Source organism: Eupransor demetentiae (assembly GCF_963930865.1).
Taxonomy (GTDB): Bacteria; Bacillota; Bacilli; order Lactobacillales; family Lactobacillaceae; genus Eupransor; species Eupransor demetentiae.
Map to the genome: position 1 here is coordinate 631,805 of NZ_CAWVOH010000001.1, position 55,680 is coordinate 687,484.

Here is a 55,680-nt window from a genome sequence, read left to right on the forward strand (position 1 = left end):
ACCAATTTGCATACAGTTGCCTTGACAATCGCGCATCACCTCAAAGGAAACTTCCTTAAGACCGTTAATTGCCTTTGAAATTAAAATCTCCTGGGTCAAGGACTGCTCTTTAACCGCATCAAAGACATCCTCAAATTCATCCAGGCGTTCAACAATCTGCCGCGTGTTTCCCTGGGCGGGGTTATGAGCCCGCATTATCAAAGGCAAATCATTTTCACGCATCCATTCGTTGGCTTCATCCTGGGAACGGATGACCTGACTTTGAATAACAGGCAAACCAGCTTCATCCAATAAATCGGACAGTGCGGCAACATCGTTAACTCGGTGCAAATTTTCCGGTTTAAGTCCCAAAGTCTGCGGAGCTTGGCCATCCTCTTCGCTCCATTCCTGCAAGACTTGGTCCCAAAGTTGAATCCCGCGATAACCACCGAATAAGGGCATGACGGAATCAATTTGGTTTTCCAAGATAACCTGCTTGATATTTTCAACGGTTAAAGGCAGCCAAAAAGTTTCGGCCGCAATACTCTCCAAAGAGACCGAATAAGGATTACTGTCGATGATATAGGGCTTGTAGCCCTGGCCGTGTAATTCAGGCAGAACTTGGTATATCGCCGCATCGTTTTCGCCTTGAATGGAAAAATCATTTGGGCCAGCGCCGATAAATAGAATTTTTTTAATTGAAGCTCTCGTTGTTTTGTTCCACATAATCTTCTACTGTTTCAAAAAAGTCGGCAAAAATCACACTGGCCTCAAGCGGTCCTGGTCCCCCATCAGGGAAGAACTGAACGGAGAATGCAGGATAGTCACGGTGACGTAAACCTTGAATCGAATTATCAACCAGGTCACGATGCGTCACAAACAACTTCTTGTAATCAAGCGAATCCTCATCAACAACATAACCACGCCCCTGCATGGCGTAGAAAATCTCTTGCGAGATAATTTCCTGAATCGGATGGTTCATGCCATGGTATTCAGCCGGCAAAGTCGATAAGGTGGCACCGTTAGCCAGGGCAAACAATTCATGGCCTAAGCCCAGTCCCAACATGGGCGCTTTGGACTGTAGCACACGAATGAGCGTCAAAACTGACTCCGGTAAATCATTGGGATTTCCCGGACCCGTCGACAGGATAATCCCATCGGGATCCAAAGTCAAAACTTCGTCCACCGTTGCCGTATAAGGCAAAACCGAAACATTGGCATCGTAGTCGCCCAGCGAACGTAAAATCCCGTGCTTCAATCCAAAGTCAATGACAACGATGTGATGGCCACGACCGGGATTAGCATAGGGCTTTGGTGTGGCGGTATTTTGCACCTGCTTGTTGGTCAAAACGGTGGCCACGAGCTGGTCGACAGCGTGGTCATCAACATAATCAACAATCGTGGCCTTTTGAGGCCCACTTTCCCGCAAATGACGAATTAAAGCACGAGTATCAACTTGGGCTAATCCCGGAATATTGTGCTGCTTCAAAAAACGGTCCAAATTCATTCGCCGTTGACGATTCGTCGAAACTTCGGCCAAGTCGTGGACAATCATCCCCCGAATATTGGGCTTAACCGATTCGTAGGCTTCCGCGTGAATGCCGTCCGCACCAACTACAGGCATGGCAAAAACAATCATCTGCCCCTCGTAAATCGGGTTGGTAATGATTTCTTGGTAGCCGGTCATGGCTGTATCAAAAATAATTTCGCCAAAGGTAGTTGCGGGTGCTCCAAAGCCTTCGCCTTCAAAGACCGAACCATCTTCTAAAATAAGATGCCTACGCATGCTGTCGCCTCCATGAAGCCGGCTTAATGTTCGATTTCGACTTCATCCTTGCCGTCAATTTCTTGAACTCGAACGCTAATCTTTTCGTTTTGAGCAGTTGGGATGGTCTTACCCACAAAGTCCGCACGAATGGGCAATTCACGGTGACCGCGGTCAACCAAAACTGCCAAAGAAATCGACTTAGGACGGCCGATGTGAATCAAGGCATCCAAGGCGGCACGAATGGTCCGGCCAGTGTACAAGACGTCATCGACCAGGACAATGTTTTTATCCACAATGGAAATGCTTTCGTCTTCGTTGAGCCCCAAATTATCGTGTTGTTCAATCACATCGTCACGGTAATTGGTAATATCGATTGCCATCACTGGAATCGTCACGTTTTCCAATTGTTCCAAGCGATCAGCGATTCGGTGTGCTAAATATTCACCGCGGGTCTTAATTCCCACTAGAATCAAACCCTGACCACCCTTGTTACGTTCCAAAATTTCATAGGTAATACGCGTCAATGCACGTTGCATTGAGGCGGAATCTAAAACAACTTTCGCTGCCATGCTTACTTCCTCTCGCCTTTTACAGTAATCATCGGGGTTAAAGTCCCTAAAGCCTCTTTAAAATAATCCGGTAAATCGCTATCAAACAGCATTTCTTTTCCAGTGCTTGGCTGCTGCAAACTAAGGGTCTTTGCATGCAAAAGCTGGCCAGCCAGCTTCACGCCTGGTAAATTCGGTTGGCGATTGTAAAGAGAATCGCCAACAACTGGATGGCCAATGTAGGCCATGTGAACACGAATTTGATGCGTTCGGCCCGTTTCAAGACGGACCTTCAATAAAGTATAACCAAGGTAGCGCTGCACCACTTCAAAGTGTGTAATGGCTTCACGGCCACCTTCCACAACGGCTTGGCGCTTACGATCAACCGGATGGCGGCCGAGTGGTGCTTCAATGGTCCCCCGGTCTTCTTTGAAGTCGCCCTTGACCAAAGCATAATAGATCCGCTGGTTCTTGTGTTCCTTCAACTGGGCTGAAAGTGCTTGATGCGCTTTATCATTTTTAGCCACCATCAAGAGACCCGAAGTATCCCGATCAATGCGGTGGACAATTCCAGGACGGAACTCGCCGTTAATGGACGACAGTGGGCTGTGATAGAGCAAGGCGTTAACCAAGGTATGGTCAGCATGCCCCGGAGCTGGATGGACCACCATCCCCTGAGGCTTATTGACCACCAAAAGGTCCTCATCTTCGTAAACGATATCAAGGGGTATGTTTTCTGGCTCAAGTTCGGTTGATACCGGTGCTGGTGGCTCAACACTAATCCGATCCCCTTCAGACACCTTGTAAGAAGGCTTAACCGTTTGGCCGTTTACCAAAATCTGTCCCTGCTTAATCCAGTTAGCCAATTGAGAACGGGTATAGGCCGAATCAAATTGACTTAAGACCGCATCCAAACGGCCGCTTTCATGCTGAATTGTAAAAACTTGGGCATCATTTGCCATCGTTTTGAAGCTCCTTTATGGCTTTAACCATCTTTGGGCTAAGCCAGTAGACCCGCTGGCGGGCTTGCTTTTGAATATAAAGGCGGTTTTTGGCCAAATGCCATTCGATACCGTCGTCGAGCGTAAATTCATCGTAGTCAAAATTCACGACATGGCCGATGAAAAGCTGCTTGCCCGTCAAAAAAATTCGCCGCCTGAAAAAGGCCAAGCAACCAATGGCTAGGATGACAATCAGATAGGCGATAATCCAGAAATTAAGCTGATAAAAGGTCTCGCTGCAAGCAATAATGCCTAGCAGCAAAAAGACTAACCACCACATCCAGATTATTTGGCCCCATGGGTCAATGGGTTGATAAAAACCACGCTGCGGACGCATGCGAATTCTCCTTTAAAAAACAAAGTATACGTCTCCTATTTTACCATGAATTCGAAAAATGCTTTGCCGCCCTACCCCACTGTTTTATAATACGAGTGAGGATTAAAGATGCTACAAATTTACTTTGATGCCGCTCGGCGACCCGATACAGGTCAAAGTGCCGCCGGCTGTCTAATCATTAATCAGGGCCAACAAAGACAGGAAAAAACGACCTTACCCAAGACCAACAGCAATCATGATGCCGAGTTTTTGGCCGCTATCTGGGCGCTCCAGCTTGTTTCAGCAGAAGGCAACCTCCAGCTCTATTCCGATTCAAAAATCGTGGTTGAGGCGCTACAGAAACAATACGCCAAGCATTTCCAAGCCTACGTTGATCGGATTCAGCCCCTACTTGACGCTTATTCGCTCGCCTTTATTAACTGGGTCCCCGAAAAAAACAACTTAGGCGCGCACAATTTAGCACAGCAAGCACTAAAAAAAGCAGACGCTTAAGCATCTGCTTTTTAAATTAATCTTGAATCAACAATTGGTAAGCCCAACGTGCCGTTGAGATGTGATCAGCTTCTTCCATATGCACCGTACCACGCTTTTCAAAGCCATTGTTGGCAATGACCTTTTGCATTGGTAGGTTGCCGGGATGCGTGTCGATTCGGAAATCACGAGCCCCCTGGGCATAGAAGTAAGAAATCAAAGCCGTCATGAAGCGGGCAGCTAACTTTTGGCCACGGAACTTATCCGAAATGGCCACGCGGTGCAAGGAAGCGTAATCATGTCCGTCAACGAGCCAAGAACCATCTTCCAAAGCGGTGTAGATAGGGTCTTCGCCTTCGAAGGCAGCGGCATAACCGGCAACTTCATCACCACAAATCAAAACAAATGCTTGGTGGTTATCCATGTCCGTTTGAATCGTTTCATGGTTGGGATAATCTGATTGCCACTGGTCAATTCCTTGAGCCTTCAAATAGCCCTTTGCACTCTGTAGGATGCTAACAATTGTGTCCATATCACGTGCTTTAGCACGACGCATATATACTGTTGCCATCTTGTCACTGTTGTATACCAAAATTCGGTATACCGCTCCTTTCGTTTATAACAGAGATACATTGTATCACAAAGAAAAGGAAAGCCAAACCTTGCTCAAGCTTTATTTTGCGCGCTTTCCCCAATACTGGAAGTAATCAACTCGCAGGGAACCGTTATAAAGCTTACGTCGCTTTGTCGCCTTTTGACCGTAGCTCTTTTCAAAGTCCAAATCCGAAGTCAAAATGTACTTCGACCAGCTTGGGTAACGGGAATAAACTTGCCCCATTTCACGGTAGAGTTTACGGGCCGCTTCAATTTCACCCAAACGTTCCCCATAGGGTGGATTAGCAACCAAAACACCGTTTTCTTCGTCCGTTTTCCAATCCTTGGCCGCTAACTGGTAGAATTCAATATCCTGGCTCAAACCAGCGTGCTTGGCATTTTCCTTGGCAATGGCGACCATGTTTTCGTCGATATCATAGCCCTTAATGTTCAAGGTCCGGTCATAATCGGCTTGATCTTCGGCTTCGTCGCGCATCGTGTCCGACAGGTCCTTATCGAACCAATCCATGTCTTCGATGGCAAAGTGGCGAATCAGGCCGGGGGCAATGTTACGGCCAATCAAAGCCGCTTCAATGGCAATCGTTCCCGATCCAGTGGTTGGGTCAACGAAAGGTCGGTCCGGATGCCAGTTGGTTAGCATGACCAAGGCCGCCGCAAAGTTTTCCTTCAGAGGAGCGCCACCCTTGTTGACACGGTAACCACGTTTGAATAGTGATTCACCGGTGGTATCCAAAGTCAAAATCACATGGTCCTTTTCAATCATGACTTCCAGCTGTGCCTTAAAACCAGTTTCTGGTAAACGAGTGCGCACGTGAAAAGCTTCTTGCAAATTAGCCACAATGGCCTTCTTCGTGATGGACTGAACATCAGGAACAGAGAAAAGCGCCGACTTATGGGAACGACCCGCCACCGGAAATTCCGAATCGTAGTTCAAATATGACGACCAATCCAAGGCTTTAACCCCTTCGAAAAGGTCTTCAAAGGTGGTCGCATCAAATTCACCGACGATAATCTTGATTCGGTCGGCCGTGCGGAGCCAAAGATTCGCCTTTAAGATATCGGCCTGCGTGCCGTCGAAACGAACGCGGTAATTTTCAACCTGAGCATCGTAACCCAAATGGCGCAGTTCTTTGCCGACCAATGCTTCGATTCCAGCGGCTGCCGTCGCCATCAAATGATATGTTTTTGCCATGATTTTCCTTTATAATAATCCACAATGAAACTAAGTGATTTTGAAGTCTTAACCCGCTATATGCGGCCCGAAAGCAAGTTGTTTTTACTCGATGAAAAGAAGCAAAAGCTCCCCCTTGCTGAAATTAAATACCACCCAAACGGGGCCGACCTTCTCTTCCTTCCGGGTAAGAAGGCGCTGACCCTATCCCAATTACTGGGGCGTTTAAGCCAAGCTGGTCACCAAACCGAATTTTACCAGGCCGATGGGCGCGATATTTTGGGCTTTCGCCTCGACGAAGACTACAACATTTGCCTACGTTAGGCTACATGTCTTCGATTTTTTGGTGTGGTAGCTTGAAGTCGACCTTGCCCTTTTGACCTGACTTTTGGTCCGCCAAAACGTAAGTGACGCCGCGCCGTTTACGCTTGGCCATTTCAACGGCTTGGGGCGAATTAAGTTGCTCACGCTGCCAATTAGCCAAGATGGTTTCGATGTAGCGTAAATTCCGCACGTTGTTCAAAACGGCTTCCTTAAGGGCCAGCAGCATCATATTAGGATCGAAGTGATCCTGATCGAACCAGTGCCCAATCGTTTGCATTTCCATGGCGGATAAAGAGCGGCCAAATTCAGCTTCCACCGTTTGCATGACCTGCCGTTTGGACTTGACGCCATCCGACAAGGTTTCCGGGGCTACTTCGGCTCTTTGTCCACCCAGTAGTTTTTCAAACATGGGACTGAAATCGTAGCTTTCCGTTTGCTTTTGTCGCCCCTCGACAGTCAACAGTTTACGCTTAAGGAGACTCTTTAAGCGGTCGACAACAGCACTTTCCGTCACCTGCAAAATTCGGGCCAGAACGGCTGGATTGGCATAATCACCACGGGCTTGAATCCGCTCAATTTGTAGGTAAAGCATTAAATCATCATTGTCCATGCCAATCTTGCGGTAGTTCATTAGCAGTTCGTTACTAACGGCGGTTTGCCCGGCTGCTAAGTAGCGCTTAAAATTTGCTTCCATGGTCTCCTCCAATCATCAACTATTATAAAAGCGTTCAAGCACAACTTGAACGCTTTTCATTAAGGACGCAAACGGTGCGTCATACGTGGGAATGGAATGGCTTCACGAATATGATCTTCGCCAGTTACGAAGGTAACCATTCGTTCCAAACCAAGGCCGAAACCAGAGTGTGGCACGGAACCGTACTTACGGAGGTCAAGGTACCAACCGTAATCGTCCATGCTCAAGCCCTGTTCTTCAATTCGTGACTTCAAGTAGTCATAGTCGGTATCACGTTCTGAACCACCGATAATTTCACCATAACCTTCTGGTGCCAACAAATCGGCAGAAATAACAATGTCATCCCGCTTTGGATCACGCTTCATGTAGAAGGCCTTAATCGCCTTAGGGAAGTTGGTGATGAAGACTGGCTTGGAGAAGTGGTTGGCCAAGAAAGTTTCTTCAGGAGAACCAAAGTCAACGCCCCACTTAACATCAAAGTCATTGTCTTGCAAAAGCTTAATGGCGTCATCGTAAGAAACACGTGGGAATGGCAACTTCGTGTATGAACGAAGCAATTCTTTATCACGCTTCAAAATATCAAGTTCCTGGTCATTACGTTCCAAAACTTTTTCAATCAAGAAGGCAACATAGCGTTCTTGCAATTCCAAACTTTCATCTTGGTGCATGAAGGCCATTTCGGGCTCAATCATCCAAAATTCAGTCAAGTGACGACGAGTCTTAGACTTTTCGGCACGGAAGGCCGGTCCGAAGGTAAAGACCTTACCAAAGGCCATGGCCCCTGCTTCAGCGTAAAGCTGACCAGTCTGTGAAAGGTAGGCCTGGTGGTCAAAGTAATCCGTTTCAAAGAGGTCGGTCGTTCCTTCCGGAGCCGAACCCGTCAACAAAGGGGCATCCAACTTGATGAAGCCTTCATTGTTGAAGAATTCATAAGTTGCGGCAATCAAAGTGTTGCGAATTCGCAAAGTTGCGAAAGGCTTCAAGTGACGCAAGTAAAGGTGGCGTTCATCAAACAAGAATTCCGTCCCGTGTTCCTTTGGCGTAATGGGATAATCGTGGCTTTCACCAATCACTTGGATGTCTTGAACCGCCATTTCATAACCAAATGAAGAACGATCATCGGCATGAATTTCACCAGTGACGTACATGCTGGTTTCTTGCTTTAATTCCTTAGCCGTTTCAAAAACTTCGGGCGAAACGTTGGCTTTCACCACAACACCCTGGAAAAAAGCGGTCCCGTCGCGCAACTGCAAAAAGGCAATCTTACCGCTGCCACGCTTTTGGCGGAGCCAAACACCGATTTTAACGGTTTGACCTACATAATTCTTGGCATCGATAATTTTAATCGTGGGAATACTTGCTTCACTCATATTTGATAGCACGCTGGGTGCTAACCTCCTTATTTTAAAAGTACGTTATCTTAGACCATTAAAGGCCGTTAATGACCCGGTAAGGCTTACCGGTCTTGAAATCCAAAGTCAGGTAGTTCAACTGCCCCTTTTGGTTTTCGTAGGCGATTTCCCAAACTAAGACACCCTTATACATCGAGATGTTGGCCTCGTATAACTTCTTAGGGTGATACTTGGTCGTAATTAGCTGCTTCAAGGCAGCATTGCTCATCCCCGCTGAACGTGGGAAAGTCTTAACTTTGTTGGAATCTCCTTGTACGATGGCGACCCGCTTTTGTCCTTTGGCATTGGTGCCGACAACTCCGTAGGTGGTTCCCTGACGGTAATTGACGGTCAGCTGGTCCAAATCAACAAAGCCCGCCTTGGAACGAACCAGGTGCTCGACCCGGCTTTCCGCAGAGGACATGGGCGTCATTGCCCAGTAGGCATAACCTACCAGAAGTAAGGCAATTACCAGCAGAAAGGCAATAATCAGCATAAAAATCTTCGACCAACGCACACGGCGTCGGCGACGACTTCGGATTTTAATGTTTTCATTAAACTGCATGACGTTTTCTCTTCCTGTTTGGCCTTAATCCTTCTGATATTATAGCAAAAATCAAAAAGAAAGACCGCTTTTAGTCCGGGTCAAATTCAAAGAGTTCCTGATAAAAAGCAATCAAATCTTCTTGACCATCCTTTAGAATTCGTACCTGGCGACGAACGGGTCCCAATTCCTTAGGGCTCATGTTCAAGAGGCAGAGACTGATTGGATGGCTTTGTAGGGCAATCAAAATTTCTTTTAACTGGCCCTGGTTATCCACGGCCTGACTATCGGGAATCATGACCACCGCCGGCAGTGCCGTGGTTTGCTGCCAGAGGGTTTTCATGTAGCCAGAGTCAACAATCATAATCATGTTGCTTTGGTCATGATACTGGCGCTTTAACTTCGCTAGCGGCGCCGTAATGTCCTGGGCGACGACGTTGTAGTCATCGCCATAGGTCCGCTTAATGCTTTGGTAAGCAGTTTGAATGCCGCTTCGGTCGGGCTGTAAAATCAAAATCTTTTGCTGACCAGCAGCTAGCAAGGCCGTCAAATGCTCCATAAAATCATAGCGTTCTGGCTGGATAACATTAACCGCGGGTTGGACCAAAGGCACCGCCGACTTTTGCATCGAATACTCTTCGGGCGCCATAGTCAGGAAGTGGCCAAGCGACTGAGGAAGGTAATCGGCCATAATAACGAGGCGCTGCAGCTTTTCGATAAAGGCTTTTTGATAGATGGCCTTTAAATCCAGGCTGATTTTGTAGCGCACTTGACCATCGTCACCTTCAATTGGACTAATCGGCCGCAAGTACTCGGGGTTCTTTTGACAGAACTTAATCTTTTCCAAAATCTTTTCGGCTTCTTGAGGGCCAAAATTGCTGCTGGCACCGGAACTTTGCAAATGCTTTTGCAGGGTCAACAAAGCTTGTAAAAAGGCCTTGGTTTGGCCAACCAATTCGGCAGGTTTACCGATTAATTTAAGTAAACCGTCCCTGGCACTAAGCAAGTTGCGGTAGTGCTTTTTGATTTGGCCAGTCTGTCGCTTACTGTAGCGGACCTCTTTGTTGAGCAAATCCCGATAATCTTCAGGAAAATTGTTCAAATCTAATTCGATATTAAAGGCGCTTTCCATTTGCCGGAAGAAATTAATGGGACGTTCCAGAACTACAAGGGGCCATTTCTTGAGCTGGCGCTTGTTGAGCAAACTATCGCTCAACTGCCAGTAACCTTGATCGGACATCATAATGACATCGGCCTGCAAGGCCTTTTGCCAGGCGGCTTGGAAGTAGCGGCTGTTTTGACTACCTCGAATGGTTCGCCAAGCGGCAACTCGGGCGATTCCAACTGGAATTTCGCGCAAATTACCCGTCTGTGTGTGGTTTAACCAGACCAACAAACGCGCCTGCCAGATGTGGCCGCCATTTTGACGGGCTTCCTTCAAACTGTTTTTAAACTTGGCGAAATCCAGATAATTTTCCGGCAAGTCAAGCAAGGCCCAGCTAAGCTGGCCGCCTATGGTTTGATTCAACCAATTTAAAAGGGTCACTTGCTGGTGCATCAAGCCCCAATCATCCGTCAACAGTAAACTGGGCCAGGCTGCCTTTTGATAGTACAAAGGGAGCAAATAGGCTAAAGTCTTCCCCATTTTAGGCTGACTAGCAATTTGCAAAATCCCCGGCTTAGGCTTAGAAACGAAATTATAGATTTGATTCATCAAGTGATTTTGCTGGGGACGCTTCTCAAATTCCTGCCCCAACTGCGTCGCTTTTTGGCTCAACTTCATCGGATAATTATTGTTAAAGGAATGCGTCGACTTAATTTCATCTTGGTCAGGTTTCTTTTCCGGCAAAACCGTGCTGTGCATGGCCATCTTTAAGAAATCCTGGCTCTGCCTTAGCAGACCCCAGTCAATGCTTTCTAGTTGAGTTTGGACTTTTTTAGGCAGTGCTGCGGCTCGTTGCCACAACTCAAGCAAAAGTAAGGCAGTGGCTTGGGCATCGGCGTTGGCACGGTGAGCATTGTTTAGAGGAAGCTTCAAATAATTGGTTAAGTCCGTCAAACGGTAACCGGGTGCTTGTGGTAGAAGGATTTGAGCTAGTTGGACAGTGTCAATGGCAACCAGGTCCAAAGGTGGGAAGCCGAGTCGCTTCATTTCTTCGTTTAAATAGGGATAGTCAAAATTGACATTGTGTGCGACGAAGATTTGTCCTTCTAATAGGGAACGCAGAACGGACACGAGTTCCTCAAAGTAAGGGGCATTGCGAACGTCCTTAGGTCGAATGTGGGTCAATTGTTGAATTTGACGGTCAATGTTTTGTCCCGGATTGACGAAAGAATCGAAGTGTTCGACAATCTTGCGATTTTTAATAAAGGTCATGCCGATTTGAATGATCCGGCCACCCTTGGCCACGCTGGGGCCTGTGGTTTCAAGGTCGACCACCACAAAAGAATCCTTGGCTTGCATGCTTTCCTCCTCTCTTTTAATCTTGGTCATATCTTAGCTTTTTAAAATACCATTGTTTTGAAATCTGAACGTATCAAGGTCATTTTACACTAAATACCGCGATGCGGTACAATGAGTAAAGTTATTGGAGCGAATTATGTTAAAAGAAGCAAGTGGCGTGGGGCAAGCTCACGCAAAGGCGATTCTGATTGGTGATCATGCCGTGGTTTATCAACAGCCAGCAGTCGCCATTCCCCTTTTAAATATGACCATTAAGGCCACCTTACGCCCCACTTACGATGGGCAGAGCCTGAATATGTCAAGTTTCAATGGGACTTTATCCGAAATTGGAGCCGACCTAGAAGGTATTCGGCAATTAATTCTAAAACTTCTTGAAGACTTTAAGATGATGGATCAACCCTTTAACCTGTCGATTGAATCCAACATTCCTCAGGAACGTGGTTTTGGTGCTTCAGCAGCACTGGCAACGGCCATTACCAAGGCTTTTTTCGACTATCAAAAGGTTGATTTGCCGGTTGAAAAATTAGGTTTCTACACCAGCATTTCCGAAAACATTTCACACGGTTCCCCGTCCGGCATTGATGCGGCAACGGTCCGGTCAAACGACCCGGTTTGGTTTGAAAATCACCAAATGGAAACCTTTAAAATGAACCTTTCGGCCACTCTAGTCCTTGCCGACACGGGTGTTCGCGGGCAAACCGTGCGTGCCATCGGGATTGTCAAAGAACTGCTTGAAACCAATCCCAAAGCAGCTTGGGATTCCATTCACCACCTGGGTCAAATCGCCTTTGAAGTTCGTTCCGCCCTCTATCATAACGAACCCAAACAACTGGGACGGCTCTTTACCATGGCCCACCACGAACTCCAGTCCCTCAACGTTTCCCACCCAAAGTTGGATAACTTAGTCAACGCTGCCCTACACAATGGTGCCCTTGGCGCAAAGTTGACGGGTTCAGGGATTGGCGGAGCCATGTTTGCGCTGGCCAAAGACAATAACGATGCCATTCAAATCGCTTCTGCCCTTTATAAAGCGGGCGCACAAAACACTTGGATACAACCACTATGACCAAAGCTACTGCAACAGCACATACCAATATCGCCTTGATTAAGTACTGGGGAAAAAAGAATGTGGAACTCAACTTACCCACAACTTCTTCCCTTTCCCTGACCTTGGACAAGTTTTACACAACAACGACGGTCTCCCCGGCCGATTACGGCGAAGATCAGTTCATCTTGAATCAAAATCAGACCGATGGCCAAAGGGTGCATCGCTTTTTGGATTTTTTACGGTCTGAACTAGGCGATTTTGATCCTGTTAAGGTGGATTCTTTAAACGCAGTTCCCACGAGTGCTGGTTTGGCATCGTCGGCTTCCGCCTTTGCTGCTTTGACCGGAGCGGTGGCAAAGTATCTCGATAAGGATTTACCGCTAGAAGAGCTGTCTCGCCTTGCCCGCCGCGGTTCCGGTTCGGCCACCCGCTCCTTTTTCCCAGGCTTTGCTCTTTGGCAAGCTGGCGACAGCGACGCAACCTCTTACGCCTACGCGCTGGATACGCCTCAAATTCCAATTGCCCTCATCGTGGCAGAAGTTTCCGGCCTACATAAAAAAGTTTCATCCAGTGATGGCATGCAACGCGCCATGACTTCACCCGATTATCCCAACTGGGTAAAAGAATCGGGTCAACAAATTGAAGCGATGCAAAAGGCACTACAAGCCAGCGATTTGGAGCAGGTCGGCGCCCTTGCCGAAGCCAATGCGTTAGCCATGCATGCCTTGAATCTATCGGCGCGCGACCGCCGCTTTACCTACTACACGCAGCAAACCCTAGACATCATTAAATTTGTCCAGGATTTGCGCCACAAGGGCTTTTTGGCTTACGTCACGCTAGATGCTGGTCCCAATGTCAAAATCATTACCAGCCAAGACCAAGCCGTTGATATTTCGAGTCAGCTTCAAGAAGCCTTTCCTAGCGTAAAATTGGCAACTGCCTTGCCAGGACCAGGAATTGCCTATGAATAAGCTGGAAATCGACATTCCGGGCAAGCTCTTTTTGGCCGGTGAATATGCCGTGACCAAGGCCGGTAACCAAGCCTTGCTAGCGGCCGTGCAAAAGGGATTGAAGTTAAGTCTCATTCCCAAGGAAGGCGATCAATCACGAATTAAGTCAGGCAAACTTCCCGACTTAATCTTTGATTTTCAACAAGAAATCACGGTTGAGACCACATCGCCCTGGTCCTACGTCCATTCAGCTTTGAAAACTCTGCAAAGCTACATCGGACAAGGCAGCTATCCTAGTTTTGATTTAAAAATTGAAAGTCAAATGGTGTCTCCACAGGGAAAACTTGGTTTGGGATCCTCGGCAGCCGTATCCGTTGCCATTATCAAAGCCCTTAACCAATTTTGGCAGCTGAAGCTACCCGTCCTTACCCAATATAAATTGGCTGCCATCGCCCACTACCGGATCCAAGGAAGTGGTTCTTTAGGTGACGTGGCCGCCATCACCTACGGTGGCATAATTCACTATCACAGCCCCGCTATTGCGGAACTGGAAGAAAAAAGGCTCTCCGTCCCAGATTTAATCCAAATGGACTGGCCCGACTTGTCCATTAAACCCTTGCACTGGCCAGCTAACTGGCAGTTAATTTTAGCCGCCACCCATCAACCCGCTGACACCAAGACTGCCCTAGCCGGCCTCATCTTACCGGCTAGCTTCTATCAAAAGAGTAACCACTGCGTTGAGGCAGCAAGTCTTGCCTTTCAAAATCAGGACTACGACAAAGCCCGGCAGGCACTGACTGCCAATCAAGAACTACTAATTGCAGCTTTGCCCGCTCCATATCTGTCAGAACGCCTCGCTTCCTTCTGGGAGACAATTCAAGGCCAGCACTTGGCAGGCAAAGTTTCTGGTGCCGGTTTTGGTGATAATGGCTATTACCTTACGAGGAGCCAGGAAAAGGTTGATTCACAACTTAAGATATGCGGTTTGACCTGCACGCAACTCCCCATTGCTCCGGCAACAAATCTCTAGGAAAACTTATGACCTCACAGCAATCACAGCGAAAAAAAGAACACCTTTCTTTAGCGACCAAGGCCTGGAAAGATCATACGAATCCTGAGATTGGGGCTCGTTTTGACCGGGTACGGTGGTTGCCCAATACGCTGCCAGAACTTGCGCTTGACCAAGTTGATACCAGCACCGAATTGGCTGGCATTAAGCAAAACTGGCCTTTTTACATCGAAGCAATGACGGGTGGCTCCGACATGAGTTTCAAGGTCAATCAACAATTAGCTCAGGTTGCTAAGAAAACTGATTTAGCCATGGCCGTCGGTTCTCAGTCCTTGGCCCTAAAGGATCCGTCTGTCGCTGATTCGTTTAAAATTGTCCGGAAAGAAAATCCGGACGGCATCTTGCTCGCCAATTTAGGTGCTGACCACCCCATTGAAAACGTGCGCGCTGCCGTTGATATGATTGAGGCCAATGCCATCGAACTGCATGTCAATGTGGCCCAAGAACTCGCCATGGCTGAGGGCGATCGGGGATTTTACTGGCTAGATAATTTAGCGACGATTATTGCTAAAAGCCCCGTCCCCGTGATCATCAAAGAGGTTGGTTTTGGGATGTCAGTGGATTCGATTAAAAAAATTGCGCAGTTAGAACCAGCAGCCATTAATTTAGGTGGCGCAAACGGGACTAATTTTGCTCAAATTGAACAGAGCCGAGATCGTCAAGATGAAAATCCCCTCGACCTCTCCTTTTACGGGCTGTCAACAGTCGAAAGCTTGCTAGCTGCCCAAGTCGCTGATGTCCAGGTACCGGTCATTGCCACAGGCGGTCTAAAAAGCCCGCGTGATGTCGTAACGACCCTCATGTTGGGTGCACAGACTAGCTCTTCCGCCGGCTTCTTCCTCAGTCAAATCATGGCTGGTGGACCAGATCAATTAGAAGCCACAATCCGAGAATGGCAAGCTGCCCTACCCAAGCTCATGCTCCTGCTTGGCAAAAAGCGAGTAGCTGACCTGAAGAGCGCCCCTCACATCTTTGATTTGGAATTACAAAACTACATCCAACAAATTAAAAAAACGTCCTAAGGACGTTTTTTTAATTGGCTTTTTTATTATGATAACGCGACAAAATCAAACCAAGGGCAAAACCAATAATGGCGGGTAAGACCCAGCCAAAGCCAACACTAGCGCCAGGAAGTAGCTCTTGGTAAAGCCCGGGATGCAAGTGACCAGCTTGATCGAGATAGCCCACCAAATGCCCGATCGACTTGGCAAAGGGTGCCCGCACCAAGCCGTCCAAGATTGCTGGAAAAAGCGTGAAGAACATGGTCGTTTGGTACAAAATCTTATCTCGTCCTAGCCAGGGCGCTAAGAGTCCCAAAATCGTCAGGACAATCGCCAAGGGATAAAGGAAAATCAAGAAGGGCATCGTCCAAGCAATAATGTTGTCCAAGCCAAGATTGGCAACCAAAAAGGCCAAGATCACGGTGAAGGCTAACCAAACCTTATAAGAGACTTTTGGAAAAATCTTGTGAAAATCCTGAGCGAAAGAGGAAGTCAAGCCCATGGCCGAAGTGAAGACGGCTAGAAAAGCCGTCACCGCCAGAAAGGCCTGGCCAAAACTGCCCAAATAATAAGTCACAATTTGGGTCAAGCCCTGTGCCCCGTTATCCGATACAGTCAACTTTCCAAGCGAAGTAGCGCCTAAAAGAATCAAGCCTAAGTAAAAGAGCGCTAAGCCTAGCATGGCAAAAGTCCCGGTTTTAGCAATAATCTTTCCGGTTGTTTGACTGCCATGAAAACCCATGGCATTGATTGCTTGCACAATTGAAATCCCAAAGATTAGGGAAGAAAAAATATCAACGGTGTTGTAACCCTCCAAAAAGGCCGCAGTAAAGGCATGTCTTTGGTACTCTGCCGAGGCCACATGCTCCAGGCTACCCATTGGATGCAAAATTCCCAGTATGAAGATAAAGGCCAACAGGACGATAAAAATCGGGTTCAAATACTTACCGATGATGACCGTCAGCGATTGTTTTTGCACGCCGACCCAGTAGAGCAAGCCAAAGTAGAGGACGAAAAAAACGACTTGGCTAACGCCTTGAATGCCCTGCGGTAACCAGTTAGCAAAGGAAAGCGAGTAGACAATTGAGGCTGCACGAGGCGTGGCCACCAGCGGGCCCATCGTGACGTGAACGGCAATCAAAAAGAAGATGGCCAATCCCCCACCAAGGGGCTTAACCAAGTCAAAAATACTTTCAGACTTCGAGGTTGAAAAGGCAATCAAGGCCAGCAAAGGCACCATAGTGGCTGAAAGTACAAAGCCAATCGTGGCCGGTAGCCAGTGGCCAGCTGCAAGTTGTCCGAGATGAACGGGAAAGATTAAGTTTCCGGCACCAAAAAACATACCGAAAATCAAAGATACTAAAAGTAAGGTCTGTTTCCAGCTTAACTTTTTGGTCATGAGGGCTCCTAAAGCTTATAATTACATCCTTAAAAGTGGTCAAAGATGCTAAAATGAAAAGAAAATCACTTAAACATTCTAGCGGAAATACCAGGCTTTGAAAAGGAAAAATTAAAAAGCGGGCCAGCTAGATTCGAGGGAGAAAGATGTCATTTCAGAATGCAGACCTTATTTTTCTGGGCACGGGTCAGGGTGAACTGGACCAAAGTATCGTCGAGAGTACAGCAGGAAGCAAAAAGTTAAATTACAGTCACGTTGCCATCGTCAAAGTGGACGCGGACGGCCAAGTAACCATCATTGAGGCCAGCCCCAAGGGTGGCGTTCAAGCAACTGACTGGGAAAATTATCGCCAAAATCGTCAAGAAGCAATTTCCCTCTACCGCTTTAAAGAGCCCGTTGCGCGACCCGAGGCAGTGATTGCTAAAGCCGAAGCAAAACTGGGCAAACCCTATAACAAGTCATTCTATCCGGATGATCCCGGTTATTACTGCTCAGAGTTGGTATTGGAGGCTTTTGCAGGTCAAAAAGATTTCAAGACCATCCCCATGCGATTTGGTCCTAGGGGCACTGTTTTGCCCAGCTGGCAGACCTACTTTGATAAATTAGGCAAGTCCGTTCCAAACGGTGTCGCCGGTTCTAATCCCAATAACCTAATTGAACAGGGCTTGTTAGAGTTTGTCGAACAAGTCCAATAAAAAAACGCCTAAACGGCGTTTTTTTATTTTAGTCTTTGACAATGTGATCGATTTGCTTCAATTCTTCGTCAGTAAAGTCTTGGTGTTCAACATACTTCAAGTTGTCCACCAAATGATCAGCATTGCTTGAGCCAACCACGACAGAGGCAACACGCTGATCTTGCAAGAGCCAAGCCAGTGACATTTGAGTCAAAGTTTGACCACGGTCATCGGCCATCTTCTTCAAGGCGTTCAACTTTTCAACGACCTTAGCCGTTCCGTCCTTAAAGATGAACTGGTTGGTCTTGTGGGCTGGGAAGTCTTCCGGAATACCGTTCAGGTAACGGTCCGTCAACAAACCTTCGGCCAAGGGACCGTAAGCGAAGAGACCAGCGTGGTGCTTGTCCAAGATGTCAAGCATGCCCGAATCCTTTACGCCAGGATTCAACATGTTATAAGAAACCTGGTTTCCAATAAAGGGGGTGCCCAATTCATCAAAGATTTTAGCAATCGCTTCGGTTTGTTCAGCAGTGTAGTTTGAAACCCCGATATAAAGTGCTTTTCCTTGCTTAACCATCAAGTCCAAAGCACGAGCCGTTTCTTCCAAACGGGTGTTAGGATCCCAACGGTGAGCGTAAAAAATATCAACGTAATCAAGTCCCATGCGCTCCAAGGACAAATCCAAGGCGTTCATCAAGGTCTTCTTACCAGAAAACTGACCCAAAGGTCCTGGCCACATGTGGTAACCGGCCTTGGTCGTGATGACCAATTCATTACGGTAAGGCTTCAAGTCACGACGATAGACTTGACCAAAGGTTTCTTCGGCAGTGCCGTTGCTTGGGCCGTAATTCGAAGCATTATCAAAAGAGAAAATTCCTTCATCAAAAGCCTTCAACATCACCTTACGCGAGTTTTCCAAAGGCATTTGGTCACCCAAATTACGCCACAAACCAAAGGAAAGTGATGGCACAATTAAGCCAGAATCACTTACTCGGCGGTAAGGAAGCTTCTCGTAACGATTTTCATCTGCTGCATATACCATGTTCAATCCTCCAAATATTCAATAATCTTTGCTGCAATGGCTTGGTGTTCACTGACGTTAGGATGGCGGCCCTCAGGCATGATGCCCCACTCGCTGCTGTCTAATATTTCAAAGCAGTCAAAGCGGGCGACTTCTTCTTTGAAAACATCCACGAAAGCACCATTCAAGGGCGTAACCAACACCATTCGGGCTTGGTGGAAACGCTTAATCAGTTCGAGCAAGTAAACCCGCAGACCAAACGCAAATTCCTGACGACTAGCCCCATAATTGGCATCATTAAGGCCGTAATTGACGATTACCAAATCCGTTTGAGGACGAGGTCGCATCAAGTCCGGTCCAACCTGCCAGAGAGCTTGAATGGCGGTCGGCTCCTGGAAAGGTGCACGCACCGTCAGTCCTGTCCCACCATAAGCAATCCGAGCCAAGGGACGTTGAAAATGCTTGGCAACTATGGCAGGAAATGACAAGTCCGGACGGTGCTGCCGTCCTTCCATCAATTCGCCGGCTGTAATCGAATCCCCCACGAAAGTCCAGTAGGCACCATCCAAAATTGGCGCAGTGACTTCGGTATCAGTCGAAAAATCTGTAAGAACCACACCCTGGCGCCAAAAATCAACCTGCCCCGTTGCCCACTGCTGCAAGATTAATTGCTGATCATGGTCACCTGCTGGTAATTTAACCGTTAAATCATGCCCTTCAAGGCCTAAATCAGCAACTTTTTTCCCATCCATGTACCAAGCAAAAGAAAGATCAGGATGTTCTTCTAAAAAGGAAAAATGAACCTGACCTGCCCCGCTGCTTTCAAAGTGTAAACGGGCACCATACTGGCTCGTAATGTAGCCATCGTCAGTCAGCCCCCATTCGGGCGAGACAATCGCTTTTAATTCTTCCATCGCTGTCATTATTTTAGCGCTTCCGGATTATCTGGACTAAGCAAAACCTTAGCCATGCTCTTTTGATCAATAACTTGACGCAAGGCATCGGCAAAGGTTGAACCAACTGAGAGTTCAACCAATTTGTCAAAATGCTTTTCGGCAGGTACTTCAATGGTGTTGGTGACAATGACCTTGTCTGCCGGACTATTTTGCAAATCTTCGACGGCATTGTCGGACAAAACGGCGTGGGTCGCCATCAATTCAACCTTTTTGGCACCAGCGGCGGCAACCGCTTCGGCCGCGTCGACCATGGTCCGACCAGTATCAATCATGTCATCCAAGACGATGGCAAACTTGCCCTTCACGTCCCCAGTAATTTGGTAAGGTTCGCCGTGCAAAACCAAGTCCGTCCGGTGGTCAACAAGGGCCCACTGCGCATCCAAAACTTTGGCAAAACGCTGAACCATCTTTAGACTGTTGGGATTGGGGGCTACGACCACGACGTCATCACCGGTAATCCCACGTTCATAGTAGTAATGAGTCTGAACGGGCATCGCGAGCAAGTGGTCAACTGGAATATCAAAGAAACCTTGGACCTGACTAGTATGAAGGTCCATGGTCATGGTGCGCTTAACACCTTGACTTTCCAGCATGTCGGCAATCAAGCGGGCCACGATTGGTTCACGAGAACGCGCCTTGCGGTCCGAACGGGCGTAACCAAAGTAAGGCATGATGACGTTAATTGACTTGGCTGAAGTACGCCGGGCCGCATCGATAAAAATCATCAACTTGACGAAGTTATCGTTAACGGGATCCGAAATACTTTGAATCACGTAAACATCAATTCCACGGACGGAATCGGCAATACGTTCATAAATTTCGTTGTCAGCGAAGCGCTGTTCTTCGATGGTACCCAGCGGTACGTTTAATTTTTCAGAAATTTCCCCGGCTAATTGACGGTTCGAACCTAGATCAAAAAGTCGGAATTCAGGATTACTAGTCATTTCTACTCCATATATCAGCAAAGGGCATCATTAGCTTCTTTTATTATAACAATTACAGGCCTTTATGCCATAAAATCCTCGGGAGAAATTCCGTCCATGCCAATCATGGGATTGGCCATGGCCTCGTCCAAATTATTAAGGGTTAATTCATGGCTTAAAGCCGGCCTTGGCAGGCTTTCTGCCGTCTTTGAAAGTACTTGCGAATCGGCGGTCGGAACCGGTTTTTCAGCCTTAATTTCTTGCTTGACTGCCGCTTTTTTCGCTGTCTTTTTAGCTGGCCCCAAGTCGCCTTCCAAACGTTCAACCAAAGAGGTTTGTCGGACTGGAATGGCTTGTTCAGCAGCTCGTTGAAAGGCCGAATACTGCCCCACCAAAACCAGCGCCTCTTTTGCACGAGTAATGGCGGTATAAAGCAAATTGCGATTTAGCATGGGGGCGAACTGGTCGGTCAAAACGACAATCACCAGTGGAAATTCATTGCCCTGCGCCTTGTGAATCGTGGTGGCGTAGGCCAAGGTCAACTGCTTCAAGGTTTTCTTGGGATAGTCCAATTCCTTACCGTCAAAATCCACCACCAAACCATCTTCGGCGATGCCTCGGTCATTTTTGGAATGAATGGCAATCACTTCGCCCATGTCGCCGTTGTAAATTTCACGTTCCGAATCGTTTTCCAGCTGTAGAACTTTATCGCCAACCCGGAAAGTTATCGAACCATATTCTAGGGCTCGTTTGCCATCCTTCAGGGGATTAAAAAGTTCCTGCAACTCCAGGTTCAAAGCGTTGACTCCGGCTGAAGATTTATACATCGGCGTCAAGACTTGCACTTGATTCTGGTTAAAGCCCTTCTTTACCGCTGCCGCCACAACCTGCCGAACGGCATTAGCAGTTTGACTGGGTTCAACCAAAAAGGTCGAGCGGTCGTTTTGATTTTCTTGGAAATCACCAGGAAGGTGTCCGGCCTTAATCTCGGCCGCCAGGCGGTTAATGCTGGAACCGCGCCCCTGGCGGTATATCGTTGAGAGAGCAACGTGGTCAATCACATCGGAATGAATCAAATCGGCCAAAACATTGCCGGGTCCAACCGATGGTAATTGGTCCTGGTCGCCCACCAAAATTAGATGGATGTAAGGTGGCAAAGCGTCCAAAAGCTTAGCCGCCAACTCAATGTCTAGCATGGAGGCCTCATCGATAATGAGAAGGCCCCCGCCAATTGGGTTTTCGGCGTTAAATTCCGCTTCCCCTGTATCCGTAATTCCCAGTAAGCGGTGAATCGTAGTCGCCTCATAGCCGGTAATTTCAGTCATTCGTTTGGCCGCACGGCCGGTCGGCGAGGCTAAACGAACCCGTTGTTCCTTTAGCCAATCACCGCCAAAACCGTCCTGCTGAGCGATTTCATCAATGATTCTTTCCCAAGAAGCCACGATACTTTTGATAATCGTCGTTTTTCCAGTACCCGGTCCACCGGTCAAAACAAAGACTTTCGAGGCTAACCCTGCCTTAACGGCTGACTCCTGGTGTTCATCCAACTTAATTTTTTGACCCGAAAGGTAATTGGCTTCAATCCGGTTATGGCTGAGAGTAAAGGCGGCCTGGCTACGGATAATCTCTCGTAACTTGCTGGCTGCCAGTTCTTCGGCGCGGTAAAGATTACGTGGATAGTAGTGGCTGTCTTCTAAAACAACGGCCCCCTGCCCAATCAAGTTCGAAAGGGCTTCATTAAAATGTTCTGGGCTAAACTGATAATCCGTCAATGACCGAGCAACTGCCGGATAAAGCTGTTCCTCCGTCAAATAGGTATTCCCCGAGCGGAAGGTTAAATTCATCAAAGTCGCGTAGAGGGCCGCCTCAATTCGACGCGGATCATCCCGCTTGAAGCCTGCTTTTAAGGCGAGCTGGTCGACCTTGCGAAAGGCAAAACCATCGAATTCAAACACCAGACGGTAAGGCTCCTTCGTCAAAATTTCTTCGGCTTCTTGGCCGTACTGGTCATACAGTCGGCCGGCCAAATCAGCACCGATGCCATACTGGCTACCAATTTGAAAAAGCCGCTCCAAGCCTAAATTACGTTTTAACGTTTCCACCAAGGAACGGGCTAAATCTGACTTAACAATCCCGGCCAAAAGCGTCGGATCATCTAAAATCAAATGGACCGCATCAACGCCTAGTGCGTCCACAATCTTGCTTGCCGTTTTCCGACCAATCCCCTTAAACTGTCCCGACGCAAAATAGTTAATCAAGCCATTTTCATCGGGTGGCAAATCAATTTCGTAGCTTTCGGCCTTGAATTGCTTACCGTAGCGTGGGTGGGTCACCAAACTGCCATAAAAAGTATAACCGGAACCCTCCTGCACATCGGCAAAGGTCCCGGTCACAATCATTTCAGGTTCAGACCAATCGGCAAGCGAGGTGTCATCAACCGCAATCGATAAAATTTTAAAATAAGAATCACTGGCCTTGAAAATAATATTTTGTAAGGTACCAGTCACCTGCTCCAATTCTTGGTCTTGTCCGCTCATGAACTTCCTCGATTAAATCGTCGTTGTTGCATCCTGCTTTTTGTTCAAATAAGAAGTTACGTTCCAATCTTTAACCTGATAATTTTGGCCATCCTTGGTCGTCAAAATTGTGGTGGAGGTATTACTCAAACCACCTCGTTGGCGAATTTCAGTTCGCGGCGTCTGCAAAAGGGCATTTAAGCCAAAAGCTAAAATCAAACCATGGGCCACAACCAAAATATTACCGTCAGGATAGGCCTGACTCGTTTCTTTAGCAAAGCGCTGGAAACGTGCTGCCGCTAAGGTGTAGCCTTCGCCGTCAAAGCCCTCGCCTTCGAAGTCTTCCAAATGGTTTCGGTACTGGTCGTATTCCTTGGGATAGTCCTTTTCAACCTGGGCAATCGACTCCCCCTCCCACTTACCAAGACCTACTTCAAGTAAGTTAGAACGCAAGGAAAAAGGCTTATTTTGGTCCAGGTCGTTAACAATCGTTTCCGCCGTTCGACGAGCACGGGGTAAAGGCGAAGCAAAAAAGTGATCAAAGTTCACGTCTTGCAAATACTTGGCCACGCTGTGCATGTCATCGTAACTGGCTGGCAAAAGGGGTGAGTCGCCAAAACCGCCCTGAAAGCGGCGTTCCAAATTCCATTCCGTTTGTCCGTGACGGACGAAGTAAAAAGTCGTCATTACTGTACCTTTTCGAGAACCTGACGTTGGATGAGCTCATCCAAGAAGTAGTGATAAAGTTCGTTCATTTCAGCCGCATTCGGGTTGGCGTTAATATCCACTCGGGCGGTATCGCCTGCTGAAACCGTGCTCATTTTAAAGCCAGACAAATCCTTGCTAACCGTAATCTTTAGCTTAATGGACTGGTCCAAAAGCTTGTCGGGTTCCAAGGCGCGGTGCAAAACAAAGGCCCCCGCATTGTTCTTCAAAAAGCCCAAATCCAACAACGCAAACTGCTTAATATTGGGGTTCAACCGGTAAGTGGCATCCCCGGGCATCGTTACTTCTTTTGCAAAAGCCATGTCTAACTTCCTCCGTTAATCAATTACTATTATTATATCAAAAAAGCCCCCACTTTGAGGGTCGCTCCTTAGACCTGCCGGTACCAGGCCAACAAAACTGGCTTAAGCCGCCAGACAATGATAAAGGCCAAGATTTGCCAGCGTCTTCTGGCAGCTGCCGGAATAATAGCTTCTCGATAAGCCTTCAAAAAATCCTGGCGGTAAGCCCGATTGAGCTGTCGGTCTTCCTTATGACGCCAAGTCAAAACAATCAAAGGCAAAAGCAAATCCAGCTGGCGCAGTTGCGCCCAACCGTCTAAGTGCTTATCCTCCATCCCTGCAACCGTTTGGGCCATGGCCTGCACAGCAGCCAGGCCATTTTGGTAATCCGCTAGGGCGGCAGCATTAACCCGGGAAGTTGGATGCTGGACGTAATCGTAGTGACACTCCGGCAAAAAAATAGTTTCCTTTGCCCGCGTCAACAAGCGCAACATCAATTCTTCGTCCTCTAAAAAGGACAAATTCGGATTAAATTCCAAATCACGCCATAGGCTCCGCCGGCTGATATAAGATACTACGAAGGCGCCGCTTTCTTGTCTTAAAATATTGCCCATCGCTTCTTTAACATTAAACTTACCCGGCAAATTTTGCTTAAAACCAAGTACTTCCCCGACCGGATTGACCAAACGAAGATTAAAGAAGGCCAGGTCGGTTTTATTGGCCACGATGGCATGATGGTAGGCAGCCACAAAATCAGGGCTCAGACGGTCATCCGAGTCTCCAAAAATCAGGAAATCCCCCTGCGCCTCTTTTAAACCAGCATTGCGGGCAGCTGAGACACCCTGGTTACTTTGCTGAATTAAGTGAACTCGACCCGGCTTGCCTTTACGCTGGGCTTCCCATTGGGTCAAAATTGCCCAAGATTCATCGCTGGAACCATCATCAATCAACAGCCATTCAAAATTACAGGCAGTCTGCGAATCAATGTCACGTAGAAAATCCTTTAGATATTTAGCGGCATTATATACCGGCGTGATGACTGAAACGAGTTCCTTTGTCATGCTTTATCCTTTTGTACGAGAAAACGCAAACCCTTCGGATAGAAGTTTTTCAACTGGCCGGCCGAATATTTCGCCCAGCCGACGCCGTTACCATTGGCCGTCATCAAAACCCAGCCCTTTTGCAAGTCGCTGTCAGTTTGAATCACATCACCGTGGACATAACGCGCCCAGTCATTTTCGTCCAAAGCATAGGACTGAGACACTTGGCTAGGATGCAAAGCCAGGGCCAAAGCTTGATCGGGTTCGAAGCGTTTTTTCTTGAAAGTTCCCAACGCTAGACCGGCCCGCAAGATTTTGAACTTGGTCAAATCAGGCGTCCCTGCAGGCACCAAGAAAAGATGATCGCCAAAGAGGGTCAAACGGTCTGCCGGGCATGTTAATCCTGGGCAGGTCGCCGCTAAAAATTCCTTCAACAAGACTTTTTGTTCTGCTGGCAAGTTGGCCGGCTTAAAGGCCTTAATCTGGGCGGCTTCGCCCCCTTCTTCCTGACGCTTTTTCAAGCGAGCGACAAAGTGTCCCTCCCCAGGCAAATCCTGAGGCCAAAGACGAGCGGTGCCGGACATATCAATAGTTGAGTTTGACCAAGCGGAGCGGCCGTCTTGAATACCGGAATCGGCGGGCTTTTCAATCGGATCGATTTCAAATTCGGGGTAATTTTCCAAAAGCCAAGCAACCATTTGCTCGTCTTCTTCCGGCGCAAAGGTACAAGTCGAATAAACCAAAGTCCCACCAGGTTTTAACATCTTAACGGTTTCCGTTAAAATTTCACGCTGGCGACTAGCACATTCAGCCGGATAATCTTCCGACCAGTACTGCATGGCCGCGGGATCCTTACGAAACATTCCTTCTCCCGAACAAGGCGCATCCAACAAAATTTTATCGAAGAATTCCGGCAAACGCTTTGCTAATTGATCGGGGCTCTGCGAAGAAACAACAGCGTTTTCAACACCCCAGCGTTCTACGTTCTCGCTAAGGATTTTGGCGCGGTTCATGAAAATTTCATTGGTCCACAAGAGGCCCTTTTGTTGCATAAAGGAAGCCAAATGGGTGGTTTTCCCACCGGGGGCAGCAGCCAGATCCAAGACAGTTTCACCGGGTTGAGGCGCCAAGACCTCGCCAACAAATTGCGCCGATGGTTCTTGTGAATATACCAAACCCGTCACGTGGTCAACACTGTGGCCAGCAACGCCACCCAGGTAGCCCCACTTTCCATAGGGCAACTGTCCTTGGGCGTTAGTATCACTGAGCTTTTCTTGTTCCTTTAAGGGATTAATTCGAAAGGCGCGGTGGGCTGGCAAATCATAACTAGCAAAAAAAGCCGGCGCTTCATCGCCCAGCAAACGCGTATACTTTGTCACAAAATCTTCGGGTAAATTCATCAGGCATCATTCCTAAAATTAACTAAACGCCACCAAGGCATTTTTAAGAGGGTCAAAACAAGTAGATAGGCTGCTGTTTCAAGCAGCACCGTGGTCGGTACAGCCAGCCAAATGCTGTGCAAATGATCCAGCAAAAAGTGGCCAAGAAGGTAGGCCACAGCACCGGCAAGTAGCATGGTAAAAAAGCGGTGAAAGAGCTGGTAAACCGGCATAAAAGCGGCCATGATTTTCAAGAGGTAAATCATCACCACCAATTCGGAAATCAAGGTGGCTAAAACGGCCCCGCTAGCTCCCCTGTGCGCAATCAAAAAGGAATTGGCCAGAATGTTAACCGCTGCTCCTAAAATCGTGGCGATGGTGTAATGCTGCGATTTTTCGTAGGGAATCAAATACTGGGTAATAATGGCCGAAGACCAGCAAATCAAGAGAATTACCGGACTCTCCACCACAATTAACTGCCCGACTTCAGCAAACTGCTGGCCCAAAAAGACTGGAATAACAGTAGGTGCCAAAGAAGCCATCCCGGCTACCAGCAAAACCCCCAGGCAGTTCATGAATTCAAAGGAAGTCACCATGTAGCCGCGAACTTCATCATGGGCTTTTTGCGCGGCGGCATGGGCAATTCGAGGCATCAAGACGGTCGATAGCGAGGTCACAATCGTCAAGGCCAAGCGAACAATGCTATCCGCCGATGAAAAGTAAGCCACGGCCTTTAACGAAGACAGCTCACCCAGCATAGTCTTGTTGACCACAAGGTAAATTTGAGTAGCAACCTGGGGTACGAAAAGCACTAAGGCCGGCCAAAGATGCTGCCAGGCGTGTAAGCCGCGGTGGGCCTGCCAATCCAGCTGCCCCTTCAAAAATGGTAGCAGGGACAGGTTTCCAAAAAAGGTCGAACCCGCCACAATCAAGGTGTAAATCAAAACATCCCCACTGTGATGGACCAAAGTAAAGATCAAAAATAGTGACAGTAGCTTGACGGCGATGTTTCGAATCGTAATCCGCTTGAAGTCTTCCAGCCCCATAAAAAACCAAGAAACATCGAAACCAACGGCTAAAATGTTAACGGCCTGCGCCAGCAAAATGATTTCATACTGCCGGTAAAAAATCAGGAAAATGGCAAAAGCCGCCACAACAGCCAAGGTCACCCAAATTTTTAGACGAGCAATTTCAAAAAATATTCGCGAGCGCTGGACTTCATCATCACGGTGCTGGGCGATTTTTTTCGTCCCATAAAGGGAAAGACCCAAATTAGCAGCCAGCACAAAGTAAGAAATGGTGGCGTTGGTAAAGGAATAAACACCATAACTTTGGGCACCCAGAACACGGGTTATGTAGGGCAAAGTTACCAGCGGCACAATGATGGCCAGGAGCTGATAGGTTGTGTTGTAAAGATAATTCTTAAAAATTTTCATCTTAGTGTTTAACGTGACCTAAATACCAAAGGACGCTTGCTTGAAAGAACTTAATCTTGGACAGTTTAACAAAGATTGCCGCTAACAGATAGCGCCGATTAAAAGGGCGCCAAAAGGCCCGGTATAGTTGGTGCTGATTCAAATCATGGGTAAAGGCCTCGATGGCCTCACGGTTGGCCAGCAAATAGGCCTTTTGCAGAAGCAAAAAACCAGAGCCCGCTGCCCCGTGAAAAGCAATGGTCCGTCGTTGTGCTAGCATTTTATCCTGGTGGGCCAGCAGGTTCGAGCGTAGCAGGCGCCAGGAAAGCAACTGCTCATGAATTTGATTGGCCGCTTGCTGCTCATGCATGGTCAAAGCACCTGGACGTTCCCGCCGGTATTCATAACCGATCAAATCAAGCTTCTGCCAAGTTTGGGCCAAGGCCACCAAAACCGGAATCATCGCCGTATCCTCGTTGGCAATCTGACTGGGAAAGCACAAGCCGGTTGCCAACCAAAATTCGCGCCGATAGGCCTTATTCCAGCACATATCACCAGAGCTTGTTAAAGCATGGTCATAATTGCTTTTTTCAAGAAAAACGCGCTGCCCGTCCTCAAGCCGGTAAGATTCATAATCGAAAACGAGCAGGTCCAAGGGCTTCGCAGCCCCTTCGATTGCTTGGTTGAGCTTAGCAAGCAAAGTAGTCTTGTAGGAATCATCGGGATCCAAAAAGAGTAAATAGTCCCCCTGCGCCGCCGCAATGCCACGATTACGGGTCGCGGCCACGCCTTGATTTTTCTGGCTAATGACCTTGATGCGGGCATCCTGCTCCGCAATATTTTGGACATAGGCCAAAGAATCGTCAGTCGAGCCATCGTCGACTAAGATCATTTCCCAATCTTGAAAATCCTGTCCTAAGACTGACTGGATTGCAGTCCCAACATAATCGGCGACATTGTATAGCGGTGTAATGATTGAAAATTTAGGCATTACTGACCCTCCCGAATACTCTGGTGCAGAGACAAATACGAGACATAGCGCGACGACGCGCCATCATCAAAGTGCGTGGCAAAGCGGAACATGCCGTAAAAACAGACCAGAACAAAGGCTGTATATACCAGTAAACGCTTCGTCAAATCACTTTTACGGGTGACCAGATCAATCACGACGGCATAGGTGAAAAGAAAGTAGAAGCCGTCGCGGACCATAATCGAGGAATTGGCAAATATCGAATAAAGCGGTAGCAAAATCAAGAAAAGCTTGACGGCCAGTAACTGCCTTGGCCCGGCCTCCTCGACTCGTTGCCAATTAGCCAACAAAAGGCCATCAACCAATAAAAATTCAGCCAAATGAAAGAGTGAAGAAACCAGACTGGAATCACCATAGCCGGGTCCGTTCGCCGCATCGCCGAATTTTTCAGCTCCCGTACCACCGAGGAAGGATCCGACAAAGGACATGTACTGCAAAATGTTGATGTGGGCCAAAGTAACGACGTAAGACAGTGCAAAGATAATCGTAAAAATCAAAACTCCCTTACGAGTCAAGCGGACATGATTAATGAAGTAGACCGGTATCAAAATCACTGCCGAAAAATGAACCATGGCGGCAAAAATCACAATTGGGAAATAAAGACACCAGCGTTTTTTCAAGAGGGCTTGTAGCGCCCAGAGAAAGATGGCAACCGCAATCGACTGGCGCATGTAGATAAAGGAAACGTCCAAAAAGTACTTGTAGAAAACAAGTACCGCCAAAAGGCCCATATTCGTCAGATAAGGTTTAACCGTGAAGTAAATGGATAACCAGAAAAAAGCTGCCACAATCAAGGTGAAGCCATAAAAATTAAAACCTAAGGACTTAATCACGGCATTTAAAATCAAAAAGCCGGTATCGTTTCCAAAGAGGCCGTTTTGCTGTATCTGCCCCCAAACATCCAGATTCGCTAAATCCGGGGTCTGCTGGAAAAAATAAAGATAGTTTTCGTAATCATAACCACCCAAATGATAACGAGTTCCGGAAACGATAACCAAGGCGGCAAAAATCCCAAAAATAAAGAAGTTGTTCAAGCTCTTATTCCCAAAAATGCCCGTAAAAAAGAGGCCCAGCGTCGCCAATAAAAATAGACTGAGATAGATTGCCATCGAACTTCCTTTCTAAGATTTTATGTATTATGTCGGCGCCAGCGCCAAGCTAAAATGGCTGCCGGAAGGCCTAGCATTAGTCGCCAGCCCAGGCTAAGCACTTTCCTCTGACGCTCGTCTTTAGCGACAAAATGTTGATAAGTTAGGGCAGCCAGGGCAGCTTTCAACCGTGTTTGGAGTGGGAAAACTGCCGCCACCATGTCGGCATAATAAGTAACCATAGCCCGCGGTGCTTTCAACCGGTTAGCCCGTCCTTGGTCCGACAAGCCACCGGCCTGATAGCCCCCGACGACCAGGACACCCTGGTAATCCGCCGTCAAATAGTGACGGGCGATTTGATTCCAGAGCCAGCCTTCCGGGAAGAAACGCTCGCCCGGATAATCTGGAAAGGGAAACTGTTTCAGTGCTTGCGTGAGGACCGTTTCGGCAAAATCACCACCGATACGCTGTTTCACCCGATAATCAAGTTCGCTGCCGCGATAGGCCTTTTGTGGGAAATGACCCAGTAAATCCCCTGCAGCGTCAGCCTGCTCAAAAACAACCGTCCCGTAGCGCTGATAATCACCCAGGGCTTCCCAAGCAGCCTTAACGCGTGCCACGCCATCAGCGACCAAAGTGTCATCCGAATCAACAATAATCGTGACCTCGCCGCTAATCCACTGTGTGGCTGCGTTCATGCCTCGAAATTTCCCACCGTTTTTTTGTAAATGATAGTCCAGTTCGAAGTGCGGATTTTCCGCCTTAAAGGCCTCCGCCACCGCCTGGGTATCGTCTTTGGAGCCATCATCAACGATTAGCCACTGAAAGTCCTGGTCGTTTTGGGCCTGTAGCGAAGCAAAAAGCCGCTGCAGTTCATGAGCACGGTTATATGTGACGGTTAAAACGGTAACATTCATCAATCTTCCTCGTACAATTTAGTAAGTCGACCGACAAAATCCGACACCCGGTTGACTTCCTGACCACGCTTCGCGGCCGCCTCAGCCTTTTGGTGCCGGTAGGCTTCATTGGTCAACAGCCGCTCAATTTCATCCCGTAATGCAGCGACATCATTGCTGGCCAAACCAACTTGCTTGTTAACCAAATCGGTTAGGCCCCCCACCGCCGTGCTAACGACTGGATCACCAAGCAATTCGGCTTCCAAAGCCACAAGCCCAAAGCCTTCGACTCGGGAGGTTAAGACCATTATTTTAGCGGCTTTCATGTAAGGATAGGGATTGTCGTGGTATCCGAGTAATTCAATCTGTTGATTTAGTCCCAAAGTTTGGATTTGCTGACGAATATCCCCTTCCAAAGGGCCATCCCCCACAATGCGGACTGTCCATGCCGAATAGCGATGCAAAAGTGGTGCAATCATTTCCAAGAAAAAGTCGTAACCCTTTTGGGGAACCAAGCGGCCAACTAAAATGATGTCCACCGGATCCGCCTCGAAAGCAGCAACCTTTTCTGCTAATATTTCCGGGTTCACGATGTTGGGCAGCACCTGGGCTTTTTTAGCTAGCGCTTTTTTAAAATAGTACTCGTCAATAACGGCCTGAGAAACAACCAGAACCTGGTCGAAGGCTGGTAAGGCCCAACGGTACAGGATGGATAAGGGACTTAACTTCGTCATCCGGGCATCGTTACTATGTAAGTGGGAAATGATATGACCGCCATAAGCGTGAATCCGACGGCGATTAAGTGCTGCTGCAATTGATGCTGTAAAATCATGTGCTTGGACAATATCAGGCTGGTAACGGTCAATGACAGCGCCCAGCGACTTAACCGACAGATCCTCGATGGTTAAATGTTCCACACCATACTTGGCCAAAACAGCATTAATGCGACCATCCGGCGAAACGTAAACATGCTTGGCATCCTTGACTAGCAGGGCAATATTTAACACCACATTTTCCGCACCCGAATAATTGCCTGTATTCAAAAAATGAAACACTGTTTTCATCTCAGTCCTCCATTTCCTTTAAAATCTCCGCCAAGCGTTGCTTGATAGCGGGATAATCAAATTGCTGGGCGGCTTTTTGAGCAGCCACACCCAAATTGCGATCGTCGTGCAAGTAGGTCAAAATTGCGGCCTGTAATTGCTCCAAATCATTATCGGCAAAACCATAACCCGTCACGCCATCTTCCACGTAATCCTGAATGCCACGGACTTGGGCATAAATCAGGGGTAAACCGGCGGCCATTGCCTCCATGCCTGCCACCATCAAGCCTTCAAAGCGTGAAGGGAAAACAGCAGCATCGGCGACATGGTACAAGTCGGCCACATCACTGCGATAACCGAGCAAGCGCACCCGCTCTTGCAAACCATGTTCCACAATATATTCCTGCAGTTCTGCTTTCAAAGGGCCTAAGCCAACAATCCAGTAGGACCAGTCCTTTTCGGGCAACTTAGCCATCGCTTCCAAGACCAAACGATGATTCTTGCGGGCCGACAACTCCCCGACTGAAATCAACAAACGTTGGTTGTCCACAAGGCCCAAATCCTTGCGAATTTTCGTCCGCTTCGCGGCCGAAATCCCTGCAGCAAAACGTTGGTAATCAATGCCAACCCCATTAATTCTTTCAACGCTTTGAGCATGGAAACGTTGCCGTGCTAAATCTTCATCCTCTTGATTAATAGTGACTAATACCTTGGTCCAGCGAGACAGGAACTTTTCAATTGGATAGTACAAGACCCAACTTTTCCAACCAGCGCCCTTATAAAATTGGAAACCATGGGCATAATAAAGAACCGGAATCCGGCGTTGATGCGCAAGAATCCGGCTTAAAACGGAGGCTAAAGAAGCCTGTGTATATACAAAGGACCAATCGTCCTTCATAATTTTTTTCAAACTTTGGTAAGCTCGCCAGTTACCCGCAATTGATCCGGCTCCACGAGGAAAATCAACGCCGTAAACCGACACCTTCAAGCTAGCCAACTTTTCCTTCAACTGCTCTGCTGCCGCAGTTGTAATGGTCCCCGGTTCCTTGAAATTAGCCGCCACCGCTACTTGATAACCTTGTGACTGCAAAATTTCAATCGTGGGCATGGTAAATTGTTGAATCATCGAAGCCGTCGACGAAACGATTAATACTTTTTTAACCACGACAACCTTCTCTCTTACTGAAAAATACCGTCCGACTGTAAGACTTTAACAATCGTTTGCAAAAGAATATCAAAATCCATCCGCAGCGAAACGTTACGGGCATATTCGGCATCATAAGAAGCCTTCTTAATGTCGGAAATCGCGTTACGACCATGAATCTGAGCCCAACCGGTAATGCCAGGTCGCACCTTGTCGGCCCCCATTTCCCGGCGCAAATCCAAAACTTCCTTGTCAACGATGGCAAGGGGCCGTGGCCCCACGAAGGACATGTCGCCCTTGATGACATTTAGCAGCTGAGGCAATTCGTCAATGGAAGTTTTGCGCATAAAGTAGCCGAAAGGCGTGATATAACTACGGATATCCGCGATGTCGTGGTTGGCCATCATGGGCGTGCCCACCCGCATCGAGCGGAATTTATAAACCATAAAAGGCTTGGAATCCAAGCCGAACCGTTCTTGCTTGAAAAGAACTGGGCCCGGTGAAGAAAGTTTAACCATCAAGGCCACGCCTAATAGCGGAATGGCCGCAAAAATCAGCGTAAGCAGCGCCACCGAAAAGTCAATGGCACGCTTAAAGTACTTCTTGTACATGTCTTGACCTCCCCGACTGAAGTCTTTTTTGGCTAATGTATCCATTTATTCAGTCCGTTCTACGACGCCTAGAATTCTAGCACCTGATAATTTCAAATTGGCAAGTGCACGTTCAATGCTCTTACGCGCCGTTTTATTCATTTTGACAACCATGGCCACTCCATCAACCTTACTAGCTAAAATCTGGGCGTCCGTGGCTTCATCAAGGGCGGGTGAATCAATAATCACCATGTCGTAGTTGTCCTCTGCCCAAGCCAACAGTTGACTCATCTTTTTCGATTCGAGCAGTTCGACTGGGTTGGGTGGCAATGGGCCACTCGTAATGACGGACAAATTATCAACAAAGGTCATCTTCAGGGCATCGTACTTCCCATTGACCTTCAAACCCGCAATGGAAGTCGTTAAACCACCATGGTTATCCAAGTAAAAAGTCTTATCCAAATTAGGATGTCGCAAATCCGCATCAATTAGCAAAACCTGTTTACCAGCTTTCGCCCAAGTTGCCGCCAAGTTTGCCGCAACGGTACTCTTGCCATCGCCAACTTCGGCCGAGGTCACCAAGATGGAATGGAACTTTGCCAAGGAAGAACCAACGAATTCGATGTTGGTTCGCAAGGAACGAAATTCCTCTGCCTGACGGCTAGCGGGGGCCAAAAAAGCAACTAAGGGACTAGCAACGCCCTGATAAGCCACCTGGCCATTATGTTGTGCTTTAAAGAATGACATGGATAATCCCCGCCTTTAATTTTCTATAAGCGTCTGACGCTGTTGCGCCTCTTCATTAAGCTTCTGCCCCACCGTTGGCAAGGCGCCGATGTAAGAAACCTCGCCTAGGTTTAACAGGCCTAAGTCGTCCGTTAGATAGGAAATTTCCTTCACTGAACGATCCGTTAGGAACTGGAGCAAGCCCCAAAGCATACCCACAAGCAAACCCAGCACCGCAGCAGCCAAGGTAATCATCTTCACGTTGGGTGAAACCGGTGATAAATGGCCATCGGCCTTGGAAAGAATCGAAACGTTCTTAATGTTCATCAAAGAATAAATTTTTTGCTTAAAGACCTGTGCCGTTTCGTTGGCCACATCCGCGGCCATCTGTGGATTTTTCGAGCGAGCATTCACCGAAAAAACCTGTGAGTTGTTGGTCGAATTCGTTGATAGCATGCCCGAAACCTGACTAGCCGTCATCCCAGGGTAGTGCCGTGGCAAATCATTCGACTTATCCGACAAATTCTTGGCAACGGCTTCTTGAATAATGGGACGGGCAATGATGTCCTTGTAGGTTGTAATCAATTGAATGGCCGCCTGTTGGTCATCTACTTGATTACTATCCTTTTCCTTGCCGTCCGCCTTGCGGTTAACCAAAATTGACACCGTCGCCTGATAAGTCGGTTGAATCGCAATTTTGGCATAAGAAAAACCAGCGATGCCGAATAAGGCGGCTAGGAAAAACATCTTTTTCCAATTCTTTTTTAGAAGCTCAAGCAATTGGCTTAAATCAAAAACGTTTTCCATAGCGCACAACTTTCCTTCCCACAGCAAGCTGGTTTTTCGTTAACCCTTGTAAATGTATTTCGCGTCCTCTTCCGGATCTTGAATGGTCAAGATCTTAGGACCGTCCTTGGTAATGGCCAGGGTATGCTCGTACTGGGCAGACCAGGAACCATCGGCCGTACGTACCGTCCAGCCATCTTCAGGGGTGTCATCCGTTGTGACCTCCCAGCCCCCGAGATTAATCATTGGTTCAATGGTAATAGTCATTCCTTCGCGCAAACGCAGACCGTGACCGGCTTTACCATAATGCGGCACTTGTGGTTCTTCGTGCATCGTTGGACCGATTCCGTGGCCAATGTACTGGCGCACATCACCATAGTGGTGTTGGTTTTCGGTGTAGTCCTGAATAACCGCTCCGATATCACCAATTCGGTTACCAATTACAGCCTGGTCAATCCCAAGATAAAGCGCCTTCTTGGTCACTTCCATCAACTTCTTAACTTCTGGTGAAACTTCACCGACAGCGTAAGTCCAAGCAGAGTCAGACAAAGCACCGTCCAAGCTAATGACCGTATCAACCTTCAAAAGATCGCCGTTCTTAAGCTTTAGGCCCTTACGAGGCAAACCGTGGGCCACTTCGTTGTTAATGGAGATAGTCGTAGCGTACTTAAAGCCTTCAAAACCGATTTGGACGGCAACCCCGCCATGACTTTCAATGTATTCGCGACAACGGGTTTCAATTTCCCAGGTGTCAATTCCGGGCTTAACCAAAGTACGCAACATGCGGTGCATACCAGCCATCAGTTCCCCGGACTTCTTCATCGCTTCAATTTCACGGGGTGACTTTAATGAAATCATATTTTTTGCCTCTTTTTGTGATAAATTTTCTTCACTTCGTATTATAACATTAATGGCTCAGAGCTTAAGGGCTAGGGCCTTAGCGTTAATAGATAGTAATATTTGTCATATTTATGCAACAAAAAAGCCACTCTCGAAAGAGTGACTTTTTAACTAGACGTTGTGCACGCCACGATTTATTAAATAAATCGTATCTTAGTGCTTACGCTTGTATGACAATGCACCGAATGATGCAGCAACAGCAGCAGCACCAAGAGCGATTACGCCGGCGTTGTTGTTGTTAGCAGCCTTAACACCAGTTGATGGCAAAGCTGAGTCCTTGTGAGCAGCAGGTGCGACAGGAGTGTCGTTTGCTGGCGTTACAGGAGTGTCATCTGCAGGAGTTGGCTTTGGAGTTGGAGTTGGGTTAACTGGCTTGTCAGCAGGGAAGTGAGCAGTGGTTACAGTAGTCTTTTCTGAACCAACGATCAACTTGTTCCATACAGGCAAGTTAGTTGCACCGGCACCTGACAAGTCAGCTGAGATAGGATCCATTTCGTAGTGCAATGCGTATTCCTTACCAGCTTCTGGGGTAAAGGTAATAGCGGCACCAGTAACACCAGCTTGAGTTCCTTCGATTACCAAAGGATTTGAAGCAGTTGCTGAGGCATCCTTAACTTCTGAGTTAGCGCCATCCTTGTCACCAGCGGCAGTAGTAATCCATACCTTCAAACGACCGTTTGCGTCTGATGAGCTAGTGTACATATCTGGGAAGTTGCTTGAACGATCTGCCATGATTGCCAAAGCAGTCTTTTGACCGTCAACGAAGTTTGATCCGTTGATGTTGATCGTGTGGATTCCAGAAGTGAAATCGTTAGCGTCGATAGCACCTTCTTGGGCGTTAACAACTGGGCTTACAGTAGTGTAAGTCTGGTCATGTGAACCATCTGCGTTAGTAGTCGTAGTGGTCGTAGTTTGTGAACCGTCAGCGTTCTTAACAGTTCCGTCTGGGCGCATTGAATCAGCGTTAGCTGCGTTCATTGCTACAGCAGGAGCCATTGCCAATGCAGCAGCTGCACCAGCGACAACCCAAGCCTTACCTGACTTGTACATCTTAGTGTTATTCATAATGATCTTTCCTCCATCTAGAAATGAATAAGTATGTGCAATCCTTTTCTGCTGTTCTAGGAACAACTCCGGCGTGCACTTATTCCGTGTGTAATCTCTTACAACACATTTATTATAACCCACAACCACGCGAAAAAACAAAGTATTTTTTTTAATTTGTGAGTATTTTGTAAAACAAATGAAATATTTCATCTGGCATAAATGACGCTTTTTGTTCATAATCGGACAGATATAGGCCATTTACGAGACATTAATGTCTTTTTTGCCTAAAAAACACCCTTCTGATATGTTTCATTTTGGTTACAAAAAGATTCGATTTTAACTATACCAATTCGCTTTTTTCTTCGAATAATTACTAAAATCGATTGACAAAAGCCCCCTACTTTTCCATAATTGACTTAACAAATAAAAGGAGATTCAAATTATGAAGAACTTTTTGCTAGGTGTTTCATTGGTAGCTAACGCCGGTTTGGCTTACTTGCTATTGAAGGACGAGGATGCTGTCAAGGACTTGCGCGAAAAGGCTGATGCAATCACTGATCAACTTTCTGGTAAGGCACAAGAAATTAAGGGCGACTGGTCCGGCGACAAGATGGACTCATTGAAGGGTAACTTCACTGAAGCTAAGGGTAAGGTCAAGGAAGGTCTTAACAAGTTTAAGAACCAAGCCGATGCCGCTGACGCTGAATAATAAGACGATTTAAAGAGCCGACGAAAGTCGGCTTTTTTTTGTTGTTCTCAAAATAAAAAAGACACCCGAAGGTGTCTTCCTAGAAAGATTTAATTAGTGTTGACGACGGCTCTTGTAAGCAGCACCCATTCCAAGTGCAGCCAAGATACCAAGTCCCGTAGCAGCTTCAGCAGCGTGCATATCAACACGGTTGCTTGCTTGTGCAGCAGTCTTTGGCAAAGCAACACCCTTAGCAGTGGCGTTACCGAAACCAAGACCAGCAAATGATGAAGCAGGCAAGCCCTTAGCAGCAGGTGCTACCTTGTCACCCTTAGCAGGCTTGTTTGCGGGAGTGTTAGAAGGTGTATTGTTACCACCCTTGTCGGCTGGGTTTACATCATTTCCCTTACCACCGTTATCATTTGGCTTTGGAGTTGGGGCTGGCGTGTCACCACCCTTAGCTGAAGGAATCTTAACATCGTGCAAGTACAAGTCAGCTTCTTCGTTTTGGAAGTATGAGACCTTCATGTCAATCTTGCTCTTCAACTGATCAACAGGCAAAGTGACTGACCAAGTGTTACCGTTCTTAGTTGCGGCAACACCGTTAAAGGTCCATGAATTCAACATGTTTGACAATGTACTTCCTGAACCCATTGATGAGCCATCACCGAAAGTAAATGACAAAGTTGCTGACTTGCCATCCTTGCTGTAGTCAATCTGAGCTGGGTGGTCAAGCATTTTGTTCATAACTGAAGGATCAGTAGTTGACCCCTTCTTCATCATGTCAAAAGCAACTTGAGTTTGAACGTCAGTATCCTTACCACCATTGTCACTTGGAGCTGGAGTAGGTGCTACTGGTGTGTTTGAAGTAACGCTGTTAATTTGAACGTTACCATCAACGTTAACTGAACCACCAATAGGGTTGGCGATGTTAACTTGGAATGGCAATGAGCCTTGCTTCAAATCAGCCTTAGGGATAGCTACAGAGAAGCCGGTGCTAGTCTTAGTAGCTGCGGCGCCGTCAAGGGTAGCACTTGAAATCAATTGTGATACCTGAGAAGCGCTATTTCCAGTCATATCAATTGACAAAGTTGCGTTATCACCTGAAACAACAGCAGTTGCAGGGTGAACAAAGTAACCGTTCAATTGATCATTTTGGGCTTGACTTGAACTATTAACAGTATAGTCAACGGAATAAGTTCCGTCAGCTAACTGACCAGCAGCAGGTGCTGTAGTCGTTGTTGCATCATCGGCAGATGCCACATTGTGCTGTGCTGAAACGCCAGCGGCACCAATTCCCATTGCAACAACTCCGGCAGTCATCCACATCTTACCGGCTTTAAACATTTTTACTCGCATAACTATCTCTTTCTTTGGTTAATTCTTATCGTCTTAGTGCTGACGACGGTACTTGTAAGCGGTGCTCAAACCGAGCAAGGCCAAAATACCGAACGTAGCAACAGCATTATCACTTACACGTGACATTGCCTTTGCACCAGTCTTTGGCAAAGCAGCACTTCCACCCTTAGCGGCTGGCGTTACGTCAGCTGCAGGAGTAGTTCCCCCATTGTTCGTTGGAACAACATTGCCACCGTTAGCAGGGGTAACATTACCGCCATTGTTTGTTGGCGTTACCTTACCACCGTTGTTAGATGGTGTGTTGCCACCATTACTTGGGGTTGGCTTTGGTGCTGGAGTTGGGTCAGGCTTTGGTGCAGGTGTAGGAGTGGGCTGTGGAGTTGGGGCTGGAGTAGGATTTGGCGTTGGCGTTGCAGGCAAAACAGACTTACCATTTTGATCAACGTCATTAATGTTGAAACCAGCCTTAGCGCTCTGAGTTTGACCCATAGCACTGAGGGTGACATCCAAGTCCAAAGTTCCCTTCTTCAAGTCACTCTTTGGCAAAGTTACCGTGAAGTTCGTACCACTCTTAGTGGCAGCGTGACCATCAATTGACATGTTCGTGATAAAGCCAGCGATTTGAGCGGCGTTTTCGCCAGTCAAACTTAGTGAAACTGTAGCGTTGTCACCCGAAACAACAGCGGTTGCTGGATGAGTAAACATATCGTTCAACTGTTCGTCTTGAGTTGAATCAGAACTTGTAACCGAGTAATCGATTTGATAAGTTCCGTCAGCCAAACCTGAAGCAGCTGGTGCAGTGACTACATCATCAGCAGAAGCCATGTTTTGGTTAGCAGCGATGCCAGCGGCACCGATACCCAATGCGACAACACTAGCGGTCATCCACATCTTACCAGCTTTAAACATCTTAACGTGCATATTGCGTTCCATAATTATATTCTCTCCCCTATAACTATCTATAACGCTACACATCTGGTAACTATTTAATTAGCTACTCAGATGAGTAGCAACTTCTCTCAATTACTTGAACAAATCCAAAACGGTTGCTGGAGCAGCTGCTTGTGCAGTTGCAGGAGCGGCTTGATTTGTTTCGTTAGTCTGACCTTCATAAACAACTGGTGAAGTTGTTTCTTCAGTCACACCATTGATGTACAAGTCAGCCTTTTCCGTCATGAAGTAAGATACTTGCATGTCAATCTTGTGGTTCATCGCCTCCTTAGGCAAAGTAACCGTCCAGTTAGCGCCGTCACGAGTAGCAGCAACACCATTAAAGGTCCATGACTTCAAAAGTGATGAAAGGAAGTCACCGGCAAAGCCGAAGCTTGATCCACCCATGTTGAAAGTCAAAGTAACGTTATCACCCTTAACAACAGCAGAAGCTGGGTTAGGAATGATCTTAGCCATTACAGATGGCTTATCAGTGTTGTACTTGTCCATGCTGAAGTTTACATTGTACTGACCATCAGCCAAAGTTGAATAATCAGCGGCAGGAGCTTGAGCCTGGGCTTGTACTGCTACTGGAGCAGCGTCATCAGCTGAGGCGACGGCTTGGCTACCCATAGCACCTGCACTAAGTCCTAGTGCAACGGCACCAGCAGCCAACCACATCTTACCTAAGTGAAGACGATTAATCTTTACGTTCTTTTCCAAAACAATTCCTCCAATCAAAAATTCATTGTCTTTTTGACTAAGGCCATTGTAGCACAAGACTAAATTATATTTAAAAAATCTTAATGTTTTGGTTATCTTTTATCATGCGATAACACAGGCATTTCCGACTTATTTAACAAAACTGGTCTATCTGTATTTATATATAAAATTAAAAAATACCGCGCCAGAATATCTGCCAATCACTGGCTTTTTTAGCGCTCTTTTGGCTTGCCAGTGGGAGACCATAATCATCAATTTTGCTACCAGATAGGAAATCGGTCTTTAACGCTGGTCGAAGGGAAAGTACCCTTTCGCCCGCCCGAACACTATCAACCTTAATCTGGTTAGGACGGTCAAAGCCCAACTGCCCCTTCGCCGACTTCTTCAACCAGTAGGTCCGCTTGTCAGCAACGGTTAGTTCCAAGTGACCCGCTTGGGTCTTAGGGGCACGAATTTTTTCTGCCTTCTTTAGCTTCTCACCGGAATTAAAGGTAACCGGTTTGCGCTGCTGCAAAACTTCCTCAACCGCATCAATCGTGTCCTGGTAACGCTCAATTTGGTCGGTGTAGCGCCCTGCTCCAGAAACAACTGTAATAAATTCATGTCCGTCACGATCCTTTAGTAAGCCGGTAAAGGCACCACCAGATTCAGGCGTAGAACCCGTCTTCAAACCTTCAAAACGCAACTTTTCTTTATTTTTCAGTTTAGGGACAACTTCCTGCTTGAACTTAGCGTATTCCGTTCGCTTAATCTTATTGACCCCGTCGACAGGATGGTACACCAAGCCGAGCTTTTCGTAGTAGTCTCGTAAATTCGGATCGAGTTCAAGATTCTTACGGGCCAAAATAGCCAGTTGCTCAACTGAGGCAGTATTTTCAGCTTTATCGCTAGCTGACTTTACCCGGTAAGGACCCATATCCTCGTTAACTTGTCCAGTGGCGTTGTACCATTTCGAACCATTGAGGTGTAATTCATGGGCCCAGAAATTCAAGGCTTCTTGTTCAGTCATCCCCTTAGGCTTAACGTAATCGGCCAAAGCCAAAGCGGCATCATTGGCCGAGGAAGTATACATGGCGCCAAAAAGTTCAGAAACTCGAATCTTCTGGCCGGAGTGGATATCGAGATGGGCGTAGCGGTCGTTGTCCTTGTTGGACCAGTCCGACTTCTTGTTAATTTCAATCTTGTCATCCCAGTGCAACTTACCGGCTTTAATCGCCTTTAAAACTGCATAGGAAGTTAACATCTTACTCTGAGAAGCAATGCCGACCTGGGAATGGCTGTCTTTTTGACCCAGAATTTGTCCAGTCTGCGCGTCGATGACAATGGCGTGTTTGGCTTTCACCGAAAGCTTGACAGGCTTAACCACCTGCGTCGGCGCAGTTTTTTGGTGGCCATTTTGTCGAATGAAAATAATAACAACCCAAATGATTAAAACAGACAAAAGAAGGGCGATGCCCGCTAAACGCCATCGCCGCTTCTTCAAGTAGCCGTCTTCTTGTACACGAAGACGACTCGCTCGACTCATTTCTTGTTCTTGCTTTGTTTGATCAAATTCCATGTCAAATCAATTAGTGCGTGCCAAAGAGGCGATCGCCCGCATCCCCCAAACCAGGTACAATGTATCCGTCTTCGTTCAAACCATCGTCAATTGAAGCCGTGTAAATATCAACATCCGGATGAGCTGCTTGAACAGCCTTAATCCCTTCTGGTGCCGACACTAAGGTAATTAACTTAATCGACTGAGCCCCATGCTTTTTCAAGGTATCAATGGCATCCTTTGCGGAACCACCAGTTGCCAACATTGGGTCCACCAAAAGTACATCACGCTTATCGATGTCTTCAGGCAACTTCAAAAAGTATTCGACGGGCTGCAAAGTTTCTTCATCGCGGTACATCCCAATGTGACCGACCTTGGCAGCCGGAATCAATTGCAAAATACCATCGACCATCCCTAAGCCAGCACGTAAAATAGGTACGACAGCCAGCTTCTTTCCGGCTAACTGCTTCTGAGTTGTCTTAGCAACCGGCGTCTGTACTTCAACGTCTTCGACCGGCAAATCGTGGCTAGCCTCAAAAGTCAGAAGCATAGCGATTTCGTCAACTAATTCACGAAAATCCTTCGTTCCAACGTCCTTATTACGAATAATTGTCAACTTATGCTGAATCAAGGGGTGCTTAACTTCAATGACTTGTCCCATCTGAAACCTTCCTAACCTTTGTACTTACTTGACTTGATTATACCAAAAAGCCTGCTAAACCGCAGGTTTTGAGACTGGAAGAAGGAATAAGTCGCAGAAATCTGGCATAGTTAGCCGATAATTTTGTTATAATGAATTGGTTCTGCGCTCATAGTTTAACGGGATAAAACGGGGACCTCCTAAGTCTTTGCTCCCAGTTCGAGTCTGGGTGAGCGCATATAGCATGTTGATATATCAGCGTTTATAAGCTATTTGTAGCATTTATGTTGTGAAAAAAGGATTCAACCTACAATTAGATTGAATCCTTTTTTACAACACATCAACAACTATTTTGAGCTGAGAATGTCTTTAATTTCCTGCAACACTACAAGTTCTTGATTAGGCTCATTTTCTTCTTTCTTAGGCTTAATTATAAACTTATTAAAGAACTTCACTAACAAGAACACAACAAAAGCGATAATCAAGAAGTTAACGAGTTCGTTAAGGAAGGCACCATAGGTAAAGACAAGATCCTTTGTTACGACTAACTTTAGATTAGCCAAACTTGAACTTCGTCCCGTAAATACACCGATTAAAGGGTTAATCAAATTAGTGGTTAACGACTTGACCAGGGATACAAGTGCACTACCAATAATCACTCCGACAGCCAAGTCAAATACATTTCCCCTGGAGATAAATGTTTTAAACTCATTTAAGAATTTTTTCATTGCTGTCCCTCTTAGTATCGAAATAAAATTCGAGCCTGATTACTTCTTACCTGTCACATCTTCAAACTTTTCCTTTGCCTTGTCGGCAAAGTTTTCAACAGCGTCCTTTACATCTCCAACAACGTCCTTGGCCTTGCCTTTGGCTTCCTTTGCCTTACCTTCGACTTGATCCTTCTTAGCATCCAAATTTTCTTGTGACATAATAAATATATCCTCCTTTTCTTAATATCATCATTATATACAGTTCCAAGGAAAAATATACAGAAATTTTAGCGTATATAACCAATTTAATAAAAATAAAGTGCACTACTTAATTAATAGCAAATAAAAAAGACTCTAACCGATTAAGTTAGAGCCTTTTGTTTATCTTAAATTATGGGTGGTTATAGAACTTGTCGGCATCAAACCATACTACGCCATTGCCATCAGTGAAATCAATTCCTACAGCGTTATCTTTAACGTCGTATTCATCAATGACACCGTTGTTGTATGACTGCTTGAAGCGAACCTTTGAACCAGCAACAATGTCATTAGTCTTAGCTTCATCATTATAAAGTACGTCTAATGGAATACCGTTATCGTCCCAGTTAAATGGTTCTGCTGTCAATTCATCAATTCGAGCCTGCACGATAACGTGGTGCGTTTCAACCGCTTGCACAGTTAACTGACCACCAAGTAAGAATTCTCCACCTAGGGCCTTGAACTTTTCAATAGCACCGTTTGGCTTTGGCTGTAACGGACGTGATGGCGTAATTTCACTTCCTCCACCCATATAACGGAAGATGTGCCATTCTGGGTTGCCATCTAGTCCGAGATACATGTCATAGTCCAACTCTACCACGGCCGTGTTAGGGGCACCTAGGTAGTAGAAACATGAACTGATTTCAGTATCGTTACCGGTCATAATGCCAGTGTGGCAAGCGCCTCCTGCTGCCTTTCCGTAATCAGTTCCCCAGATATAAATATCTCCGGCCTGTGCATCTACCGAACCATCAGCATTCTTTTGGACTTCCTTAAATCCTGCCGCTTCCAAATCCTGCTTCAAAGTTCCGGTGTAGTGGCTGCGTTCCAAATAGGACTGATCAATAGCTCCAGCAGCGTTCAAGATAAAGTAAACAAATCCAGAACAGTCAAAGTATTGTGTTCCGTTTGCTTCTAATCCATCACGCTTATCCCAGTCCATCGAATAAGTTACACCACCTACGAATGAACGTGCAGTATTGACTGCAACTTGTGCGTTATATGCCATCTTAGTTACTAACCTTTCCCGCTTCTGCGTTCATCTTGTCGTAAGTCGTTTGGATATATTGCTCCAAATCAGGCTCAGTAAAGTGTTGGCCAATGTTGTTAGCGTGCAATCGTTCTGCAAGCATCTTAACGGCCGCTGCCTTCTTGGCTGGTCCACTGGTTAACTGGCTATTCGCCACGGCAGTAATCGCCTGTTCGGCCATGTTACATGCAAATTGAACGTTCTTATTTCGGACGTTGGCCTTCAACAATCGGACTGTCGCTTTCAAAGGTTCTTTAAACAGGTAAACAACTGTCCAAATAATTCCAGCGAAATACAATAAGTTATCTAAATTAAAACTCATACTTGTTCTCCTTGTAATCTAACAATCTGGTCTTTAAGTTCACCAACCTGTTGGTTAAGATCATCAATGATTGTTTTTTGTTCACTGACCGTTTTAGAAAGCTGACCGTTTTCAACTGTCAACTTCGCTATTTCGGCCTTTAAGTTTCCTACTTCTTCACGAGATTCTTTTACATTCTCGTTTAGTTCTTTAACAATTTCTGAAAGCGTGTCATCACGCTTATTCTTATACGTGAAGCTGTCCCGTTTGAAAGTGAAGAAGTAACCGACTAGCGTTGTAAAAGCTGTAACACCAGCCAATACTATGGCTTCACTCAACTTCATCAATAACCCCCTTTAGCTTGTAGGCTGGCTCATCCATACCAACTAGAAAACTGAATACAAGCATGGCAAAGAAAATGAATGTCGAAAAACTAATCTTATGGCTTAAAATACCGTCCCAACCAAAACTTAGGGTTAGAACGGTAAACAAAGCAATGCTGATGATAATCAAAAATGACCTGATCTTATACCACCAGAAATCCCAAGCAGAATTAACAATCGTCACAACGCCGATTACGACGTAGGATAATCCAGGGCCAAAGTCATCGGTCCAATCCAACAAAGGTGGAAGGGGATGCTCTAGTGTCCTAAATTTCATGATAATCACGACACCGACAAAGAATTCAATCAATCCAATCAAGAACAAATCTTTATTTCTTAAAATATGACGTAACATTTAATTCTCCTTTCACGTTGGCATAGCATCAACAGTTACCCACATACCACCAAGACGATTTGATTTACCTGAACGGAAACCATAAGCAGAAACCAATACGTTTGTTCCAGCTTCTTTGTAGGCTGAAAATCCAGAAGAAGAGTCGTCATAAAACTCTAGTGCTGTATCTTGAGCAGCATTAAAACCGGTAATATCATCAAAATAAACACGGTTATATGTGCTATTTGTTGGGATAGCACCACTGATAGCAACAAACATTCCTTGGCGAACTAGTGCTATCTCCCCAATCTTGTTACTTTTACCACTGTCTCCGTAGACATTTACCTTCTTAGCTACAGTTAATGAACCTCTTTTTATTGCTGGTAAATCCAAGTTGATAGCATCAATTCCAGCCTTATTTTGCAAGATACGGTTATCATAAGCACCGGTCTTTGAGTCAATCATCATGCTTAACAATTTACCTTGACCTGTGACGTTATTTTGAACGTTCTGAATGCTCTGTTTAACTTCATCTAAATTACCGTTCGAAATGTCAATGTAATTAATGGAATTATCATCATACGTTGGATACGCTGCTGAAATTATACGGTGGCCAAAAGTTGCTGGGTTTGACAAAGGATAGATATTCAGTACTAGGGAATCATTAGAAAGGGATGCGTTAACCATGACATTGGTCATGTTTCCCCACTTAGTTGTCACTAATTTGGCGTTCTTGAACTCAATCCAAATGCTTTGATCTTGTTTCATTGGCGTCCAGTCCCAATGACTGAATGCGTCCGAAATTTTCATATCAGAAGTTGCCGTTAAGATAGGGTTCGTCGCACTACCACTTCTAATTATTTCTTCGAGTTGGTTCAATCCGGTACTGGTAACTGTATTAATTTTAGAAACACCGTCATTGGTTGCCTTGTCTACTGTTGCTTTAGCACCGGTAAGCGAGTTATTAGTTGCAGTAATTAGATCAGTCGCCTGCTTATTTAGCTTGTTTGACTTGTCGATATTGTCGTTAAGCTGTGATAATCGACTAGCACCGTCAGTCTTAATCTGGTCAATAACCCCATCGGCCACCGAAATGTAATCCTTGGCATTTTCAGCATTCAAATCAACCGCAGATAGTACTTTAACCTTGAATGAGGCCGTCGAACCGGTCTTATCTCCTTGAGAAATCTTGAAATAGGCGTTCTTAAAGTCGCCCATATCCATTCCCCATTGCTTGGGAAAAGTGTATTCAAAAACGCCACCGGGATTGTCGATGACGTTTACGTTCGTATCTACGATTTTGTGTTGACCAGCAGTCGTCCCCATGAAAGTAACCGTGTTACCAGTTAGATTGACTGGGTCCCCATTGGCCGTCAGTGTAACGTGCAGTGTTTCAAGGTTTCCATCGCCCTGCCGTAACGAAACTCGGGGGTTTTGAATTTCTGACTTGGTAATATCCAAGTTTAAATTAATGGTTTGACTCACGTTCCCTTCCTTCCTCGAAAGCATCTAGCAAGATGTCGTAAGCTTCTGCTTCATCGCCTGCTAGCTTTTCTTCGTATTCATTTAGTGCACCTTCAAGTTTTGAAAACTCTTGTTCCGTATCTTCCTCGAAGATGGAACGTTCCTGCTTAATTTCAGTTAGTTCCTTGTTCAACTTAGCCATTTCACGGCCGGCGTCTTTTGTTTGGACTTTCTGGACGATATTACCCTTCTCATCAACTTCAAAGTTGTTGTCAGTCACGATATTTGCCTCTTCTTCGGCCAATTCTTGAATACGTGCAACAATCTTTTTCAGCAATCGAGTACGATAGCGTGATACCTGCCCAGTTAACTTTGCATTCTTCAAAAACAAAGCGACGTTTTCAAGTTGATAATTCTTAATCTTAATCATTTAATTTTCACCCATCCTGTTGCTTGATTGTTGCTTACTGAAGTTGGTAGGTAGATAGACCACGTTTGAGCCATACCCTTAAGTGTCTGTGACAAATCAGCACCACCAACAATGATACGGTTGTTGAACGTCACATCGTCAAAAAAGTTAAATCCAGCATTAGCACCATTAACCTTAGTATCATATCGATACCAGGCCAACTTAATACGTGGATCAAAACCAGTGCCTACATAGTAACTCGTTAAGTCAGCCGTACTACTTGACGTAAAGGCCAAGAACTTTCCGTCTTGGGCCAAGTCCATTGACAGTCCACGATATGAATTGGCCTGACCTTTATGGTTCATCATCTTCAAGTAACCGATCGTTGTACCTTGATAGTCAAACTTTTGCCCATCTTGTTGCAACGTTGTTGTGGTCGTACCTGAGTCAAACATAAAACCGCCAGAATTCATGGATAACTTGTAATTACCATAATTCAGCAAAACACCAGACGTGTTAAACGTAGCCTTCATGTTAGCGGCTGTGACAGTCATACCATTGCCGTCAATCACAGTTGAACCGTACTTACCGTCCCAACCTGATTTAATAAACTGTGATACATCGCCAACCAGCGACTTAACGTTCATGTTAATCACGTTCGTTGTGGATGCGTCAATCTGGCCGCCTTTGATAAAGTTAGCTGATAGATGGCCTGACGTAATTTGATCAGCGCTAATATTCAAGGCCGCCAGATTCTTAACCATGAAGTTATTGAAATCTAGTGAACCACCAGAAATCGTGCTAGCGCTCGTCTCAAACTTTTGCCACTTAGAACCGGAGTAGTAATACATCGCTATTCCGTTTTCTTCGTTAGGGTCTACCTTGTACCAAATGTCATACTTCTGCGGTGTTTTTGGTTGTTCAGTTCCACGGTAAACCGTTCGATTTCCGTTCTGTTCGGCCGTGTTATCTGCCCATTGCTGGTCGGTCTTAGCACTTAGTATCCAAGCGTTTCCATCAAAGTAATACATCTCCGTCTTACCGTTTGGCAGTAGCTTGAACCATACATCGCCCTTCTTAGGGTTCTTAGGTTCTTCTGAACCGTATGACGTTGAACCTGAACCATCAGAACCACCGTGACTAATGTTCCAAACACCTTGTTCAGCAACAGCGTTAACTGTTGAGGCAAGGTTGTTAATGCTTGACGACAATCCATTCTTACTTAGGTCTGAACCAAGTTGAGTGGTCGTATTCGCTTCGTTGATTAGGTCATAATTAACCTCAAACACACGGGTCTTGTAACTCAATCCACGGTCGTTATGCATGATGAGGACTGTATCGCCCAAATCCAGTCCAGAAGTTTCAGCAATCGTTGCTGAATACTGAATAGCTGGGTGGTTAACTTCCATCAACTCGTTGTACGCCGTTTTAATCAGCGTATCGACGTTATCGATGCTGTCGTATGTCTTTACAAGCAAACGAGGTTTTCCGTCGATATGGCCGTATTCTGACGTTGCTGATGGGTCATTAAGTACCAAGTCACCCTTTGGTTTATTCAGGGGATTTCCCTTGGCCGTTGACCAGTCAATATCTTCAATCGTGATACGACGCCCGTACCCATCAGGGGTCTGTGTACCATCGTCCTTGGTTTCGCCTTCTGATACCTGTTCGCCCTTACCTCGTGGCAAGATGGCCGTGTAAATATTGGAATTATCGCCTGTACGTTCAACCGTCAGTAGGTTAGAACCGTGAACAAACACCTTGGACGTATCTTCTCCCTGACGCACGACATAGTCCATATAACGACCGGTAATCTGATTGCCTTGTATCGTCACATAAAAAACAACCTCGCCGCCTAGTCCCTTAATAACGGTACTAATGGCGTCAAGATTGTTGATGAAGTAAAAATTAGTTTGTAAAGTTCCAGAAATGTTACAAGTACCCAAATGCCAAGGAGTATCCCCAAGAGCAACATTCATTAAGTCTTCGGGGCCCGCATTCGTAAATCGGCGGTCTTTGATATAGCTGTATGATGACAATTCTTGATAAGCCAACTCATAGGCCGTGTATTCGGTCTTATCGGTTGTATCTTTAATCGTCATCAAGCGTAACAAGACAAACTGACCAGACTTCAATGGGTGCGGTACACCCACATAACGAACTTCGTTACCAAATGAATTACCAGCAGGCAAAGAAAAGTCCATCGTAATCGCTTCGTTAATCTTAGCGGTTAGATGGGCTTCGATGAAATCCTGCTTATTGCGCATGCCAATAATGTTCTGTTTTTTATCAAATAGGTAAATCATAGTAATTTAACCCTGTATTTAACATTTAACCCTTTAGCACCCGATACACGTACTTGATCGCCAAGCTTAATGCGAGCTTCAAAGATATTCGTTTTCGTAATATCAATGTAATTCAAGATACTAGTTCCATTCTGGTTAATCTGTCGATTATTGATGTCAACCACGATAGTTGAGTTAGCCGGGATTGAACCATTAAGGACTAATGACCAATCGTTACCAATCGTTAACTTAAGTGTGTTAACTGACGATGTCCCGTTCTTAATCGTGATAGTATCAACATTTTGCGGATACAAAATTTGTGGGTCATTGATATACGCTACGTTCGTACCACTAACTTCCTTAACTTGGCCATATCGGTATGGGTCACTCATTGTAATTTCTATGTTACCCTCTACTCCGATTGAACCAGGCTCAGTGTTGGTTAGTTTAGTAACAGTACCAGTACGGGTAAATTCTTGCTCGTCGTCAAAGTAAAAGGTCTTTTCATCGCCTTGTAACAGTGACTTCAACCGTGTAAAGGCCAAGTTGAACTTATCAGTATCATCAGCAATCAAGAAGAACTTGACTGTAATAACATTTTTATCCAGCGATGAATTTAAGAAGAAATCGCCATCGCCAAAGGTGTCGGCCACGTTCAACTTACGAGTGTAATTATCACGTCCATCAACGTTTAGCGTGGTAAATTCTTCAATTTCATCATCTAGGTTATATCCGTTAAAAGTTAGTGACTCGATTGGGCGTTCTTTAGGAGGCGAACTGTGTTTTTCAATATCTCGAAACTCGTATGTCATGATACCTCCTTAATAAACCTGAATAGCGTTGTTACGACGCAAGTCGATGTTGTTACCTTGCTGAGTTGAAATGTCGTTAACAAACCCTTGGTAAGTGTTGTTACCCATTTGCATATTGATATAGGCCGGTTGTACCCGGTCTTCCATCTTCATCTTGACGGTCCCGTCGTCACTTAAACTAACTCCATTGGTTAGTTCTGGACTAATACCAAGGTTAAACTTTTGTCCATCGACAATTTTTCCTGCAGCATTGATTGCTCCTTGAGCCATGTCGCTAATAGAATTAGTTGCCTTGCTAGCATTATCATCAACACCACCTATGAAACCAGCAACGGTAAACATACCAATTTCTTTGAAACGACGAGATGGTGAATGAATTCCAAGGACAGACTTGGCAGCATCAAACGCTGCTTTGGCCATATTAGCAGCAATCCTTGCCGCATCATTGATTTTGTCTCTGATTCCTTCTATAAATCCGTCAACTAAGTGTCTACCAACAGAATTCAAACTGATTGAACCGGCACCATCTTTAGCATTATTACCGGCACCTTTACCAGCCCTATTCGAATTATTAAATCCGTCTGTTATACCTTTAATGAATTTGTCAATTAATTCTCCACCAGAGCGAAGTACTTCACCCAATGTATATCCGACACCGTAAACAAATTTCATGACAGCGTCTTGAGCCTTATCAGCAATATTCGGGATAGCTTGAACAAGGCCATCAATAAATTTGAAGATAAGGTTAATAGCAGCATCAATGATTGGTTGAAGATTGTCAGCTATTGAATTCACAAAAGTAACAATAAGGTTAACTGCTGATGGTATGATTTTCGGGATTGAGTCAGCAACAGCGTTCATAAAAGCAATCATCAAATTAGTTGCTGAAATCACAATTTTAGGAATGTTTTTAGCCAAAGCGTTCAAAAATCCAATAAGTATTTGAGCAAACTTGGTAACGATTTGTGGTGTATAGGTTACAAGTTGATTTAAAAAATCAAGCAACATTTGTAGCAGCGCTTGAGAAATCAAAGGTGCTTGTGTTGCAATCGTTGTTACAAAACTAGTAATCATCATGGCAAATCCTTGGCCAATAGCTGTCATGATTGGAACGGCATTTTGTGCAGCTTGATTTGAATTATTTAATGCAATAATCAAATTAGCAAACGCCTGTACAGCAGCCGCAACTCCAAATGCTAATGCAGACATTCCTGCTGTTGCTAAAGCAATACCGGCACCAACTTCTAGTGCTGCAGTTCCCAAAGCCAAAAATCCAGCAGAACCTGCTGTAAGAGCTGGCCCAAGCAATGCTAGGACTCCAAGAATAACGCTAATTGCAACCGTAACTGCAGTTAATGTTCTAATTCCTTGCTTGCCCTGCTTTGAAAGTTCCGTGATAGCAAGAACTAGCGCAGCCATTGATCCAATAATCAAGGCAATTCCTGCTCCAATCTCTAAAATAGCTAAACCTAGTTCAGCCATACTTTTACCAGATCCCTTTGCTGCAGTTCCAGTAGCCTTAGTACCTGCTGCAGCTTCTGCAGAAGTTCCTGCAACGGCAGTATTACCGGTTGATACACCTAAAAGTTTTAGAACTAACTGACCAAATCCCTTAGCTGTATTAGCAACAATCTTAACGGTTGAACCAAGAACGCCAGTAATCTTTGACATGTTCGTGATGAACGTACCAGCCATTGTTACGGCTGGCCCAATAGCCGTTGACAGTCCGACAAAATTACGAATTCCATCAGCAAATGGACTCTTGCTGGTCGTTGCCCAACGAACAGTATTATTAGCCATATCAAGCATAGCCCCTGATACACTTGATTTAGACTCCATGGCTGCATTAGTAAATGAACCCCAGTTATCACTCAAACGCTTTAACTTAGAACCGATGTTCTGTTGCATTTCGGCCGCTTGACTTTCCAAGAAAGCAGTAGCTTGTGAACCAGAACTGGTGGTTTTTTGTAGTTCCTTAGAAAATGCATCCCAAGAAGTAGTTGTGCTTCCGGTCTTGTCCTGAATACTTTCTAGCAATGGAAGCATGGCACCCATACCAGAAGTACCGAACATATTTTTAAGGGCCGCAGCTCGCTCCGAAGATGACATGTCCTTTGTCTTGTCACTGATTTCTTGAAGAATCTGTGGGAATGGCTTCATATTACCTTGCGCATCATTAAAACTAAGGCCAAGGGCTTGCATTTCCTTTGAAGCAATCTTAGAAGGTGCTTGCATCTGGATAATAGCGTGGTTCAAGTCTTGAGAGGCCTGTGCCGCACTAAATCCCTTGTTGGTCAACAAACCAATGGCCGTCGAGGTATCTTGCATCGAGATACCTGCATTAGAAGCAGTACCACCAATCGTGGCCAATGCTTGCTGCATATCTTCAATAGAGGCGTTAGACAGGTTAGCCGTTTGGGTCAAATCAGCAGCAGCCTGCGCAGGAGTACCAATCGACTTACCCCAAATGTTCATCGCTTGCTGTACAACGTTGGCCGTAGTCTGTAAATCAGCACCAGCGGCCGTGGCAGCACGAGCAACGGCAGGAAATTCCGCTTTGATTTGGTCCAATGAAGCACCATCTCGTGCCATGGAAAGCATGGCATCAGCAGCTTCCTTAGATGAAACCGGCAACTCGTTACCCATTTCTTCGGCAACTTTAGTTAACCCCTTAATATCCTTAGCGGTACCACCGGCAACAACAGCCGCTTGGTTCATCGTTGATGAAAACGAACCGTATGACTTAAGCGCTGAAACACCTAGAACTGAAACGGCGGCCTCGGCAATTTGCATGCCTGTTCCGATTGATTGAATCTTATTTTGAACTGAACTAGCCACGTTTGAAGTTGAACTGCTAAAATTTTTCATGCCATTAATGGCTTTCTGAGTTCCTGAATCAAATCCTGATGTATCAGCACTAAATACTGTCTTTATTTCGTATTGTTCACTCATGATTTACCCTCCTTTCCAATTTGTCTAATAGATCGAGATTGTATTCTTTCTCGATTTTTTGTTTTTTTTGTAGTTTCATCAGCTTGCGTTGTTCGTCGAAATCAACAACAGCATTAGGGTTATAACGCTCCTTAAGGCGGTTGTAGTTGCTTTCAAACTCTTTTCCATAGAAACTATCGAAGTCTTTAAAAATAGGTTTACCGGACTTGTCAGTGCCTTGAATCAAAGCATTAGCGAACGCCTGCATGTGGATATCTTTTTGATGGTCCAACTCTGAAAGTTGATAGGCTTCCATGCGCAAGTTGTACTCATCAATCGTCATATCTTCGAGTTGAGAAACACTGGATAAACCAAAATAGCGCAACCCGTTTACCAACAATTCGTGGTACGTGGTTGCGCTGTCTTGCTCTTGGCCGCTTACTTGCTCTGTTGAGCTGCGGCCACCTTTTTTGACGTAAACTTTGAATTTAACAACGCATCGATAACCTTTTCAGTTAATTCATCAATGTTAGTGTTGTCATCTTCCAAGTAAGCGTCCATTTCTTCCACAGTCAACTTTTCATCTGCTGCTGCGTTTGCTGAAATCAGAATATCTTCAAGCGCTTCTGGGTCGTTCATTGAAACCAGACGGTTAATACCCATTTCAACGCCAACACCAAACTTAACGCCGTTAGCATCAACTTCCTTAGTCTTGTCCAACTCACGGATAAAGCGCATGCCAAACTTAAATTGATGTTCAGTTCCATTGATAGTTAGTGTAAAAGCCATTTTGTTACCTCATTCTTAGTTTTTATCGGGCTTTTAACCCCGTTCGGACGTATAATCCGCCGTCGCTGTCATAAATTACTTGCTAGTCGACTTAGGTGCCGTAGCACTGTTAGATGACTCTGAACTGGAAACGACGCCCAAATCACGGAAGTTGTAATCAGTGCCGTTACTTGCGTCGTCAAGCTTAAGCGTCAATTCGCCACGCTTGGCAAATCCGCCGTCGATATTGGCTTCAAACTTACGAGTCAATGAAGCGTCTGAGTCGGCGCCTTCTTCCATTGAAGTCAATCCGGCACGCATGTAACGTGCTGCATAAGTATCTGCCGCAGAACCTGGAGTATCCGTATAGACAATCCAGAATTCAACCTTTTTGTTTTGTTCGTTGGCATCGTCCAACATGTCCAAGATATCTTGGTTAGAAGCCAAGATTTCCAACGACAAAGTTCCATCAGTTGAACCACCCTTTGAAACTGATCCGTCCTTGGTATCTTCGGTCTTCTTGTCTCGCGAGGTCTTGTATGAATAAGTTGTCTGATAAGCAACCTTGATACCCTTGCGCTTTGCTTCGTCTTCAAGCAAACGAGCAAATACCAAGGCCTTACCGCCAGACAGTGCCTTCAAGCCTGTTTCTGCCATGTATATAATCCTTTCTTATTACACTAAAAAACACGGAACGTTACATCTAACGTACCGTGCCATAGAATGACGTTGTCTTCTTGCTCCTCTTGTACCGAGTTAACGGTGTACATGGGGTCAAGTTCGACAGTGTAGCCATCAATCTCAGAGAGACCCATGACGTACTGATAAATTTTGTTTTTAAGTTCTTCAACGGTTTGTCGGTCTTCCTTATCGCCAAATACATGGACGGTTAAGGATGGTTTAGAACGCAACACGCCTTTGGCCGGTGTGTACTGTTGAAGACTTGTAGCGCCCATATAAACAATCGGTTCATCGTGATCAAACTGCTTAAAGTCTGGCGCAACGTCAAAATAACGTTCTTCGCCAACCATATCCAGTAGATGTCCTCCGATTTCCTTATATAGGGCGTATTCTGGTGTGTCAACCATTTAGGATAGCCTCCAGATTGCTAATGAAGACGTTTTTATGAGCCATAAACGCCTGATACATGAACAGCTTAGGTT

The 55,680-nt window shown here is 46.0% G+C and carries 60 protein-coding genes and 1 tRNA gene (2 of these 61 only partly in view); 9 read left to right on the forward strand and 52 right to left on the reverse strand.

Going from position 1 to position 55,680, the window contains the following annotated elements; all coding sequences use genetic code 11:
* The 5 genes in view from ABSY64_RS03095 to ABSY64_RS03115 are tightly spaced (at most 23 nt apart) and all read right to left on the reverse strand, a layout consistent with a single transcriptional unit that may run on beyond the window.
* Positions 1 to 705 carry the 5' portion of a carbamoyl phosphate synthase preATP-grasp domain-containing protein gene (locus ABSY64_RS03095; protein WP_349641603.1) on the reverse strand. The gene continues 1,812 nt to the left of window position 1, outside the view, so only the first 705 of its 2,517 coding nucleotides appear in the window; the start codon lies at positions 703 to 705; its stop codon lies beyond the left edge, outside the window.
* Complete coding sequence (locus ABSY64_RS03100) at positions 674 to 1,765, reverse strand: carbamoyl phosphate synthase small subunit (RefSeq protein WP_349641604.1); 1,092 nt, start codon at positions 1,763 to 1,765, stop codon at positions 674 to 676. The genes ABSY64_RS03095 and ABSY64_RS03100 overlap by 32 nt, the downstream gene beginning before the upstream one ends.
* A 23-nt stretch (positions 1,766 to 1,788) precedes the next feature.
* Positions 1,789 to 2,316, reverse strand: a complete 528-nt coding sequence (gene pyrR, locus ABSY64_RS03105; RefSeq protein ID WP_349641605.1) for a bifunctional pyr operon transcriptional regulator/uracil phosphoribosyltransferase PyrR — start codon at positions 2,314 to 2,316, stop codon at positions 1,789 to 1,791.
* Between the two features lie 2 nt (positions 2,317 to 2,318).
* Entirely contained in the window at positions 2,319 to 3,257 is a 939-nt protein-coding gene (locus ABSY64_RS03110; protein WP_349641606.1) for an RluA family pseudouridine synthase, read from the reverse strand.
* Positions 3,247 to 3,633: an EbsA family protein gene (locus tag ABSY64_RS03115; RefSeq protein WP_349641607.1), complete on the reverse strand. Its 387-nt coding sequence runs from the start codon at positions 3,631 to 3,633 to the stop codon at positions 3,247 to 3,249. The genes ABSY64_RS03110 and ABSY64_RS03115 overlap by 11 nt, the downstream gene beginning before the upstream one ends.
* Positions 3,634 to 3,741: 108 nt before the next feature.
* Between ABSY64_RS03115 and ABSY64_RS03120 the strand changes: the two genes are divergently transcribed.
* The gene (locus ABSY64_RS03120; protein WP_349641608.1) at positions 3,742 to 4,125 is read left to right on the forward strand and encodes a ribonuclease HI family protein; all 384 of its coding nucleotides are present in this window, start codon (positions 3,742 to 3,744) and stop codon (positions 4,123 to 4,125) included.
* A 16-nt stretch (positions 4,126 to 4,141) separates the two neighbouring features.
* On the opposite strand, the gene ABSY64_RS03125 is transcribed toward ABSY64_RS03120, so the two are convergent.
* Positions 4,142 to 4,675, reverse strand: a complete 534-nt coding sequence (locus ABSY64_RS03125; RefSeq protein WP_349641609.1) for a GNAT family N-acetyltransferase — start codon at positions 4,673 to 4,675, stop codon at positions 4,142 to 4,144.
* 102 nt (positions 4,676 to 4,777) lie between these two features.
* The gene (locus ABSY64_RS03130) at positions 4,778 to 5,911 is read right to left on the reverse strand and encodes a THUMP domain-containing class I SAM-dependent RNA methyltransferase (protein ID WP_349641610.1); all 1,134 of its coding nucleotides are present in this window, start codon (positions 5,909 to 5,911) and stop codon (positions 4,778 to 4,780) included.
* 24 nt (positions 5,912 to 5,935) lie between these two features.
* Between ABSY64_RS03130 and ABSY64_RS03135 the strand changes: the two genes are divergently transcribed.
* The gene (locus ABSY64_RS03135; RefSeq protein ID WP_349641611.1) at positions 5,936 to 6,214 is read left to right on the forward strand and encodes a hypothetical protein; all 279 of its coding nucleotides are present in this window, start codon (positions 5,936 to 5,938) and stop codon (positions 6,212 to 6,214) included.
* A gap of 1 nt (position 6,215) precedes the next feature.
* Here the strand turns inward: ABSY64_RS03135 and ABSY64_RS03140 are convergent, their stop codons facing one another.
* The 4 genes from ABSY64_RS03140 to ABSY64_RS03155 form a co-directional block, all read right to left on the reverse strand.
* Positions 6,216 to 6,908 carry a DnaD domain-containing protein gene (locus ABSY64_RS03140; RefSeq protein WP_349641612.1) on the reverse strand — a complete coding sequence of 231 codons (693 nt, stop codon included), beginning with the start codon at positions 6,906 to 6,908 and terminating at the stop codon, positions 6,216 to 6,218.
* Between the two features lie 59 nt (positions 6,909 to 6,967).
* Positions 6,968 to 8,278 (reverse strand): asparagine--tRNA ligase, encoded by a 1,311-nt coding sequence (gene asnS / locus ABSY64_RS03145; protein WP_349641840.1) that lies wholly within the window; start codon positions 8,276 to 8,278, stop codon positions 6,968 to 6,970.
* Positions 8,279 to 8,336: 58 nt separating this feature from the next.
* Positions 8,337 to 8,864, reverse strand: a complete 528-nt coding sequence (locus ABSY64_RS03150; RefSeq protein ID WP_349641613.1) for a hypothetical protein — start codon at positions 8,862 to 8,864, stop codon at positions 8,337 to 8,339.
* A gap of 70 nt (positions 8,865 to 8,934) precedes the next feature.
* Entirely contained in the window at positions 8,935 to 11,307 is a 2,373-nt protein-coding gene (locus ABSY64_RS03155) for an exonuclease domain-containing protein (protein ID WP_349641614.1), read from the reverse strand.
* 136 nt (positions 11,308 to 11,443) lie between these two features.
* Between ABSY64_RS03155 and mvk the strand changes: the two genes are divergently transcribed.
* From mvk to fni, 4 genes are read left to right on the forward strand one after another with little or no spacing between them, the layout of a single operon-like run.
* On the forward strand, positions 11,444 to 12,373 hold the full coding sequence (gene mvk, locus ABSY64_RS03160; RefSeq protein ID WP_349641615.1) for a mevalonate kinase: 930 nt from the start codon (positions 11,444 to 11,446) through the stop codon (positions 12,371 to 12,373).
* On the forward strand, positions 12,370 to 13,326 hold the full coding sequence (gene mvaD / locus ABSY64_RS03165; protein WP_349641616.1) for a diphosphomevalonate decarboxylase: 957 nt from the start codon (positions 12,370 to 12,372) through the stop codon (positions 13,324 to 13,326). Before mvk ends, mvaD begins: the two co-directional genes overlap by 4 nt.
* Positions 13,319 to 14,335 (forward strand): phosphomevalonate kinase, encoded by a 1,017-nt coding sequence (locus tag ABSY64_RS03170; RefSeq protein ID WP_349641617.1) that lies wholly within the window; start codon positions 13,319 to 13,321, stop codon positions 14,333 to 14,335. Before mvaD ends, ABSY64_RS03170 begins: the two co-directional genes overlap by 8 nt.
* Before the next feature lie 8 nt (positions 14,336 to 14,343).
* Positions 14,344 to 15,396 (forward strand): type 2 isopentenyl-diphosphate Delta-isomerase, encoded by a 1,053-nt coding sequence (gene fni, locus ABSY64_RS03175; protein ID WP_349641618.1) that lies wholly within the window; start codon positions 14,344 to 14,346, stop codon positions 15,394 to 15,396.
* Positions 15,397 to 15,406: 10 nt separating this feature from the next.
* Here the strand turns inward: fni and brnQ are convergent, their stop codons facing one another.
* A complete protein-coding gene (brnQ, locus tag ABSY64_RS03180; RefSeq protein WP_349641619.1) occupies positions 15,407 to 16,774 on the reverse strand; it encodes a branched-chain amino acid transport system II carrier protein in 1,368 nt (455 codons plus the stop codon).
* Between the two features lie 146 nt (positions 16,775 to 16,920).
* Between brnQ and ABSY64_RS03185 the strand changes: the two genes are divergently transcribed.
* Positions 16,921 to 17,469 (forward strand): YiiX/YebB-like N1pC/P60 family cysteine hydrolase, encoded by a 549-nt coding sequence (locus ABSY64_RS03185; RefSeq protein WP_349641620.1) that lies wholly within the window; start codon positions 16,921 to 16,923, stop codon positions 17,467 to 17,469.
* A gap of 28 nt (positions 17,470 to 17,497) precedes the next feature.
* Here ABSY64_RS03185 and ABSY64_RS03190 read toward each other — a convergent pair whose 3' ends face one another.
* From ABSY64_RS03190 to ABSY64_RS03280, 19 genes are all read right to left on the reverse strand, one after another.
* Positions 17,498 to 18,490, reverse strand: coding sequence for an aldo/keto reductase (locus ABSY64_RS03190; RefSeq protein ID WP_349641621.1), 993 nt, complete (start codon positions 18,488 to 18,490; stop codon positions 17,498 to 17,500).
* Between the two features lie 2 nt (positions 18,491 to 18,492).
* Positions 18,493 to 19,392 (reverse strand): GDSL-type esterase/lipase family protein, encoded by a 900-nt coding sequence (locus ABSY64_RS03195; protein ID WP_349641622.1) that lies wholly within the window; start codon positions 19,390 to 19,392, stop codon positions 18,493 to 18,495.
* A complete protein-coding gene (locus tag ABSY64_RS03200) occupies positions 19,392 to 20,369 on the reverse strand; it encodes a ribose-phosphate diphosphokinase (RefSeq protein WP_349641623.1) in 978 nt (325 codons plus the stop codon). Before ABSY64_RS03200 ends, ABSY64_RS03195 begins: the two co-directional genes overlap by 1 nt.
* A gap of 62 nt (positions 20,370 to 20,431) precedes the next feature.
* On the reverse strand, positions 20,432 to 22,885 hold the full coding sequence (gene recD2, locus ABSY64_RS03205) for an SF1B family DNA helicase RecD2 (RefSeq protein WP_349641624.1): 2,454 nt from the start codon (positions 22,883 to 22,885) through the stop codon (positions 20,432 to 20,434).
* Between the two features lie 12 nt (positions 22,886 to 22,897).
* Complete coding sequence (locus ABSY64_RS03210; RefSeq protein WP_349641625.1) at positions 22,898 to 23,551, reverse strand: histidine phosphatase family protein; 654 nt, start codon at positions 23,549 to 23,551, stop codon at positions 22,898 to 22,900.
* Positions 23,551 to 23,892 (reverse strand): cysteine desulfurase, encoded by a 342-nt coding sequence (locus ABSY64_RS03215; protein WP_349641626.1) that lies wholly within the window; start codon positions 23,890 to 23,892, stop codon positions 23,551 to 23,553. The genes ABSY64_RS03210 and ABSY64_RS03215 overlap by 1 nt, the downstream gene beginning before the upstream one ends.
* Before the next feature lie 68 nt (positions 23,893 to 23,960).
* Positions 23,961 to 24,932, reverse strand: a complete 972-nt coding sequence (locus ABSY64_RS03220; protein WP_349641627.1) for a glycosyltransferase family 2 protein — start codon at positions 24,930 to 24,932, stop codon at positions 23,961 to 23,963.
* Positions 24,929 to 26,311: an RsmB/NOP family class I SAM-dependent RNA methyltransferase gene (locus tag ABSY64_RS03225; protein WP_349641628.1), complete on the reverse strand. Its 1,383-nt coding sequence runs from the start codon at positions 26,309 to 26,311 to the stop codon at positions 24,929 to 24,931. The genes ABSY64_RS03220 and ABSY64_RS03225 overlap by 4 nt, the downstream gene beginning before the upstream one ends.
* Positions 26,311 to 27,726 (reverse strand): flippase, encoded by a 1,416-nt coding sequence (locus ABSY64_RS03230; protein WP_349641629.1) that lies wholly within the window; start codon positions 27,724 to 27,726, stop codon positions 26,311 to 26,313. The genes ABSY64_RS03225 and ABSY64_RS03230 overlap by 1 nt, the downstream gene beginning before the upstream one ends.
* A 1-nt stretch (position 27,727) precedes the next feature.
* Positions 27,728 to 28,696 carry a glycosyltransferase family 2 protein gene (locus ABSY64_RS03235; RefSeq protein WP_349641630.1) on the reverse strand — a complete coding sequence of 323 codons (969 nt, stop codon included), beginning with the start codon at positions 28,694 to 28,696 and terminating at the stop codon, positions 27,728 to 27,730.
* Positions 28,696 to 29,844 carry an EpsG family protein gene (locus ABSY64_RS03240; protein WP_349641631.1) on the reverse strand — a complete coding sequence of 383 codons (1,149 nt, stop codon included), beginning with the start codon at positions 29,842 to 29,844 and terminating at the stop codon, positions 28,696 to 28,698. The genes ABSY64_RS03235 and ABSY64_RS03240 overlap by 1 nt, the downstream gene beginning before the upstream one ends.
* Before the next feature lie 20 nt (positions 29,845 to 29,864).
* Positions 29,865 to 30,740, reverse strand: coding sequence for a glycosyltransferase family 2 protein (locus ABSY64_RS03245; RefSeq protein ID WP_349641632.1), 876 nt, complete (start codon positions 30,738 to 30,740; stop codon positions 29,865 to 29,867).
* Positions 30,740 to 31,783 (reverse strand): glycosyltransferase, encoded by a 1,044-nt coding sequence (locus ABSY64_RS03250; RefSeq protein ID WP_349641633.1) that lies wholly within the window; start codon positions 31,781 to 31,783, stop codon positions 30,740 to 30,742. Before ABSY64_RS03250 ends, ABSY64_RS03245 begins: the two co-directional genes overlap by 1 nt.
* A gap of 1 nt (position 31,784) precedes the next feature.
* Complete coding sequence (locus ABSY64_RS03255; protein ID WP_349641634.1) at positions 31,785 to 32,927, reverse strand: glycosyltransferase; 1,143 nt, start codon at positions 32,925 to 32,927, stop codon at positions 31,785 to 31,787.
* Positions 32,928 to 32,941: 14 nt separating this feature from the next.
* Complete coding sequence (locus ABSY64_RS03260; RefSeq protein ID WP_349641635.1) at positions 32,942 to 33,517, reverse strand: sugar transferase; 576 nt, start codon at positions 33,515 to 33,517, stop codon at positions 32,942 to 32,944.
* A gap of 45 nt (positions 33,518 to 33,562) precedes the next feature.
* Positions 33,563 to 34,243 (reverse strand): CpsD/CapB family tyrosine-protein kinase, encoded by a 681-nt coding sequence (locus tag ABSY64_RS03265; RefSeq protein ID WP_349641636.1) that lies wholly within the window; start codon positions 34,241 to 34,243, stop codon positions 33,563 to 33,565.
* 15 nt (positions 34,244 to 34,258) lie between these two features.
* Positions 34,259 to 35,029: a YveK family protein gene (locus tag ABSY64_RS03270; protein WP_349641637.1), complete on the reverse strand. Its 771-nt coding sequence runs from the start codon at positions 35,027 to 35,029 to the stop codon at positions 34,259 to 34,261.
* Between the two features lie 39 nt (positions 35,030 to 35,068).
* Positions 35,069 to 35,866, reverse strand: coding sequence for a type I methionyl aminopeptidase (gene map, locus ABSY64_RS03275; RefSeq protein WP_349641638.1), 798 nt, complete (start codon positions 35,864 to 35,866; stop codon positions 35,069 to 35,071).
* A 195-nt stretch (positions 35,867 to 36,061) separates the two neighbouring features.
* Entirely contained in the window at positions 36,062 to 36,973 is a 912-nt protein-coding gene (locus ABSY64_RS03280; protein ID WP_349641639.1) for a KxYKxGKxW signal peptide domain-containing protein, read from the reverse strand.
* Positions 36,974 to 37,397: 424 nt separating this feature from the next.
* Between ABSY64_RS03280 and ABSY64_RS03285 the strand changes: the two genes are divergently transcribed.
* Positions 37,398 to 37,664 carry a CsbD family protein gene (locus ABSY64_RS03285; protein ID WP_349641640.1) on the forward strand — a complete coding sequence of 89 codons (267 nt, stop codon included), beginning with the start codon at positions 37,398 to 37,400 and terminating at the stop codon, positions 37,662 to 37,664.
* Between the two features lie 93 nt (positions 37,665 to 37,757).
* Here the strand turns inward: ABSY64_RS03285 and ABSY64_RS03290 are convergent, their stop codons facing one another.
* The 5 genes from ABSY64_RS03290 to upp form a co-directional block, all read right to left on the reverse strand.
* Entirely contained in the window at positions 37,758 to 39,002 is a 1,245-nt protein-coding gene (locus ABSY64_RS03290; RefSeq protein ID WP_349641641.1) for an NEAT domain-containing protein, read from the reverse strand.
* A gap of 33 nt (positions 39,003 to 39,035) precedes the next feature.
* Positions 39,036 to 39,935: a KxYKxGKxW signal peptide domain-containing protein gene (locus ABSY64_RS03295; RefSeq protein ID WP_349641642.1), complete on the reverse strand. Its 900-nt coding sequence runs from the start codon at positions 39,933 to 39,935 to the stop codon at positions 39,036 to 39,038.
* A gap of 90 nt (positions 39,936 to 40,025) precedes the next feature.
* A complete protein-coding gene (locus ABSY64_RS03300) occupies positions 40,026 to 40,655 on the reverse strand; it encodes an NEAT domain-containing protein (RefSeq protein WP_349641643.1) in 630 nt (209 codons plus the stop codon).
* 169 nt (positions 40,656 to 40,824) lie between these two features.
* Positions 40,825 to 42,213, reverse strand: a complete 1,389-nt coding sequence (locus tag ABSY64_RS03305; protein ID WP_349641644.1) for a D-alanyl-D-alanine carboxypeptidase family protein — start codon at positions 42,211 to 42,213, stop codon at positions 40,825 to 40,827.
* 10 nt (positions 42,214 to 42,223) lie between these two features.
* Positions 42,224 to 42,853 carry a uracil phosphoribosyltransferase gene (gene upp / locus ABSY64_RS03310; protein WP_349641645.1) on the reverse strand — a complete coding sequence of 210 codons (630 nt, stop codon included), beginning with the start codon at positions 42,851 to 42,853 and terminating at the stop codon, positions 42,224 to 42,226.
* Between the two features lie 144 nt (positions 42,854 to 42,997).
* Here upp and ABSY64_RS03315 point away from each other — a divergent pair.
* A tRNA-Arg gene (locus ABSY64_RS03315) sits at positions 42,998 to 43,070 on the forward strand.
* Between the two features lie 109 nt (positions 43,071 to 43,179).
* Here the strand turns inward: ABSY64_RS03315 and mscL are convergent.
* The 16 genes from mscL to ABSY64_RS03395 form a co-directional block, all read right to left on the reverse strand.
* A complete protein-coding gene (mscL, locus tag ABSY64_RS03320) occupies positions 43,180 to 43,560 on the reverse strand; it encodes a large conductance mechanosensitive channel protein MscL (protein ID WP_349641646.1) in 381 nt (126 codons plus the stop codon).
* Between the two features lie 39 nt (positions 43,561 to 43,599).
* Positions 43,600 to 43,761, reverse strand: coding sequence for a hypothetical protein (locus tag ABSY64_RS03325; RefSeq protein ID WP_349641647.1), 162 nt, complete (start codon positions 43,759 to 43,761; stop codon positions 43,600 to 43,602).
* Positions 43,762 to 43,933: 172 nt separating this feature from the next.
* Positions 43,934 to 44,809 (reverse strand): peptidoglycan amidohydrolase family protein, encoded by an 876-nt coding sequence (locus ABSY64_RS03330; RefSeq protein WP_349641648.1) that lies wholly within the window; start codon positions 44,807 to 44,809, stop codon positions 43,934 to 43,936.
* A 1-nt stretch (position 44,810) separates the two neighbouring features.
* Positions 44,811 to 45,152: a phage holin, LLH family gene (locus ABSY64_RS03335; RefSeq protein WP_349641649.1), complete on the reverse strand. Its 342-nt coding sequence runs from the start codon at positions 45,150 to 45,152 to the stop codon at positions 44,811 to 44,813.
* The gene (locus tag ABSY64_RS03340; RefSeq protein WP_349641650.1) at positions 45,149 to 45,475 is read right to left on the reverse strand and encodes a hypothetical protein; all 327 of its coding nucleotides are present in this window, start codon (positions 45,473 to 45,475) and stop codon (positions 45,149 to 45,151) included. The genes ABSY64_RS03335 and ABSY64_RS03340 overlap by 4 nt, the downstream gene beginning before the upstream one ends.
* Complete coding sequence (locus ABSY64_RS03345) at positions 45,462 to 45,869, reverse strand: hypothetical protein (RefSeq protein WP_349641651.1); 408 nt, start codon at positions 45,867 to 45,869, stop codon at positions 45,462 to 45,464. The genes ABSY64_RS03340 and ABSY64_RS03345 overlap by 14 nt, the downstream gene beginning before the upstream one ends.
* Before the next feature lie 12 nt (positions 45,870 to 45,881).
* Entirely contained in the window at positions 45,882 to 47,333 is a 1,452-nt protein-coding gene (locus ABSY64_RS03350) for a BppU family phage baseplate upper protein (protein WP_349641652.1), read from the reverse strand.
* Positions 47,317 to 47,742, reverse strand: a complete 426-nt coding sequence (locus ABSY64_RS03355; RefSeq protein WP_349641653.1) for a DUF1617 family protein — start codon at positions 47,740 to 47,742, stop codon at positions 47,317 to 47,319. Before ABSY64_RS03355 ends, ABSY64_RS03350 begins: the two co-directional genes overlap by 17 nt.
* Entirely contained in the window at positions 47,739 to 49,988 is a 2,250-nt protein-coding gene (locus ABSY64_RS03360; protein ID WP_349641654.1) for a phage tail spike protein, read from the reverse strand. The genes ABSY64_RS03355 and ABSY64_RS03360 overlap by 4 nt, the downstream gene beginning before the upstream one ends.
* Positions 49,989 to 50,023: 35 nt before the next feature.
* Entirely contained in the window at positions 50,024 to 50,818 is a 795-nt protein-coding gene (locus ABSY64_RS03365) for a distal tail protein Dit (RefSeq protein WP_349641655.1), read from the reverse strand.
* A 9-nt stretch (positions 50,819 to 50,827) separates the two neighbouring features.
* Positions 50,828 to 53,770, reverse strand: a complete 2,943-nt coding sequence (locus ABSY64_RS03370; protein WP_349641656.1) for a phage tail tape measure protein — start codon at positions 53,768 to 53,770, stop codon at positions 50,828 to 50,830.
* The gene (locus ABSY64_RS03375) at positions 53,763 to 54,092 is read right to left on the reverse strand and encodes a hypothetical protein (protein ID WP_349641657.1); all 330 of its coding nucleotides are present in this window, start codon (positions 54,090 to 54,092) and stop codon (positions 53,763 to 53,765) included. The genes ABSY64_RS03370 and ABSY64_RS03375 overlap by 8 nt, the downstream gene beginning before the upstream one ends.
* Before the next feature lie 95 nt (positions 54,093 to 54,187).
* Positions 54,188 to 54,538 (reverse strand): tail assembly chaperone, encoded by a 351-nt coding sequence (locus ABSY64_RS03380; RefSeq protein ID WP_349641658.1) that lies wholly within the window; start codon positions 54,536 to 54,538, stop codon positions 54,188 to 54,190.
* Positions 54,539 to 54,613: 75 nt separating this feature from the next.
* Positions 54,614 to 55,174, reverse strand: coding sequence for a phage major tail protein, TP901-1 family (locus tag ABSY64_RS03385; protein WP_349641659.1), 561 nt, complete (start codon positions 55,172 to 55,174; stop codon positions 54,614 to 54,616).
* A gap of 23 nt (positions 55,175 to 55,197) precedes the next feature.
* Positions 55,198 to 55,605, reverse strand: coding sequence for a hypothetical protein (locus ABSY64_RS03390; protein ID WP_349641660.1), 408 nt, complete (start codon positions 55,603 to 55,605; stop codon positions 55,198 to 55,200).
* Positions 55,598 to 55,680, reverse strand: partial view of an HK97 gp10 family phage protein gene (locus tag ABSY64_RS03395; RefSeq protein WP_349641661.1) — the end only. 280 nt of this gene lie beyond the right edge of the window; only the last 83 of its 363 coding nucleotides appear in the window; its start codon lies beyond the right edge, outside the window; the stop codon is at positions 55,598 to 55,600. The genes ABSY64_RS03390 and ABSY64_RS03395 overlap by 8 nt, the downstream gene beginning before the upstream one ends.

What these genes read in the sequence shown, in the direction of transcription:
- ABSY64_RS03100 (WP_349641604.1), bottom strand. Translation starts at nt 1,765, where the DNA reads ATGCGTAGGCATCTTATTTTAGAAGATGGTTCGGTCTTTGAAGGCGAA.
- pyrR (WP_349641605.1), bottom strand. Translation starts at nt 2,316, where the DNA reads ATGGCAGCGAAAGTTGTTTTAGATTCCGCCTCAATGCAACGTGCATTG.
- ABSY64_RS03110 (WP_349641606.1), bottom strand. Translation starts at nt 3,257, where the DNA reads ATGGCAAATGATGCCCAAGTTTTTACAATTCAGCATGAAAGCGGCCGT.
- ABSY64_RS03115 (WP_349641607.1), bottom strand. Translation starts at nt 3,633, where the DNA reads ATGCGTCCGCAGCGTGGTTTTTATCAACCCATTGACCCATGGGGCCAA.
- ABSY64_RS03120 (WP_349641608.1), top strand. Translation starts at nt 3,742, where the DNA reads ATGCTACAAATTTACTTTGATGCCGCTCGGCGACCCGATACAGGTCAA.
- ABSY64_RS03125 (WP_349641609.1), bottom strand. Translation starts at nt 4,675, where the DNA reads ATGGCAACAGTATATATGCGTCGTGCTAAAGCACGTGATATGGACACA.
- ABSY64_RS03130 (WP_349641610.1), bottom strand. Translation starts at nt 5,911, where the DNA reads ATGGCAAAAACATATCATTTGATGGCGACGGCAGCCGCTGGAATCGAA.
- ABSY64_RS03135 (WP_349641611.1), top strand. Translation starts at nt 5,936, where the DNA reads ATGAAACTAAGTGATTTTGAAGTCTTAACCCGCTATATGCGGCCCGAA.
- ABSY64_RS03140 (WP_349641612.1), bottom strand. Translation starts at nt 6,908, where the DNA reads ATGGAAGCAAATTTTAAGCGCTACTTAGCAGCCGGGCAAACCGCCGTT.
- asnS (WP_349641840.1), bottom strand. Translation starts at nt 8,278, where the DNA reads ATGAGTGAAGCAAGTATTCCCACGATTAAAATTATCGATGCCAAGAAT.
- ABSY64_RS03150 (WP_349641613.1), bottom strand. Translation starts at nt 8,864, where the DNA reads ATGCAGTTTAATGAAAACATTAAAATCCGAAGTCGTCGCCGACGCCGT.
- ABSY64_RS03155 (WP_349641614.1), bottom strand. Translation starts at nt 11,307, where the DNA reads ATGCAAGCCAAGGATTCTTTTGTGGTGGTCGACCTTGAAACCACAGGC.
- mvk (WP_349641615.1), top strand. Translation starts at nt 11,444, where the DNA reads ATGTTAAAAGAAGCAAGTGGCGTGGGGCAAGCTCACGCAAAGGCGATT.
- mvaD (WP_349641616.1), top strand. Translation starts at nt 12,370, where the DNA reads ATGACCAAAGCTACTGCAACAGCACATACCAATATCGCCTTGATTAAG.
- ABSY64_RS03170 (WP_349641617.1), top strand. Translation starts at nt 13,319, where the DNA reads ATGAATAAGCTGGAAATCGACATTCCGGGCAAGCTCTTTTTGGCCGGT.
- fni (WP_349641618.1), top strand. Translation starts at nt 14,344, where the DNA reads ATGACCTCACAGCAATCACAGCGAAAAAAAGAACACCTTTCTTTAGCG.
- brnQ (WP_349641619.1), bottom strand. Translation starts at nt 16,774, where the DNA reads ATGACCAAAAAGTTAAGCTGGAAACAGACCTTACTTTTAGTATCTTTG.
- ABSY64_RS03185 (WP_349641620.1), top strand. Translation starts at nt 16,921, where the DNA reads ATGTCATTTCAGAATGCAGACCTTATTTTTCTGGGCACGGGTCAGGGT.
- ABSY64_RS03190 (WP_349641621.1), bottom strand. Translation starts at nt 18,490, where the DNA reads ATGGTATATGCAGCAGATGAAAATCGTTACGAGAAGCTTCCTTACCGC.
- ABSY64_RS03195 (WP_349641622.1), bottom strand. Translation starts at nt 19,392, where the DNA reads ATGACAGCGATGGAAGAATTAAAAGCGATTGTCTCGCCCGAATGGGGG.
- ABSY64_RS03200 (WP_349641623.1), bottom strand. Translation starts at nt 20,369, where the DNA reads ATGACTAGTAATCCTGAATTCCGACTTTTTGATCTAGGTTCGAACCGT.
- recD2 (WP_349641624.1), bottom strand. Translation starts at nt 22,885, where the DNA reads ATGAGCGGACAAGACCAAGAATTGGAGCAGGTGACTGGTACCTTACAA.
- ABSY64_RS03210 (WP_349641625.1), bottom strand. Translation starts at nt 23,551, where the DNA reads ATGACGACTTTTTACTTCGTCCGTCACGGACAAACGGAATGGAATTTG.
- ABSY64_RS03215 (WP_349641626.1), bottom strand. Translation starts at nt 23,892, where the DNA reads ATGGCTTTTGCAAAAGAAGTAACGATGCCCGGGGATGCCACTTACCGG.
- ABSY64_RS03220 (WP_349641627.1), bottom strand. Translation starts at nt 24,932, where the DNA reads ATGACAAAGGAACTCGTTTCAGTCATCACGCCGGTATATAATGCCGCT.
- ABSY64_RS03225 (WP_349641628.1), bottom strand. Translation starts at nt 26,311, where the DNA reads ATGAATTTACCCGAAGATTTTGTGACAAAGTATACGCGTTTGCTGGGC.
- ABSY64_RS03230 (WP_349641629.1), bottom strand. Translation starts at nt 27,726, where the DNA reads ATGAAAATTTTTAAGAATTATCTTTACAACACAACCTATCAGCTCCTG.
- ABSY64_RS03235 (WP_349641630.1), bottom strand. Translation starts at nt 28,696, where the DNA reads ATGCCTAAATTTTCAATCATTACACCGCTATACAATGTCGCCGATTAT.
- ABSY64_RS03240 (WP_349641631.1), bottom strand. Translation starts at nt 29,844, where the DNA reads ATGGCAATCTATCTCAGTCTATTTTTATTGGCGACGCTGGGCCTCTTT.
- ABSY64_RS03245 (WP_349641632.1), bottom strand. Translation starts at nt 30,740, where the DNA reads ATGAATGTTACCGTTTTAACCGTCACATATAACCGTGCTCATGAACTG.
- ABSY64_RS03250 (WP_349641633.1), bottom strand. Translation starts at nt 31,783, where the DNA reads ATGAAAACAGTGTTTCATTTTTTGAATACAGGCAATTATTCGGGTGCG.
- ABSY64_RS03260 (WP_349641635.1), bottom strand. Translation starts at nt 33,517, where the DNA reads ATGTACAAGAAGTACTTTAAGCGTGCCATTGACTTTTCGGTGGCGCTG.
- ABSY64_RS03265 (WP_349641636.1), bottom strand. Translation starts at nt 34,243, where the DNA reads ATGTCATTCTTTAAAGCACAACATAATGGCCAGGTGGCTTATCAGGGC.
- ABSY64_RS03270 (WP_349641637.1), bottom strand. Translation starts at nt 35,029, where the DNA reads ATGGAAAACGTTTTTGATTTAAGCCAATTGCTTGAGCTTCTAAAAAAG.
- map (WP_349641638.1), bottom strand. Translation starts at nt 35,866, where the DNA reads ATGATTTCATTAAAGTCACCCCGTGAAATTGAAGCGATGAAGAAGTCC.
- ABSY64_RS03280 (WP_349641639.1), bottom strand. Translation starts at nt 36,973, where the DNA reads ATGAATAACACTAAGATGTACAAGTCAGGTAAGGCTTGGGTTGTCGCT.
- ABSY64_RS03285 (WP_349641640.1), top strand. Translation starts at nt 37,398, where the DNA reads ATGAAGAACTTTTTGCTAGGTGTTTCATTGGTAGCTAACGCCGGTTTG.
- ABSY64_RS03290 (WP_349641641.1), bottom strand. Translation starts at nt 39,002, where the DNA reads ATGCGAGTAAAAATGTTTAAAGCCGGTAAGATGTGGATGACTGCCGGA.
- ABSY64_RS03295 (WP_349641642.1), bottom strand. Translation starts at nt 39,935, where the DNA reads ATGGAACGCAATATGCACGTTAAGATGTTTAAAGCTGGTAAGATGTGG.
- ABSY64_RS03305 (WP_349641644.1), bottom strand. Translation starts at nt 42,213, where the DNA reads ATGGAATTTGATCAAACAAAGCAAGAACAAGAAATGAGTCGAGCGAGT.
- upp (WP_349641645.1), bottom strand. Translation starts at nt 42,853, where the DNA reads ATGGGACAAGTCATTGAAGTTAAGCACCCCTTGATTCAGCATAAGTTG.
- mscL (WP_349641646.1), bottom strand. Translation starts at nt 43,560, where the DNA reads ATGAAAAAATTCTTAAATGAGTTTAAAACATTTATCTCCAGGGGAAAT.
- ABSY64_RS03325 (WP_349641647.1), bottom strand. Translation starts at nt 43,761, where the DNA reads ATGTCACAAGAAAATTTGGATGCTAAGAAGGATCAAGTCGAAGGTAAG.
- ABSY64_RS03330 (WP_349641648.1), bottom strand. Translation starts at nt 44,809, where the DNA reads ATGGCATATAACGCACAAGTTGCAGTCAATACTGCACGTTCATTCGTA.
- ABSY64_RS03335 (WP_349641649.1), bottom strand. Translation starts at nt 45,152, where the DNA reads ATGAGTTTTAATTTAGATAACTTATTGTATTTCGCTGGAATTATTTGG.
- ABSY64_RS03340 (WP_349641650.1), bottom strand. Translation starts at nt 45,475, where the DNA reads ATGAAGTTGAGTGAAGCCATAGTATTGGCTGGTGTTACAGCTTTTACA.
- ABSY64_RS03345 (WP_349641651.1), bottom strand. Translation starts at nt 45,869, where the DNA reads ATGTTACGTCATATTTTAAGAAATAAAGATTTGTTCTTGATTGGATTG.
- ABSY64_RS03355 (WP_349641653.1), bottom strand. Translation starts at nt 47,742, where the DNA reads ATGATTAAGATTAAGAATTATCAACTTGAAAACGTCGCTTTGTTTTTG.
- ABSY64_RS03360 (WP_349641654.1), bottom strand. Translation starts at nt 49,988, where the DNA reads ATGCGCAATAAGCAGGATTTCATCGAAGCCCATCTAACCGCTAAGATT.
- ABSY64_RS03365 (WP_349641655.1), bottom strand. Translation starts at nt 50,818, where the DNA reads ATGACATACGAGTTTCGAGATATTGAAAAACACAGTTCGCCTCCTAAA.
- ABSY64_RS03370 (WP_349641656.1), bottom strand. Translation starts at nt 53,770, where the DNA reads ATGAGTGAACAATACGAAATAAAGACAGTATTTAGTGCTGATACATCA.
- ABSY64_RS03375 (WP_349641657.1), bottom strand. Translation starts at nt 54,092, where the DNA reads ATGACGATTGATGAGTACAACTTGCGCATGGAAGCCTATCAACTTTCA.
- ABSY64_RS03380 (WP_349641658.1), bottom strand. Translation starts at nt 54,538, where the DNA reads ATGGCTTTTACACTAACTATCAATGGAACTGAACATCAATTTAAGTTT.
- ABSY64_RS03385 (WP_349641659.1), bottom strand. Translation starts at nt 55,174, where the DNA reads ATGGCAGAAACAGGCTTGAAGGCACTGTCTGGCGGTAAGGCCTTGGTA.
- ABSY64_RS03390 (WP_349641660.1), bottom strand. Translation starts at nt 55,605, where the DNA reads ATGGTTGACACACCAGAATACGCCCTATATAAGGAAATCGGAGGACAT.